The sequence below is a fragment of the Micromonospora rosaria genome, from assembly GCF_001567585.1.
Lineage (GTDB): Bacteria > Actinomycetota > Actinomycetes > Mycobacteriales > Micromonosporaceae > Micromonospora > Micromonospora rosaria.
In genome coordinates this window covers 1-51,412 of sequence record NZ_LRQV01000039.1, presented here as the reverse complement: position 1 = coordinate 51,412, position 51,412 = coordinate 1, and the positions used below count along the sequence as shown (strand labels likewise).

The window sequence follows — 51,412 nt, the reverse complement described above, 5'->3', positions numbered from 1 at the left end:
CGGCCGATGTCGCGGCAGGAGTTGGCGGAGGCGGTCAACGCGTACGCCTACGAGCACGTGGGGCGTCGTGTCAACGTTGATGCCCGTTACGTTGGCAAGCTGGAACGCGGTGAGCACCGGTGGCCGTTCGAGCCCTGCCGCACCGCGTTGCGGCAGGTGCTGGGCAAGGCCACCAACGCCGAGCTCGGGTTCTTCGTCATCCACGGACACGCCAAAGACCCGGAGGTGCACGTGGCCCCACCGACGCCCTCCGACATGCCTGCCCCTGCGCCCGATGACACCGGTGGTGTGGCAGCGTCAGGCAGGGTGGTCGGGGACGATGGTAATGGGCTGGTCGTTCCCGGCGGTGCGACGGTGCGGGTGAGTCTGACCGTCGAGGCGGCGCAGGTCAGGGGGGTGCGTGACGAGGGCCCTGCCGGACGTGTCGCTGTCCTGGCAGGGCCGGTCGAAGTGCTCATCGAACCAACCGACCCCGCGACCATCCTCGCCCCCGTACCGGCCCGTTCGAGCGAGGCGGTCGAGGGGTCCCAGGCGCGCCGGCCGGCGGAGGGGCGGCGGCAGCGATGATGGGTGTACAGGTCGCCTGGCTCCGCCGCGACGCCCGAAACGCCTTGAGCCCGTCTCGACGTCGTACCGAGCCAATCAGGATCACGCCGCAGGGGGCGGACGAGGAACGGAGCGGCCTTGGTCAACACCTGGTCGAGTGGCATGCCGCTGCCGGGCTCACGCAGATACAACTCGCCAAGGCCGTCTGCTACTCCCGCAGCTCGGTGGCCAACGCCGAGAGCAGCCGGGAGATGAGCACCCGTCGCCTCTGGCAGAGTGCCGACCGGACGGTCGGCCGCGTCGTCGCACGACGACGCGGACGTGACCCCCACCGTTCATCCTCAGGTGGCGGCGGGGGCGGCGGTCGTGATCATGGTTGACGGTGAGCGCGCCGGGCCCGTCCGCGTCCTCCTGACCACGATGCCTGACGACGGTCCCGGACTCTCGGCCCTGCCGTTGACCTCGGGTAGTGGGGCGTGGGTGTATGCACTCGCTGACGGGCGCGGGCGGGTCTGATGGGGCAGCGGCCGGCGGAGTTGAGGCCGTACGCGTCCGCGCGTCACTTTCTCGGAGCGGAGTTGCGGTGCTGGCGGCAGCAGCGCGGGCTGTCGTTGGCACGGCTCGCGGCGCTGGTGTACGTGAGCCCGGACCTTCTCGGCAAGATCGAGAAGGCGGAGCGGACGGCTAGCCTGGATGTCCTGGCCCGCTGTGACGAGGCGTTGGGGACAGGCGGAGCGCTCGGCCGACTGCGGCGCTTCGTGGACCACCAAAAGACAGCGCAGCCACGAACGGATGGGGCGGCGACGATGTCGGCCCGGTTCAGGGTGGTCCCAGAGATTGTGGCTATCGACTCCGACATTACGCCTGAAGTAAACAACGACGGTCAGCCGCGGTGGTAAGCACTTCCGCTGGCACCCATCCGCGACGCGCGACTCGGCGCGCGGGACCACGCAGCGAATTCACGATCTGCGGCGGGAGCGGGACGGCTCAGTCGGGGCCGTGGCGTGGGCCGCCAGCGGCCGTTGTGGACCCCCAGAGCGTGAGGACCTCCAGCAACGTGCCGGAGTCCCGCCAGGGCATCGACGCGGCGAAGAAGTTCGAGGGACGCAAGCGGCATATTGCTCCCTGCCGTCGTGCAGCGAGGATAGGCTGACGGCAACCGGAGGGGAGGCCCTCGCCGTGATCCCCACACTGATCCTGTTCGGTCTCCTGCTCGGACGCTGGTGGCGGACGTCGCTCATCGTCGCCGCAGTGGGCTGGCCGCTCCTACTGGTCGCCGGGGACGGGACGACGGTCGGGCCGGCGTTGATCGGCGCGTCCGGGCTCGCGGTGGCCAACACCGCCGTCGGCGTGCTGGTGCATCAGGGCATCCTGCGGATGATCCGGGCGACCCGGTCCTGAGCGGTGTCACCGTGCGGTGCGCTCGGCGAGCTGCTTGAGGTTCAGGAGTTGCCGGCGGGCCATCACCAGGTCGCCGAGGCAGAGCCCGAGCGCGACCAGCCGGTTCGTCCGCATGGCGACCTTGAGCAGCAGGCGTGTGGTGTCCTCCCCCACGGGAACGAGGACGTAGGACATGACGGCGCCCATGATCTCCCCGGTCAGCTGCCTTCCGGGGTCGACCGCGAGGATCCGGCCCTGCCGGCGCCCGCCCACGGCGGTGAAGGGTTCTCCCACCGTCGGCTCGGGTAGGCCGGCCAGTTGTCGAGGTGAACGTCGGCCGAGGTTGTCGATCCAGTCGTACGAGTACGGCGCGAGCCGCACCTGGGCGACCCACGGCCACACCACCGTCGCGGGCGCGTCGACCCGTACCCCGCGCCACGCCCGCAACGTGGGTGCGGCGACGAAGTCGTCACACGGGTAGGAGCGCGAGACGTCCTCGTCGGTCACGCCCCACCGGTCACCCAGCACGTGCCTGCCTCCCCGCTCGGGCCAGCACCAGCGTGGTACGCAGGGCCAGCACGACGGTGCCGCCGAACTCGTCGACGACTCGGCCGAGGGAGGTGATCGCGCGTTGTTGCTGTGCCGGCGGCCGGGAGAGGTACGGCCCGAAGGTGCGCACCAGGCCGAGGTACTGCTCCTTGTCCAACCGCAGGTCACGCCCGAAGACCTCCCGGCGTACGTCGTCGAACTGCCCCCGGTCGACGATGTCCTGGTAGAACCAGTCCACGGGGCGTTCCCGGACGGTCGGGTCGACGGCGTGCAGCGCGGATCGGATCGCTGCCCCCTGTGCGGCGTCGGCGTAGCCGTAGCGATGCCCGAAGACTGCCAGTGTGCCGCCGGGTGCGAGTGCTCTCCGGGCCTGTGTGTTCCGGGTGGCCGGGGCCAGCCAGTGCCAGGCCATGGCACAGGCGAGCACGCCCACCCCGCCGGCCGGCGGTGACCACCGTTCGAACGTGGTGGTGTGGATGCGGGCGTCCGGGAAACGCCGGGCGAGCGAGGCCGCCATCCGGGGATCGGGCTCGATGCAGGTCAGGGGCGCCCCGATGCGGGCGAGGACGTCGGTGCCCTTGCCCGTGCCGGCGCCGACCTCGACCACGGACGTCGGCGTACTGCCATGGTGGGCGAGGATCGCGTCGGCGATCTCGGGTGGGTATCCCGGCCGGACGCTCTCGTACAGGTCCGCTATCGGCCCGAAGGTGTCCATCGCCCCGTACGCTCACACCCTCTCTCAGCCGGCGGGCGTGCCAGGGGCCGGATACCGCTGGCGACGCGTGATCGTCTCCGGCGAGAGGCTGCTGCCGCGCCGCAGCCTCTCGGGTGGCCAGCGGCAAGGCTCTGACCGGGCGGGGGCACGCCCCGGACCCGCGCCTCCTTCGGGTCCCTGCCGACGGTCCGGTGCGCGACGGGTGCTCCGCAGCGGTCAGGTCGCGCCGGCCAGCGGTGGAGCGGGAGCCGTGGTCCGGCTCAGAACAGGGTCAAGGGTTCGACCGGTTCCGGCTCGGGCAGGGGCGGCAGGTCGGGCACCTGGGCCCGTACCTCGTCGTGGAAGCGGCGGGCGAGCACCGGGGCGTCGGCGTTGTCCGGGGTGTGCACGAAGACGGTGGGGGAGCGGCCCTCGCGCAGCCAGTCGACGCAGACGTCGATCCAGTGCTGCCAGCCCGCGACGGTCCGGGCGGTGTCGTCGCGCCCGAGGTAGCGCACGATCGGCCGGTCGGTCAGCGCGTGGGTCCGCAGCGGCGTACGGGGCTTCTTGGTCCAGGCGTCCCGTTCCGCGTCGCTGGTCGGCCGGTCCTGGAAGAGGGCGGTGGTGTCGAACGGGATCCACTCGGCGGTCGCGTCGGCGAGCACCCCTTCGAGCAGCCGCGTCGAGGGGGCGTCGGTGAAGAACGCCGGATGGCGGACCTCCACGGCGCAGCGGTACGTGTCGGGCAGCCGGCGCAGGAACCGGGCGAGCACGGGGACGTCGGCGGGGGCGAACGACCCGGGCAGTTGGACCCAGAGGGCGTGCGCGCGGGGCCCGAGCGGCTCGATCGCCGTCAGGAAGGCGGCCAGCGGCTCGGCCACGTCGCCGAGCCGGCGTTCGTGCGTGACGACCTTGGGCAGTTTGAGCACGAACCGGAAGTCGGGGTCGGTCTGCGCGGCCCAGGTCGCCACGGTCTCCCGGCTCGGGGTGGCGTAGAAGGTCGTGTTCCCCTCGACCGCGTCGCACCAGCCCGCGTAGTGCCGCAGCCGCTCGCCGGCCGGCAGCGGGTGGGCCAGCAGCCGCCCCTGCCAGGACTTGTGCGTCCACATCGCGCAGCCCACGTGCAACCGCCGCACCTCGCCCCCTCCCACCGACCGGGCATCCGGCGCGCCCGCCCCCGGCCGGCGTCCACCGGGCCGCCGACCGCGCCGGACGTACGGTATCCGGCCGTCCCCGTCCGGGCGTCGTGCGGCCCCGCCCCCGTTTCCGCGTCGCGCGCCCCGTCGCCGAACCGGCCTCGCGGCCCCGCGCCAGCCGGTACGGCGGTATCGGTCGATCCGTCGGCGGTGTCTGCTGTGTACCGCCGGTGTCCGACAGGTCCGTCCGAGGTGGATTGCGTGCCGTTCGTCGGTGGAAGGGTCGGCCGCAGGGGTCCGGAAATTCCCTCGCCTAACCGGGTTGACCTGCATAAACGCTCGGGTGCGCCGAGGGTGTCCCATGATGCGGTACGTGGATTTTGGCCCCTTGTGCTGCGTACCGACGGAGGTCATTATGAGTTCGTTCCGGCCTGCGGTATTAAAACTTCACTCGGTCCGGTGTGTAACCGCAGGTCGTTGTGTGTGTCGGGATTCCGGCACACACGGGACAACAGTTTGGCCGCGACTGTTTTACGGGCAGGTTTCTGGTACGTCAATTCTGCGTGCCGGGGCGAGCGGGGTGGGGGATGGTCTTGACGGTGCTCAACCAGGACGTGCCGACCGCGCCGGGCAGTCGCCCATGAGCGGTGCGCCCGCCGGCGAGTGGCTGATCTTGGCTGGTCAGTGGCTCGGTCCGGGCCGGGCGTGACGACCGGCGAGCCGACGACGACGCGGTCGCGGAAGCTGCACGATCATGAATCGGCCCACCCCTTTCGGGGTGATGTCGAACCGGCGGTGTGGCCGGGAATTTCGTGGACGACGGTGTCCTCCCTTTTGTCGCTGCCGACCTCGTGCGGCGGGCTCGGCGTGCGCCGGTCCGGCGGGTGACGGTAAGCGCCGGAAATGACCGTAGGTGAGGGCCGGGCCCTCTGAACCGGAGCGGCCACCGCATTCGTACGTGGTGCGCGTACAGGAGATCAACGGATGAGTGGAATAGTCGGCTGGATCGACTTTCGTCGTGACATCGGTACCCGGTCGGACATTCTGGAGGCGATGACCGGGACCATGCGGCACCGTGGCCCGGACAGCGCCGGGGTGTGGCTGTCGGCACACGCCGGGCTCGGGTACCGGGGCCTGGACACCGGGGCGGTCGAGGACGGCGGACTGCTGGCCCGACTGGACCTCGGCGACGCGGCCGTCGCGCTCGTCGTGGCCGGGCCGATCTACAACACCGGGGAACTGCGCCGCGAGGTCGAGTCGGCGGGCGGCACCCCCCGCTCCGGCGCGACCTGCGAACTCCTGCTCCAGGCGTACCTGCTCTGGGGGGACCGGTTCGTCGAACGGCTCGACGGGATGTTCACCGTCGCCGTCTGGGACGGCCGGACCCGCCGGCTGCTGCTCGCCCGGGACCGGCTCGGCCTCAAGCCGCTCTACTACCACGGGTACGCCGGCGGGGTGGTCTTCGCCACCGAGCCCAAGGGCATCCTGGCGAACCCGCGCTTCACCCCCCGACTGGACCTGTCCGCGCTGCCGATCGTGCTCCAGCCGCGCCTCACCATGCCCGGGGAGACCCCGCTGGTGGGCCTGCGCGAGGTGGCCCCGGCCGCGATCGTCACCTGCTCCGACGCCGGGATCACCACCCGCCGGTACTGGGAGCTGACCAGCGCGCCGCACCACGAGTCCTTCGACAAGACGGCGGCGCACCTGCGGGAACTCCTGGAGGACGTGGTCGGCCGGCAGCTCGCCACCGGCGTCCCCGGCGGCGCGATGCTCTCCGGCGGGGTCGACTCCACCTCGATCGCGGCGCTGGCGACCCAGCTCCTGCGCCGCAGCGGCCGGCAGCTCGACACCTACTGCGTCGAGTTCGCCAGCGACCCGGCGCACTTCACCCCGACCGAGCTCCGGCCGGACGTGGACGCGCCGTACGCGGCGGCGGCGGCCGAGTTCATCGGCACCCGGCACCACACCCTCACCGCGAGCGTGGCCGACCTGCTGGCCGCCATCCCGGCCACCCGCCGCGCCCGCGACCTGCCCGGCTGGGGCCAGTTCGACGCCTCGATGTACCTGATCTTCCAGCAGATGCGCGAGCGCAGCGTGGTCGCCCTGACCGGGGAGGCGGCCGACGAGTTCCTCGGCGGGTACCCGTACTTCTTCAAGGCGGACCGGGTCGGGCGCGACACCTTCCCCTGGATCGGCGACGGCCCCCGGCTGGTCGACTACCTCTCCCCGGAGCTGCGCGACGTCGTCCGCCCCGAGCAGGACGAACGGGACCGGTACCACGAGCTGCTCGCCCGGGTGCCGAAGCTGCCCGGCGAGGACCCGGCGGACGCCCGGATGCGGGAGGTCTTCTACCTCGGCATGTCCGGGCCGCTCGCGGTGATCCTGGACCGCAAGGAACGCATGAGCATGGCCCACGGCCTGGAGGTCCGGGTCCCGTTCTGCGACCACCGGCTGGTCGAGTACCTGTGGAACGTGCCCTGGTCGATGAAGTCGACCGGCGGGGTGAAGGGGCTGCTCAAGGCGGCGATGGCCGACCTGCTCCCGGCGGGCACCCGCAACCGGCGCAAGAGCGCCTACCCGCACGTGCAAAGCCCGCAGTACGACGAGTCCCTGATCCGGGAGGCGACCTGGATCGCCAACGACCCGGCGTCCCCCGTCGGCTGGATGTTCGACACCGCCCGGCTCAACGACCTCATCGGGCAGATCGCCGCCGACCAGCTCAGCTCCGAGCTGCCCGGCGGCGCCAGCCCCGCCCACCTGCTCATCCAGCTCGTGGAGATGCGGGCCTGGATCGAGGAGAACGGTGTGGCGGTCCGATGACGACCCGGTGCGGCCCCCGCGTACCGCGCGTGACCCACCCGGCAGAAAGGTAGGCAGTCCCATGCTCGAACTGGTCCCCCTCGCCGAGGGCGTCGGCACCGAGATCCGTGGGATCGATGTCACCGGCGACATCTCCGACCGCGAGTTCGACCGCATCCACCAGGCGTGGATGGACACCGCCGTGCTGCTCTTCCGCGACCAGAAGATGACCCCGGAGCAGCACATCGCCTTCACCCGCCGGTTCGGCGAGGTGTTCGCCTACACCCGCTCCCAGTTCAACGACGTCGAGTACCCGGAGATCCTGCTGCTGTCCAACCTGACCCGCGACGGCAAGCCGATCGGCTCCGCCTACAGCGGGCGGGTCTGGCACACCGACGGGCACTACCTCACCACCCCGCCGGTCGGCTCGATGCTGTACGCCATCGAGGTGCCCCCGGTCGGCGGCGACACCTGGTACGCCAACATGTACGCCGCCTACGAGGCCCTGCCGCAGCGGGTCAAGGACCGCATCGAGAACCTGCGGGTGGTCATCAGCCGGGTGCAGTCGCGGCCGTACAACTACCCGGACCGGCCCGCCCCCACCGAGCAGGAACGCGCCGAGTGGGTCGACGTGAGCCACCCGGTGGTCCGCCGGCACGACGTCACCGGCCGCAAGACGCTCTACGTCGGCGGCAACGTGCCGTGGCGGATCGAGGGGATGTCCGAGGAGGAGAGCGCCCCGCTGGTCACCTTCCTCCAGGAGTTCTCCGTGCAGCCGCAGTTCACGTACTGCCACAAGTGGCGGCCGGGGGACATCGTGCTCTGGGACAACCGCAGCGCCATGCACCGCGCCACCTACTACGACCACGTGGCGCACCGCCGGCTGCTGCACCGGACCACCATCGCCGCCGGTCGGCCGGCCGCCGCCTGACCATGACGACGTACGACTACATCGTGGTGGGCGCGGGAGCCGCCGGGTGCGTGCTCGCCGGCCGGCTCACCGAGGACCCGTCGGTCAGCGTGCTGCTGCTGGAGTCCGGCCAGGAGCGGCGCAGCCCGCTGCTGTCCATCCCGGCGGCCGAGACGATCCTGATGGGCAACCCGCGCTACGACTGGTGCTTCGACACCGACGCCGACCCGACGCTGAACGGGCGGACCCTGCGCATCCCCCGGGGCCGGCTGCTCGGCGGGTCCAACGCCATCAACGGCATGATCTTCGTCCGGGGCCAGCGGCAGGACTACGACGACTGGGCGGCGCTGGGCAACACCGACTGGTCCTGGGCCGGCGTGCTGCCGTACTTCCGCAGCATGGAACGGGCCGGCGGGATCGGCGGGGAGAGCCGGGGCCAGGACGGGCCGATCGCGGTCGGCCTGCCCCGGGACCGCGACGAACTCTGCGACGCCTTCCTCACCGCCGCGGGACAGGCCGGGTACCCGCAGAACCCGGACTACAACTCCGGCGACCAGGAGGGCTTCGGCTACTACCAGGTCAACCACGAGGGCGGGCGGCGCTCGTCGGCGCTGGGTGGGTACCTCGCGCCGGCCCGCCGCCGCCCCAACCTGACCGTGCTCACCGGCGCGCACGTCGCCCGGCTGCGCTTCGACGGCACCCGCTGCGTCGGGGTGACCTACCGGCACGGCGACGCCGAGCGGCAGGCGACCTGCGGGCGGGAGGTGATCCTCAGCGCCGGAACCGTGCAGTCGCCGCAGTTGCTGGAGCTCTCCGGCATCGGCGCGGCCGAGGTGCTCCGGCGGGCCGGCGTCCCGGTGGTGCACCACCTGCCCGGGGTCGGGGAGAACTTCCGCGACCACTTCGCGGCCCGGCTGCGCTGGCGGGTCCGCAAGCCGATCACCTTCAACGAGCGCTCGCGCGGCCTGCGCCTCGCCGGGGAGGTGCTGCGGTACCTGGGGACCCGGCGGGGGCTGCTCAGCCTCCCCATCGCGCTGGGCCACGGCTTCGTCCGCACCTCCGACGACCTGGACCGGCCGGACGTCCAGTTTCACTTCGCCCCGGCCAGCTACGGCGCGGGCAACACCCGCCGGCTGGACACCCGGCCCGGGATGACCGTCGGGGTCTACCCGCTGCGCCCCGAGTCCAGCGGCTCGATCCACATCCGCTCCGCCGACCCGGCCCAGCCGCCGGCGATCCGGCCCCGGTTCCTGGACACCCCGTACGACCGGACCACGCTGGTGGCGGGGATGCGGATCGCCCGGCGGATCGTCGAGGGCGCGGCGCTGGACGCGTACCGGGAGTTCGAGACCCAGCCCGGCCCGGACGTGCACACCGACGAGGACCTGCTGGCGTACGCGCGGACCAAGGGGGACACCTCCTACCACCCGGTCGGCACCTGCCGGATGGGCGACGACCCGGGCGCGGTGGTCGACCAGCGGCTGCGCGTGCACGGGGTGCACGGCCTGCGGGTGATCGACGCGTCGGTGATGCCCACGATGATCTCGGGCAACACCAACGCGGCCAGCATGATGATCGGCGAGAAGGGCGCGGCGCTGGTCCGCCAGGACCACCGGGCCGGGGTCGCCCCGTGACCGCCGGCCCGCCGTCGCCCGCCCCGGCGGGTGGCCCGTCGTTCGTCGTCGGGCCCGGCGACGCGGCCTTCGTGGTCGCACCCGGCGACGCGGCCTTCGTGGTCGCACCCGGCGACCCGGACAGCCCCGACGTGGCGGACCTGCTGCGCCGCTCCGAGGAGTACGCGCACTCGTTGTACCCGGCGCAGAGCGTGCACATGCTGCCGGTGGACGAGTTGCGCGGGCCCCGGGTGCGGTTCCTGGTGGCCCGCGACGCGGCCGACGGCGGGCTGCTCGGCTGCGGTGCCGTGGCCCGGGTCGACGACACCTACGCCGAGGTGAAACGGATGTTCGTGGCCCCCGGCGCGCGGCGGCGGGGGATCGGGCTGGCGATCCTCGCCGCCCTGGAGGAGTGGGCGCGCGCGGCGGGCGTGCCGCTGGTGCGGCTGGAGACCGGGACGAGCCAACCCGAGGCGGTGGGCCTGTACCGCCGGCTCGGCTACGTCGAGCGGGGACGCTTCGGCGACTACCCCGACGACCCGCTCAGCATCTTCATGGAGAAGGCCCTCGACGGGCCACCGACGGGACAGCGACAGGAACAGGGGACTGGGATGGACACGACGCGGCAGCCGGTGCTGGTGGTGGTCGACGGCTACTCGTCCGGGGCGCGGCTACCCGGGGTGCTGCGGGAACGCGGCTGGCAGTGCGTGCACGTGCTGAGCAGCCCCGACCTGTCGCCGTACTTCCTGCGCACCTTCAACGCCGACGACTACCTGGACCTGGTGACCTTCACCGGGGACGTGGCCGCGACCGTGGCCGAGCTGGCCCGGCACCGGCCGGCGGCGGTGCTGCCCGGCTCGGAGAGCGGGGTGATCGTCGCCGACCTGCTGGCCGACGCCCTCGGCCTGCCCGGCAACAGCCCGGAGAGCAGCCTGGCCCGCCGCGACAAGTACGAGATGCACAACCGGCTGAAGGCGGCCGGGCTGCGCAGCATGGACCACTACCTGGCGCACGACCTCGACGGGCTCGTCGGGTGGGCGGACGCCGGGGCGTGGCCGGTGGTGCTCAAGCCGACCTCCAGCTCCGGCACCGACGCGGTGGTCTTCTGCGCCGACGTCGACGAGCTGACCGTGGCCTTCCACCGCCTGCACGGCGCGACCAACCAGATGGGCGGACGCAACGACGCGGTGCTCGCCCAGCGGTTCCTGACCGGGCAGGAGTACTTCATCAACGGCGTCAGCGGCAACGGCCGGCACGTCGTCACGGAGATCTGGCGGACCGAGAAGATCCGGGTGCCCGGCGGCGGCTGGCTCTACGACCGCAGCGTGCTCTGCGACCCCACCCAGCCGGAGATGAAGGAGATCGTCGAGTACGTGCACGGGGTGCTCGACGCCCTCGGCACCCGGTACGGCGCCCACCACACGGAGCTGATGGTCGCGCCGGACGGGACCCCCACCCTGGTCGAGAGCGCGTCGCGGCTCTCCGGCGGGCTGCACCGGGAGGCCGCCGCGTACGCGGTCGGGGCCAGCATGCTCGACCTGGTCACCAACGTCGTCGTCGAGGGGCCGACCTTCGTCGAGCGGTACGCCGACGCCCAGCCCGGCCACGCGTACCCGCTGTGGCAGGTGCAGTTCATCTCCGCGCAGGAGGGGGTGGTGACCGAGTCGCGCTACAGGGAGCTGCTCGCCACCCTGCGCAGCCGGACCTGGGTGCAGCGGGCGCCGAAGCCCGGTGACCGGGTCAGCCGCACCACCGACCTCTTCAGCAGCCCCGGGATCGTCTTCATGACCCACCCGGACGTCGACGTCCTGGCCGCCGACCACGCCCTCATCCGCGAGTGGGAGCGGGACAACCGCTTCTTCACCATCGCCCCGTGACCACCCTCCCCGGGCCGTACCGCTGTCGAGAAGGGACACCCGCGTGCCTGACACCCCCCGCGACCGCTTCGACCACGCCGCCAACCTGACCCAGGCCGGCACGTACCGCGACCACCGGGCCGCCCACTGGCCACCGAGCAGCACGTACGACCTGATCCCGGTGGACCTGGCGGCGAGCACCCCGGACCTCGGCGCGGAGTTCCCGGCCGCCCTCGCGCAGCTACGCGCCGCCGTCGACGCCGAGTGGTCGCACGCCAAGGAGCACGGCATCGCCGAGCGCCGCCGGTTCGCCGACCCGGCCGCCGTGGCCGCGGCGGTGCGCCGGGTCGCCGGGCTCCTGCCGGGCGAGACCGACCGGCGGGCCGCCCTGCTGCGCGCCGACGCCGTCGAGCACGGCTACGAGGAGCACATCCTCAAGGAGTTGGCCGGCCTGGAGGAGGAGGTGACGCTGGTCGCCGGCCAGGTCTCCACCTGGTACGGCAAGGACCTGCGGGGCCTGCCGACCGCCTTCGCCTGCCGCCGCGACGAGCAGCGGCACGCCGACGTGACCCGGGCGCTGGAGTTCCTGCCGGACGTCCCGCCGTACCTGACCCGGCTGCACGCCGACCTGCGCCTGGGCGAGCTGCCCGCGTTCGGCGCGACGGAGCTGTTCTTCATGGCCGGCGAGGGCGACCTGCACCCCAAGCACATCGCGTACTTCCTGCCCGAGGACGAGGGGGTGAAGTACTCGCCGTTCAAGAAGACGTACTACTTCACCAACACCCACGCGGCGCTGGTCCGGGGCGTCTCCGCGCCGCTGGCCGCCGAGTTCCTCGCCTTCGACACGCCGTTCGAGCCCGACGCGCCACGGTTCGCCGCGATCCCCACCCTCGGCGTGCTCAGCCACGAGTTCGGGCACTTCGTCCAGCGGCCCGCCACCAGCTTCGCGGCGCTCAACGCCGCCGACCGGTGGGCGTCGGTGGTGCTCCAGGAGGTCGCCGCCGACGTCTTCGGCGTCCTGATCCTCACCGAGGTCTGGGCCGAGCGGCTCGGGCTCGCCCCCGCCGACGTGCTCGCCTACTACCTCGCCGAGTGCCTGCGCTACGTCAGCCGGGGGCTGGGCCACTTCCCCGACAGCGACGGCATGTACCTGCAACTGTCGTACCTCGTGCAGGTCGGGGCGCTGGCGCCCGACGGCGCCCGGCTGGCCGGCGAGGCCAGCGTGGTGCTGGCCGGCCTGCGCTCGCTCGCCCGGGTGCTGGCCGACTTCCTGCTCGCCGGGGAGGCCGACCTGGCCCTGAAGCTGTACCGCAACCACGGCCCGGCCAACGCCGAGGTGCTGCGCCCGCTCGTCAACGAGCTGCGCGCCCGCCCGGCGGGGTCGGTCGAGTACGGACAACCGCACACCACGGCCGTTGGGGAGAACCGGTAGTGATCATCAAGGTCGAGCAGAACCTCGCGCAGGTCCGCGAGTACTACAGCGCGCACCGGTCCGTCGACGGCACCCCCGAGGGCACCATCTACGCCATCTGGGAGCAGGGCAAGGCGTTCAACGACTCCGTCACCCCCTCGACGTACGTACCGGAGTACCGGTCGCACATGGCGCTCAAGCTGCTGTCGCTGACCTCGACCACCGGCACCGTCTACTCCCTCGGCTGCGGCAACGGCTTCGTCGAGGGCGACCTGGTCGCCATGCAGCGGACCGTGCGCGGCATCGACTGCAACGACGAGGCGGTCGCGTTGTCCCGGGCCAAGGGGGTGGACGCCGTCGTGGCGGACTACTTCGACCTGAAGCCGGCCGACGTGGCCGACACCGACGTGCTCTACGCCGACGGTTTCCTCGGCCACGTCTTCACCGCCGAGGAGGCCGCTACGCCGGCCCTGCGGAAGCTGGCGGAGCTGAACCTGCGCTCCGGCGCGTACGTGGTCTTCTCCAACGACGCCCCGTACGAGCCGGAGGTCGACTTCGCGCCGCACGAGCGGGTCGCCGGGTTCTGGTTCGTCTCCCGCGAGTACCTCCAGACCGAGCTGACCCGCTTCGGCTTCGCCCCGGTGGAGAGCTACTACTTCCCGTACCTGCGGCCGATCAGCGGGTTGCGCAACCGCACCATCTGCGTCGCCCGGGTGCCCTGACATGCCGCTGTCCGAGGCGTTCGCCGGGCGGCTGCTGCCCCTGCTGCCGGAGCTGGTCGCCGGCTACGGCACCCCGTTCCACATCTACGACCAGCAGGGCATCGTCGACACGTACCGGGACATGGTCGGCGCCTTCGGCACCGAGCCGTACCGGCAGTACTTCGCGGTGAAGGCGCTGCCCAACCCCGCCGTGCTGAGCACCCTGCTGGCCGAGGGCAGCGGGCTGGACTGCGCCTCCCCGGTCGAGCTGGAGCTGGCCGAACGGCTGGGGGCCGGTGGCGACGACGTCGTCTTCACCTCCAACAACACCACGGTCGCCGAGTACGAGCAGGCGCTCAAGGCCGGCGCGGTGATCACCTTCGACGACCGGACCATGCTGGACAAGGCCGAACGCCTGCCGGAGGTGGTCGCGTTCCGGGTCGCCCCGCACGGCGTGGCGGCCCGCTCCACCCTGATGGGCAGCGCCGCGCACTCGAAGTTCGGGGTGCCGGTGGACGAGCTGGCCGACACCTACCGGCAGGCCCGTGGCCGGGGCGCGCGGCGGTTCGGCATCCACGGGATGATCTGCGCCAACGAGCTGGACCTCGACCGGGCGGTGCGGGCCGCCGTCGACGTGGTCGAGCTGGCCGCGCGGCTCGCCGCCGACACCGGCATCGAGCTGGAGTACGTCAACATCGGCGGCGGGCTCGGCATCCCGTACCGGCCGGCGGACCGGCCGATCGACTTCCGGGCGTACGCGGCGGCGATCCTGGCCGCCCGGCGGCGGGTCTTCGGGCACCACCGGCCGCGCGTCGTCTCCGAGTTCGGCCGGTACGTGACCGGCCCGCACGGGGTGCTGGTGACCCGGGTGACCAACCGGTGCCGCAAGGGGCAGGACGTCGTCGGGGTGGACGCCTCGATGTCCGCGCTGATGCGGCCCGGGTACTACGGCGCGTACCACCACATCAGCCTGCCGTTCGCCGACGGGCGGCCGGAGACGCTCGTCGACGTGGTGGGGTCGCTCTGCGAGAACAACGACAAGTTCGGCATCGACCGGCTGCTGCCCGACCCGGTCGAGGGGGACGTCGCGCTGGTCCACGACACCGGGGCGCACGGGCACGCGATGGGCTTCACGTACAACGGGCGGCTGCGACCGGCCGAGCTGATGCTGACCACGGCGGGGGAGGTGGTCGAGATCCGCCGCGCGGAGACCTTCGACGACTACCTCGCCACGGCCCGCTGGACGCCCGCCCCGATCATGGAGGTGACCAGGTGAGTGACGCGCAGGCCCGGCAGTACGTCGGGGACGCCTTCGCCCGGCGGGACCGGCTCACGCCGGACGAGGTGACGGCGCTGCGGCCGTACGTCACCGACGGCATGGCCCGGCTGGACCGGGGCGAGCTGCGCGCCGCCCGGCCCCAGGACGGCGACTGGGTCGTCGACCCGTACGTCAAGCAGGTGATCCTGCTGTCCTTCCTGACCCACCCGAACGCCGCCGCGCAGGCCGGGCCGGGCCGACCGAAGACGTACGACAAGGTGCCGCTGAAGTTCGAGGAGTGGGAGGAGGGCGACTTCGAGAAGTCCCGGCTGCGGGTGGTGCCGGGCGCGGTGGTCCGGTACGGCGCGTACGTCGCCCCCGGGGCGGTGCTGATGCCCTCCTTCGTCAACGTCGGCGCGTACGTGGGGGCGGGCACGATGGTGGACACCTGGGCCACCGTCGGCTCCTGCGCCCAGATCGGCGAGCGGTGCCACATCTCCGGCGGCGCGGGGATCGGCGGGGTCCTCGAACCGATCGGGGACAACCCGGTGGTGATCGAGGACGACGTCTTCGTCGGCGCCCGCAGCGAGGTGGCCGAGGGGGTCCGGGTACGCACCGGCGCGGTCATCGGCATGGGCGTCTACCTGGGCCGCTCCACGCCCATCGTGGACCGGGCCACCGGCGAGGTGAGCTACGGCGAGGTGCCGGAGAACGCCGTGGTGGTGGCCGGTGCGCGGGCCACCGCGCAGCAGCCGGGCCTGTCCGTGTACGCCGCCGTCATCGTCAAGTACGCCGACGAGCGGACCCGGGGCAGGACGGCCCTCAACGACCTGGTCCGGGACTGAGCCGGTGCCCGGTACGCGCAACGCCTTCGCCCGGCTGCGGGACCTCCTGGCCGACGTCCCGCCGCCGGCCGGGCTCGACCCGATCCCCCTGCACCTGGGGGAGTCCCGGCTGGTCACCCCGCCGATCGACACCACCGTGCTGGCCGGGGTCGACGGCTGGACCCGGTACCCGGAACTCGGCGGTCCAGCCGAGCTGCGGGACGCGTACCGGGGCTGGCTGCGCCGCCGCTTCGGCACGGACCCGCCGGCTGCCGGTCCGCCCGCCGGGTCCGCTGCTCCTCCGCCCGCCGGGTCGCCCGGTGACCCGTTCGCGGACCTCGCGGTCGAGCCGACCCCGGGCACCAAGCAGGCCCTGGCGGTGCTGATCGCCCAGGCCGTCGGTCGGGCGGCGGCGCGGGGCGTCACCGACCCGGTGGTGGTGCTGCCCAACCCCGGGTACCCGACCTACCTGGCCGCCACCGAGGCGGCCCGCGCCCGGCCGGTCTTCCACACCGGCGACGACCTCGCGGCGGCGGTCGACGCCGAGCCGGGCCGGGTCGCGGCGATCGTGGTCTGCCATCCGGGCAACCCGCGCGGCGAGACCCGGACCCCGGCCTACCTGCGGCAGCTCGCCGACCTCGCCGCGCGGGCCGACGCGGTGCTGGTGGTCGACGAGTGCTACATCGACCTGTGGCTCGGCACCCCGCCGCCCGGCTACCTGTCGGTGGTCGCCGACCGGGGCGGCACCGCCGTGCGGGACGTGCCGTTCGCGGTGGTGCACAGCCTCTCCAAGCGGTCCGGGGCACCCGGCCTGCGCAGCGGCTTCGTGGTGGGGGACCCGGCGACCGTCACCGCGTACGCCGAGTACAACCGCACCTGCGGGGTGCCGCTGCCCCGCCCGGTCTGCGCCGTCGCCACGGCGCTCTGGGCCGACGACGCGCACGTGGCGCAGGCCCGCGCCGCCCTGTCCCGCGTCTGGGACCGCGCCGACGACCTGCTCAAGGACGTCCCCGGGTACCGGCGGGCGGCGGCCGGCTTCTTCTGCTGGCTGCCGGTCGCCGACGACACCGCCACCGCCCGCCGGCTGTGGCGGGAGCAGGCGCTCACCGTGATGCCGGGCCGGTTCCTCGCCGTGGCCGACGCCGACGGCGGCAGTCCCGGCGTGGGCCACCTGCGGATCGCGCTCGTGCACGACGGGGCCCGGATCGAGACGGCCCTGACCCGGCTCCGGGAGGGACTGTGATGGTGGCACCGGAACAGCTCGCAGCGACGCGCCGCTCCACCGGCTCGTCCGGCGGTGTCGGTGCGGCCGGTCTCGTCGGCTCGTCCGACGGTGTCGGTGCCGCGGGTCCCGCCGGCTCGTCCGCGCTGGCCGGGGTGGGCCGCGCGGTGCGGTCGCCGGCGGCCATCGCGCAGCACCTGGTCCGGTTCGTCACGACGAACCCGCCGGGTGCCGAGGCCGAGTGCGTCGGCTGGGTCCGCGACCTGCTGGCCGACGCCGGCCTGGAGACCCGGCTGCTGGGTGACCCGGCCCGCCCCAACCTGGTGGCGCGGCTGCCCGGCCGGGGCCTGGAACCGCCGCTGCTGCTGCACGCCCACGTGGACGTGGTGCCGGTGACCGGCCAGCCGTGGACCCGGCCGCCGTTCGACGGGGAGATCGTCGACGGGGAGCTGTGGGGCCGGGGCGCGGTCGACATGAAGGGGCACCTGGCGATGATGCTGGCGGCGGTGCTGCGCATGTCCGACGCCGGTGAGCGACCGCGTGGTGACGTCATCCTGGCGGTGGTCTCCGACGAGGAGACCGGCAGCGACGCCGGGGCGCGGCTGCTGGTCCGCGACCACCCGTACCTCTTCACCGGGGTCCGGTACGCCGTCGGCGAGGACGGCGGCGCGGAGCTGGGGCTCGGCGACCACGCGCGCCTGCACCCGGTGGTGGTGGCGGAGAAACGCACCTGCTGGGTACGGGTCACCTTCCGGGGGCCGGGCGGGCACGCCTCCCGGGTCGCCGGGCCGGGCTCGGCGGTGGGGCAGCTCACCCGCTTCCTCGCCGCCATCTCCGGTGGTGGGCTCGGGGTGGAGATGACCCCGGTGGCGCACCGGATGCTGACCGACCTGGCCGCCGCCCTGCCACCCGAGGTGGGCGCCCGGGTGGCCGCGTTCCACGCCGACCCGACCGACCCCGGCACCCTCGACGGGCTGCCCGGCCCGACGGCCCGCTACCTGCGCTCGGTCGTGCAGCACACGGTGAGCGCCACGGTGCTGCGCGGCGGCACCGGCACCAACGTGCACCCCGCCGAGATCACCGTGGAGGTCGACGGCCGGGTCCTGCCCGGGGAGTACCCGACGAGCTGGTTCCTCGACCAGCTCCGGGCCCGGACCGGCCCCGACGCCGACCTGGACCTCTTCGTCGAGGGCGAGATCAGCCCCGCGCCCCGGTTCGACGAGGGGTACGACCGGCTGGTGGCCGCGCTGCGGGCGCACGACCCGGCGGGAACGCCGGTACCCGTGCTGACCACCGCCTCCACCGACGCCCGGCTCTTCAGCCAACTCGGCATCCAGTGTTTCGGGTGGTTCCCGCTGCCCGCCGGGGCCCCCGTCGGATACCGTGACCGCCTGCACCAGGCCGACGAACGCATCTCGCTGGCCGCCCTGGACTTCGGTGCCGACTGCTTCCACACCCTCCTGTCAGGACGGAGTCATCCGCATGTCCGCTGACCCGCAGCTCCGGCTCACCATCGTGCCGACGATCGGGGACGTACCCCGGGAGCAGTGGGCGCCGTTGGCGGCGCGGGCCCAGCTCTACCAGAGCCACGGGTGGCTGCACTGGGCGGAGGAGTACTTCGCGGACCTGCGCCCCGGCTACGTGCTGGCGTACGACGCCGACGGCGCGCTGGTCGGCGCGGTGGCGACGTACCTGATGACCGAGGTCCCCACCCGGTTCACCACCTGGTACGACCCGGTCCGGATGTTCCTCGCCCCGCACTGCGACCCGGCCGGCGCCGCCGAGCGCTGGTTCCCGGTGCTGCTGGTGGGCGGGTGCAGCGGGTACCACGGCGACCTGCTCCTCGCCCCGCACCTCGACGACGAGGCCCGGACGGTGGTGACCCGGGCCCTGCTGGACCGCTGCCGCGACCTCGCCGCCGACCTGGGCGCCCGGACGACCGCCTTCATGTACCTGCCCAAGGAGGAGGCGCAGCGGGTCGCCACGGTCTGGGGCGGAACCGCCCCGGTCATCGCCACCTCGGCGGAGGCGACCGTCGCGCTGGACGGCGCGACCGACTTCGAGGGCTACCTGTCCCGGTTCCCCAGCGCCCGGCGCAGCAAGCTGCGCAAGGAGGTGACCGCCTTCGCCGACTCCGGCACCCACCTCGGGCAGTACCGGCTCGCGGAGGTGCTGACCGAGGTGTCCCCGCTGCTCGGCGGGCACCAGCGCAAGTTCGGCGCGGAGATCACCGACGAGGAGGTCGGCCGGTACTTCGCCCTCCAGGACAAGCACCTCGGCGAGGGCAGCGTGGTCTTCGTGGACGAGCGCGACGGGCGGATCAACGGCTTCACCCTCTGCTACGCGCACGGCGACACGCTCTACTCCCGGTCCGCCGGGTTCAACGCCGACGCGTCCCCGTTCGCCTACTTCAACCTCGCCGTCTACGCCCCCGTCCGGCACGCGCTCGCCACCGGCCTGCGGGCCGTCGCCCTCGGCGCGGGAAGCTACCAGGGCAAGGTGCTGCGCGGCGCCCAGGTGCACGGGCTCTGGTCGACGGTGGTGCCCCCGCAGCCGCTGGAGGAGTCCTGGCGGGAGGCGCTCACCAAGCCCTTCCCGCAGGCCGTCGAGGCCGGCACCGCCTGAGGTGTAAGGAAGGGCCCCCTGTTAACGCTTTCTGTAGTAAAAGGGCCCCTTCCTAACACCTTGCGCACGCCCGCGCTCGGCGTATCAGGCGACGGTGATCAGCTCGCGGGGGCCGGGTCGGGCGTCCACCGACGGGTCGGCCAGCGGCAGGTCACCCGCGCGGGCTTCGGCGACGGCCGCCGGCTCCAGCGGCACGACGGCCAGCCCCGGATCGTCCAGCCCGGCGTCGGCCAGCAGCGTCCCGTCCGGGCCCCAGCCGCCACTGCCCCCGCACCCGACGTACGGGCCGCTGCGGGCGCAGTGGTTGGCGACCACCACGTAGCCGGCGTTGTCCCAGGCGCGGGCCGGGCCGAGCAGCGCCCGCTTGCGCACCCCGGCACCCCGGTCGAACATCGCCGAGACCAGGTACGCCTGACAGCCGTCCAGCCCGGCGGCCAGCGCGTGCCCGGGGAAGCTGGCGTCCCAGCAGATGCCGAGCCCGAGCCGCCAGCCGTCGAGGGCCAGCGTGCAGCCGGCCCGCCCAGGGGTGAAGCCGGCAGCCCGCTCCGCCGGGTCCAGGTGCTGCTTGTCGTACCGGCCCAGGCGTGCGCCGTCGCGGCCCAGCACGACGGCCGAGATGTGCAGGGTGCCCCGCTCGGGGTCGTGGGTCGCCGCGCCGACCACGGCGGCGGTGCGCGCCCGCGCGCAGGCGGCGGCGAGCACGTCGAGCCGGGAGTCGTCCGGGCGCAGTGGGTACCGTCGGGGCTGCCCGACGATCGCGGGCAGGTCGTAGCCGGTGAGGAACAATTCCGGCAGGACGAGCAGCGCCGCCCCCGCGTCCCCGGCCCGCGCCACCAGCCGCGCGGCGGTGGCCACGTTCGCCGGCACGTCCAGCGGGACCAGGGTGGCCTGACCGGCGGCCACCCGGATCGGGGCCACCGGCGCGGCGCGCAGCCCCACCGGGGCGGTCGGCGCGGTGTGCGTCGCCCCCGGGGACGTCGGGTCGGCAGGGACGTCGACCCGGGCCGCCGCAGGGGTGCTCACACCCGGACGTTACACCCCGAACCATCCCGCACCGCGCCGGCCGGGACGGCCTGACCGAACGCCGGCCGGGACGGCCCGACCCCGCACCGGCCGGCGTGCCGGATCAGGTGGTGGCCGGGGTCTTCACCGCCGTCGGGGCGACGGCGGTGAAGCGGTTCTGCACGCCGTACCAGAGTGCGCCGAAGGCGATCACCCCGAGCACGGCGCAGACCGCCCAGGCGGCCTGCCCGAAGAACTGGAACAGGGTGGTGCCGATGAGCGGGCCGAAGGCGTACCCGGCGGACTGCACCGCCGACAGCGCCCCGATGTACCGGCCGCGCAGGTGCACCGGGGCGGCCATCGCCGGGTACGCGTTGAGCGAGGGCGCGTTGATGATCTCGCCGAAGGTCCAGATGAGCGCGCCCACGACGAAGACCCAGATGCCCCCGGCGAACCCGAACACCGCCAGGCCCAGCCCGATGCAGAGCGAGCCGACGGCGATGGCGGTCCGGATCGGCAGCCGCTGCACCGTCCGGGTCAGGGGCAGCTCCAGGGCGATGATGAGGGCCCCGTTGAGGGCGATGATGGTGCCGTAGAGCGACACCGGGTGGCCCTGTTCGCCCAGGTGCAGCGGCAGAATGACCTGGTACTGCACCTCGGCGAGGGCGGTGGCGAACATCGCCACCAGCACCGCGAGGTACCGGCGGTCCTGCAGGATCCCCCGCCCCCCGCCGGCCGCCGGCTCGCCCTCGGTGGCGGCCGGTCGGGCCTTCGCGGCGGTGTGGGCGGCGGAGCGGACGTCGGGCAGGAGGAAAATGGTGACCAGCCCGAAGGCGAGCGCGGTGCCCGCGTTCACCAGGAACACCGCGGTGTACGAGTGGGTCGCCAGCCAGGCCCCGATCAGCGGCCCCAGGGTCGCGCCGACGTTGAGCCCGAGCCGGCTCGCGGCGGTGGTGGTGACGAGCCGGTGCAGCGGCGTCAGTTCGGCCAGCATCGCGGCGGCGGCCGGCCGGTACGCGGCGGTCAGCACCCCGGCGGCCAAACTGGTCACCATCAGCCAGGTGTACTGCGTCTCGAAGGCGATGGCGGCCACGGCCACGCTGGACAGCAGCGTGGAGCCGATGATCACCTGACGGGCCCCGATCCGGTCGGAGAGCAGGCCACCGGCGAAGACCCCCGCGATGGAGCCCACCCCGTAGAGGGTGAGCACCACGCCCGCCGCAGCGGGACTGAACCCGAGGTTGGTCAGGTACAGAATCAGGAAGATGGCGAGGAAGGCACCCATCCGGTTGACCGCGATCCCGACGAGCAGGACGACCACCGGCCGGGGCAGGGTGCGCAGGGTCCGCAGGGTCCCGGTCGAGCCTGCGGGGTCCGGTTCGGCCATGGCGCGTGTCCTTCCGTCCACGGTGCGCCGCCCGGTCCGTGAGACCGGCCCCACCGTCACCGAGCGTATCGACCAGCGTGCATTGTAGGGGTTTCCGGGGTGTTCCGGAGCCGGCTGGGAAACGGCCCGTCGGGCGCGTCGGACGGGCCTTCGCCGGTATCCCCGCCCCGACCTGCTGCCTTCACGCCGGCCACCCGCGCGAGGGTCGGATGTGTGACAACAAGCGTGAGTCCTGCATCACATCTCCCGCGCGTTCGGGCAGCTCACGGCATGTTTCAGAAGTGTTTCGGAACGTCGGTCCGCAGTCTGTCCCGGCCGGTAACGAAGGACGCTGCCCATTCCGGGTGGTCTACGTAAACCGGCCCGCCAGCCGGAAGGGCGATGCCGAAGCCGTCACCTGACGGGTCGCGCCGCTAGGTCCTCGACAGGGCCTGATCGACGGCAGCCGGAGCAAAGGCGTGTTCGTCGCCGTTCCATCGCGCAAGTAGGGTGAGGACGCGGCCAACGGCCCCGACTTCCGCAGCCCTCCGCGCCGATCGACCCAGGAGGCGATCTTGGGCAGCAAAGTGAATGAAAACCGGAAACTTGATCTCTAGCACCCCAGCTCAGGAAGCCTCTTCCCCGCACACGCGGGGGTGATCCCCCGACCACCTCCACCCTCTCCTCGCTGGCCGGCTCTTCCCCGCACACGCGGGGGTGATCCCTACGTCTCTCCCGCGCCCGGTGTCAACCTGGCCTCTTCCCCGCACACGCGGGGGTGATCCCGTATCCCCGAAGGTAGTCGGGCACCTGGCCCTCTCTTCCCCGCACACGCGGGGGTGATCCCTGCGCGCCCAGCGCGTCCCGGCCGCCGGCCATCTCTTCCCCGCACACGCGGGGGTGATCCCCACGCCGCCCGCTTCGCCCTCAAGTGCGGCAACTCTTCCCCGCACACGCGGGGGTGATCCCACCGGCATGATGCTGTACCAGGCGGGACGGAACTCTTCCCCGCACACGCGGGGGTGATCCCGGCCAGATCACGCTGCGGGACGGCAACGGATCCTCTTCCCCGCACACGCGGGGGTGATCCGAGTCTGACCGGCGCCAGGACGATCGGCCGGCCCTCTTCCCCGCACGCGGGGGTGATCCCGCCCTGACGCGAGCGAGGTCCATGCCCTCTGGCTCTTCCCCGCGCACGCGGGGGTGATCCCGTCAGCGGCGCCGAGTCGGTCGTCTACCTCGGCTTTTCCCCGCGCATGCGGGGGTGATCTCACCGGGTGCGGCGGCATTCAGAGTCTTGGGTGGTCCCGTCTGGGTGCCTGCCGGCGGTACGGCACGGCACGGTCCGGTGCCCGCGTCGCCCGCCTGCTGGTCGTTTACGGGTCAGGCCGATCAGAGTCGCCAGGCGGGCCACGCCGGCCACCGCCGGGCCGTCCCGGGCCACCCGGGCCAGCAGGGTAAGGCCCACCGGTCGACACCGGACCTCGGCGGGCGCGGTCCGGTCCGCCTCGACCAGCGTTCGGCCGGCCCCGGCGGGGTCACCGAGGTCCAGGTACGCCCGCGTCACGTCGAGCAGGTGCGCGGCCCGGTGCTCGGGCGGCAGCCGCCGCCAGGGGGCCTGACCGGTGACCTGCTCGTGGCCCCGTACCGCCTCGGCGGGCTCGCCCACCTCGACCGCCGCCGCCACCCGGGCCAGCTCCACGACGGTCGGACCGAAGGCGAGCTGGTGGTGGTCCCCGCCGTCGCCGAGGCGTACCGCGATCTCGGTGGCCTGCCCGATCAGCTCCTCGACGCCGCGCGGGTCACCGCGACCGGCGGCGAGGGCGGCCTGGAGCAGCAGCGACCCGCAGACCGCGAGGATGTCCGGCGGCCCCTGCCCCGGCACGGTCGGCGCGATGCGGTGCGCGGCGGCGACCGTCGTCGCCACCGCCAGGCGGCCCCGCCCCGCCGCGCGCAGCACCTCGCCGAGCGACACCACCGCTGTGGCCGCCAGCACCGGATCGTCCCCGGCCACCGCGACCGCCCGGTCGGCGGCCAGCCAGGCACCCTCCGCGTCACCGAGCTTGACCAGCGCCGACGCGGCGATCCGGTACGCCTGCACCCGCAACGCCGACCGCGTCGGCCCGTCGGCGGGCAGCCGCCGGGTGACGTCCAGCAGGCGCGGCAGCATCCGCAACACCTGCGGATAGCCGGCATGCTGGTACGTCAGCCAGGCATGCTCCACCTGCCGCCCCACCTCTGCCGCCGGAAGCTCGGGCCGGTCGACCCCGTCCGGGGCGAAGACGGCGTACCGGGTGAGAGCCGCGCGAGTGTCGTCCACCTCGGCGACCAGCGGGGCGGCAGCCGGACCCGCAGGAGTGTCCTCGCCGAGCAGTACCGCCGGATCGATGCGCAGCACCCCGGCGACCTCCTGGATCACCGACATCCGGTCCAGCGCCCGGACGCCCCGCTCGACCTTGTCCACCCAGCTCTTCGACTTCCCGAGCCGGTCCGCGAACACCTGCTGCGACATCCGCCGCCGGACCCGCCATCGCGCCATCCGCCGCCCGATCGGCAACTCACCGCTGCCCATGCCGCCCCCGCCGAACCGGTACGGCCCGGGTGGTCTCCTCCACCGGTATCCGTTCCGCCTCGGCCATGTCGAGGATGCGCTGCTTGGCTGCTTCTCGTTCGGCCTTCTCCGACCGCCTCGCCTGGTCCGCCATCCGTTCGTCACGCTGATCCCGCATGCCAACCTCCCTGGGTGGGAGGCACGGCGGTGTGCTCGTGGAAGGACCGACACCGCCGTGCCCGTAGGAGAGGCGAGTGTCATCGCACCGGATCGGTGCCGATGTCGCCCTCGGTCAACAGCATCGGGTGGCTGTCGGATCACAGAGCGGAATCGGACGTCCGCCAGCGGCCTCTGCTGTCCGCTAACGGGAGGGCTGGTGCACCTCGTACGCTTCGCGCAGCGCGGACGCCTCCGCCGTGCCGGTCTGCTCGACGCGCCGCAGCGCTTCTCCAGCCCGCCACCAGTTCGAGGACACGACGCGGCCCGAGGTGATCGCCTCGACGGCGACCGTGGCGGCCTCGTCCGGTCGACCGGCGGCGACGAGTGCCAGCGCCAGGTCCAGACGGGCCGCCGCGGAGCGGCGGGGGCGGTCGCCACCGTCACCGCGCGGGTCCAGTTCCCTCAGAACGGCCCTGGCAACCTGCTCCGCCGCCGGGTCGCCCGCCCACGCCAGCGTGGTCGCCGTGTACGCCAGAGCCTTTGTCGGGTCGTATCGGTAGTGATGTTCGGCCCGGTCAGGCATCGGCAGGTTTGCGGTCAGGCGCTCCAGGCGGTCCAGGGCGTGACGGGTCTCCCGGACGTCGCCGACCCGGGCCCACACCCGCGCTTCCTGGGCGATGGCCTGGATCTGCGCCGAGCTTCCCCGGGATGCCACCCGTTGGGCCTGTTGGCTCAGGTTGACGGCTGCTCGGTAGTCACCCCGGGTAAGCAGGTCCCACGCCTGTGTCTCCAGGCACCACGCCCGAATCTCCGAGTGCCCCGCATAGTCGGCGAGGGCGGCGGCCGTGGACAGGTGCGCCCCGGCTGCTGACCGGTGCAGCAGGTCGATGTGCACGGTCGCCCGCAGCAGGCTGAGCCAGCCGCCGGCGACGATCAGACGGCGACGATCCGCGAGGGTGCAGCGACCGTCGAGAAGCCGGCGCACGTACGCCAGGTGTCGCCGTACCAGATGAAGAAGATTGGCCGACTGGCTGGTCGCGTAGGCGCTGGCGAGGTCGTCGACGCCGGCCTCGATGCGGGCGAGCGTTTCGGTGCTGACGTCGCTGGCCCGCACCCGAGCCATCAGCTCGTCGGCCTCGGCATCGTGATCCACCGGCTGATCGACAAGCCGCGCAAGTGCACCGTCGGCCCCGAGCACGCGGTCGAGATGCCGGGCGGTGTCGGGGGTCGGTGGCTTGTTGCCGGTCTCCAGGTCGTGCAGGTGGCTCTTGCCCCGGTGCGCGAGTTGGCCGAGCGCCCGCAGTGACAGGCCCCGGGCTGTGCGGAGCGAACGCAAATGCTCACCGAAGCGCGGATCGACGTGGGACACAACGCCTCCCAGGTGACTAACCGAGCCGGCGGCGTCAACCACCTGAACCCGCTACCTCGTCGTGACGGACTGTACTCCGATCCTGCGCGCCCAGTGTCTGCCCCGCTGTCCGCCGATCGGTGGCGGACAGCGGGGCGGCCATCCCCAGGGCGGTAGACCTGCGACCGCGAATCTCCGTACCGTCACCACGTGAGCTGGATGGACCCTGCCATTTGGTACGCCCGGCTGCCGGCCTTCCATGCCGCCGCAGCCGCCTGGATCACCGACCCCGCCGACAACGTGCTACTCGTCAGGCCCACCTACCGCGATCACTGGACGTTTCCCGGTGGATATGTCGAGGAAGGTGAGTTTCCGCACCAAGCCTGCGCTCGTGAGATTCACGAGGAACTGGGTGTCGCCGTCACCGTGGGTGCCTTGCTCATCGTGGACTGGGCGTCCCCTGCCGGGCACCGACCACGTGCTCTCGTCAACTTCGTCTTCGACTGTGGGGTGATGACGGATCTCGGTGGCATCAGCCTGTCTCGCGAGGAGGTTTCGGACGTTGCCTTCTTCAGCGCACAGGCCGCCGAGGACCGCCTTCCTCGGAGCGTCGCTCCCCGAGTGCGCGCCGCCATCCAGGCGCGAGGCCACTCATCCCCTGCTTACCTCGCTGACGGCATTCCTGTCGGCTCGTCCCCGCGCACGTGGGGGTGATCCCGCCGATTCGTTCGCCAACAAGTAGATGTGCACCGTCAACTGTCCATGACAGATGGTGTTGTATCTGCGGGCTCAGCGTGATCGACTTGGGAGTCGTCAAGCGGGAGTTACCTTTATGTCCGAAGCCGCGTACCTGCAGGTCGCGCGTGATATTCGCGAGCAGATCGCCTCCGGTCAACTCAAGCCGGGTGACAAGCTGCCCTCGTTCTCTGCCCTGTGCCAGCAGTACGAGGTGAGCAATACGGTGGTTCGCGCCGCGATGCTTCTCCTCAAGGCCGAGGGTCTGATCGACGGCCGCCAAGGCAAAGGCGTGTATGTCGCGCAGCACTCGCAGACGTAGGGTTGGATTGCGATCCGCGATCCTGGCTGGCCGCGAGTCGTCACCGCGAACATCGGAGGAGACGATCTTGCTCAGCAAAGTGAACGAAAATGAGGAAATTGATCTTTAGTGCCCCAGGTCAGGAAGTCTGTTCCCCGCGCACGCGGGGGTGATCCACGTAATCCCGAATGCGCCGGATGCGAGGCGAACTGTTCCCCGCGCACGCGGGGGTGATCCAGGGAGCCGCCACCATTCGGCCGAAGCTGATATTCTGTTCCCCGCGCACGCGGGGGTGATCCCATCAAGTTCTGGCAGGTGTCGATGGAGGCCGACTGTTCCCCGCGCACGCGGGGGTGATCCCCGGGTCCGGGGCAACCTCCTGGAGGGTGCTACCTGTTCCCCGCGCACGCGGGGGTGATCCATCGAGGCGGCGGCACTGGCGTAGCTGCAACGGCTGTTCCCCGCGCACGCGGGGGTGATCCCCAGGCCCTCTTCGCGGAGCAGCCGCAGGGCACCTGTTCCCCGCGCACGCGGGGGTGATCCCCGGTCCCCGGCACCCCGCAGCCGATCCATCAGCTGTTCCCCGCGCACGCGGGGGTGATCCGCCATTCGAGACGACGGCCACCACCTCGGGGTGCTGTTCCCCGCGCACGCGGGGGTGATCCCACACCCAGGCATCTTTGATCTGACGGTTGCGGCTCTTCCCCGCGCATGCGGGGGTGATCCGGTGGCAGGCGTCCCAAGGTCTGTCCTGAAGACCTTGGAAGGAAACGGCCCCTCTGGGGGCCGAATTCTTCCAAGGTCTCTGCTGCCACGATCCAGGCACCTAAGTGGTGTGTCTCGACAGGCGGAGACGGGGGCGAGATCCCCTTCCGGGGGCGAGGTCCTCGGAAGTCCAACTGCGACACGGGGAGCGCCGGGGGTCAACCCAGAGTTGACCCCCGGCGCTCGTGGTCGCCGACGCGGAGAGAGCCGGTCAGCAGCGGTTGATGGTCGAGTTGTTCAGCGTGATGTTGCTGATGGTCAGGTTGGTCACGCAGGGGTTCTCGGTGATCCGGTTGTTGGTCAGGGTGAAGTTCCGCAGGGTGATGTCCCGGTTGCCGGGGAACTCGGTGCGGGCGGCCAACCGGACCTCGCCGCCCCCGCTGATCGTCCCGCCGTTGGCCGCGATGTTCACGCCGTAGCAGTTCTCGATCAGGATGGCGTTGTTGCCGGTGTTGGCGATGTCGACCCGGTCGATGGTCGCGCCGCCGGACTCGGAGACGCAGAAGATGCCCCGGCCGCCGCCGCGCGCCTTGACGGTGCCGACGCGGATGTTCGTCGGGTAGCTGGAGCCGACCCGGCCGTTGCGGTTGGCCATTCGGAACGCGGCGTACCCGGTGCCGGCGCCGGCATTCTCCGCGTCCACGGTGGTGACGGTCGCGTTGATGGTCTGGTTCAGCAGCAGGCCCGACTCGCCGACGTTGCGGGCGGTCACGGTGCCGATGGTCAGGCCGTCGACGCCGTACGTCTCGACCGCGTGCGAGCCGGCGCCGGAGACGTACACGTTGTTGATCCGGATGTTGCGGGACCACTGGCTGGTGTCGCCCCGGTTGTCGATGCGGACGCCGAGGCCGCCGGAGAGCCGCATGTCGATCTGGCCGAGGGTCACGTCGGTGACGTTGCGCATGAAGATGCCGTACAGCGGGGCGCCGGTGACGGTGAGGTTCTGCACCTCGACCTGGGTGGTGCCCCGGGAGTAGATCGGCGCCTGGTCACCCGAGCCGGAGCCGGTGACGTTGATGGTGCCGCAGACGTCGATGGTGGTGTAGCTGGGCAGCGAGATCCGGGAGTTGGCGCTGATCGTGCCGGAGCCCCGGACGACGACCCGCTGCTTGCTGGTCCGGCCGGCGCTGAGGCTGCCGATCGCCGCCTGCACGGCGGCGCGCATGTCGGTACCCGTGTAGACGGTGCTGCCGCCGTTGCGGGCGGTCCAGGTGCCGCCGTTGAGGACGGCCTCGGCGTTGAACGATCCTCCGCCGCAGGCGGCGGTGCTGCCCAGCGGGGTCAACCGCCACTGCTGGTTCCAGCCGTCCAGGTCCTGGTACTGCGCGATCATGCCGCCGTCGGCGGTGGACCAGCTCCACACCTCGACGGCCTTGTTGGAGTGCCGGTTGATCAGCCGGACGTGCCCGCCCTCGGAGTCGGCGAGCCGGAAGTGCTGGCGGGTGTTGCCGCTGGCGGCGGTGTTCTGCACGACCTGGGCGCCGTCGGTGGCGTTCGGCACCTCCAGCACCTTGCCGCTGTGCACCGAGCGAACCTGGTAGTACCCGCTGCCGACGTCGACGAAGCGCCACTGCTGCACGGCCAGGTCGTTGCGGGTGAACTGGTTGACCGGTGCGCCGTCGGCGGTGGCCCAGCCGTACAGGTCCATCGCCTTGCCGCTGTGCCGGTTGACGAGCACGTACGTGGTGTTGGGGTCCGCCGTGGCGGCCAGGGCGGTGGCCGGGGCGACCACCGCCGCGCTGGCGGCGGCGAGGGTGAGGGTGGCGACGGCCGCCAGGCCGATCCGCCGGACGGGTCGGGATCTCCGATGGTGCTCTCGACGCATCTGTCGACTCCTCGGGACGGGGTGCGCTGGGGGAGGAGCGCCTGTCGGTGGAGCCTTGGTGGTGGCAAACGCTTTCCCTGTTAGTTGAGAAATCTAACTAAGTCGATCCCTCCTGGTCAACGATCCGGGGGTACGGGTACGGCCCCCGACCGGTGGGTCGGGGGCCGTCGGGTGGGGCAGGTCAGGCGGGCAGGTCGAAGCCGTACCGGGCGACGTGCTCCGGGTCGGCCGGGTCGATCTGGCGCAGGCCGGCGTCGGCGAGGCGCTTGTTGACCTCGTCGAGGTGCTCGCGGACGATCCGGGACTCCTCCTCGGTGACCCGGCCCCGGTGCGGCTTCCCGGCGTGCTCGATCGTGCCGTAGTCGATCTTCTCGGCGGTCTTGCGGGCCTTCGGCGGCTTGACCCGCTCGGCGGTCCTGAGCAGTTGGGCCATCGGCACGTCGGTGGCCAGCGCGTCGAACTCGCTGGCGGTGAGCACCACCCGGCGCGGCTCGTCGCCGTCCCGCCCGTCGTGGATCTCCACCACGGCGACGTCGAGGGCGGCGTCGTCGATGTTCTCCACCTCGGTCGGGGTGGCGTCCAACCGCACGGGCCCGGCCACCAGGTCAGGGTGCTCCAGCACCACGACGCGGACCATCTCGTCGTCGGGCCGGAGGACCGTGCCGCTGAAGTCGGAGACGTGGATCGTCTTCTTGCCCATGCGCGGAGCTTCTCCTGTCGTGGACCGGAATTTCGGACCAGGAGAAGTTACCCGACAGGTGTGCGAAAACCGTGGGTGGACCCGCCCGGGTGTCGCCGATTCCTCACCGGCCGGGTGGGTCGTCGGGCGGGTGTGCCGCCGTCGCCGCGGTGGAGACCGTGGTGGGTCAGAGCGCGGTGAGGCCGCGTCGGGTCGAGCGCCCCGCCGGCAGTCGGTCGAGTTCGCTCCAGGAGAGCCGGGTGTTGGTGCCCCGGTGGTCGCGGTACGGCGGCTGGTCGGGAAAGCGGCCGGTCGACTCCGGGGGTCGCCACGGACGCCCGGTTTCCTGCTGGTGCCGCTTGTTCGGATGATTTGGCATGAGCATTACCGTCCCAAAGAAACTTGTCCATGTATGAAAATCAATATGACGCATGCCCGCCCGTATGGGTTGCCCGACCCCCTTGTTCGGCGTGTCGCGCGCAACTTCCATCGACATTTCTCGACGGCGTACCCGGCCGGGTCGCCGGCATACCGACCCCGGGGCGGCCGGCGCGCCGCGCCCGCCCGACCACCGCCCGGCCGCCGCCCGGCCCCGCCCGACCACCGCCCGGCCTGTCCGCCTGCCCGGTCGGCTGCTGCCCCACCGTCCGGCTCGTCCGCCCGGCCTGCCGGCCGATCCCGGCGTACCGTGATCACCACGGGCCGCAGGGCGGTGAGGAGGTGTCGCGGGGTGCTCGACCGGCGACTTCACCTGCACCTGGTGACCTGGCTCGGGCAGTGGCCGGCCGGCCCCGGGTGGCACGTGGTCGGCTCCCCGCGACGGGCCCGACCGGCCTGGGACGGGCGCCTGCGGCCGGCGCTGGCCGTGTCGGCGGGCGCCAGCACCGTGCTCTCCGTGCCACCGGACCGGGTCGGCGAGGTCCGGGCGCTGGCCGGACTGCCGGCCGGGAGGCTGCTGCGCGCGTTGCCCGCCGCGGTGGGACACCCGGGTTGGACGACCCACGACGGCGTGTTCCGGTGGAGCCTCGCCCCGGCCCCGCTGCCCGAGGCCGGGGAGTGGACCCGTCCCGACGATCCGGGCCTGCCGCCCTGGCTGCACCTGTTCGACCGGGACGTGCTGGTGGCGCGGGACGCCGACGGCCGCTACCTGGCCGGGGTGGGGATCAAACGGCACGACCGGTACGGGCACGAACTCGCGGTCGGCACGGTTCCCGCCGCGCGGGGGCGTGGGCTGGCCCGGCGGCTGGTCGCCCAGGCGGCCCGGCGGGTGCTCGACGAGGGGGCGGTCCCCACCTACCTGCACGACACCGCCAACCGTGCCTCGGCCCGGGTCGCCGAGGCGGCGGGCTTCCCGGACCGGGGCTGGCGGGCGTACGGGGTCTACCCGGACTGAGCCACGACGCGCGAACAGCGGCCGGCCACGCCGCCGGGCCAGAGCCGGCCACCGCCGGGCCAGAGCCGGCCACCGCCGGGCCAGAGTCAGCCGCCGTCGGGGCGGAGCCAGCCGCCGCCGGGCCAGAGCCAGCCGCCGCCGTCGGGGCGGAGCCGGCCGCCGGGGTCGGGGCGGAGTCGGCCCGCCGGGGCACGCAGGCGGGGCGACCGGTCCGGGCACGGACCGTGGATCCCGGGCCGGATCCACGGTCCGTGGCCTTTCCTCCCAGGCCCTGCCGGGCGGCCGATGGCGGGCCGATGCCAGTAACGCTACGTATCAGAATGCGCGTCGACAAGGGTGGCCTGGCGGTTTCACCGTGTCCGGTAGTGGACTTGACCTGCGCATTCGGTGTCGGAGGTCGACGCGCCGTCGCCTCACGCACCGTGGCCATCGAGGAGGTGGGCGTCGGGTGCCGGGCTCAGGCCCGGGCCAGGCCCAGCACCTCCGCCGCCGCCCGGCCGTTGGCCCGGCCCGCGCCGTACGTCACGACGAACGCCCGTGCCCCCGCCGGCCGCCACCGCCCCGGCCAGCCCATCTCCACCACCGTCACCGGGTGCGCGGCGGCCAGCGCGTCCACCAGGCCCACCGCCCCGGGAAGCTGGTGCAGCCGGCGGCCCACCAGCACGATCGGCCGAGCCCCGGCGAGGCTGCGCAGCGCCTCCGGCGAGGTCTCGGTGGCGATCACCCGGACCTCCTCGGCGTCGGCCAGGTGCGGGCCGAGGCCCCACGGCACCCGGCCCTCGGCGAGGGTCGCGGCGGTGTGCACCTGCACCACCAGGGGTCGATCCAGGCCGGCGACGACACCGTCCACCCGGACCGCCCGGCGCGCCACCGCGTACCCCGGGTGGTCGGCCTCCGGTGCCGGCCAGTCCCCGGTGTCCGACCCGGCGGGGTGACCGGCCGCCGCCTCCGCGCTCCGGACGGCGGCCCGGGTGGCGGCGGCCAGGTCGGCGACCCGGCCGGCGGCCTCCTCGACCCGGGCCCGGCTTAGCCGGCCGTCGGTGAGCGCGGCCACCACCTCGGCGACCACCCGGTCGACCAGCGCGGCGTCCACCCGCGCGCCGACGCAGAGCAGGTCCGCCCCGGCGGCCAGGGAACGCACCGCGGCCGGCCCCACCCCGCCCGCGGCCAGCGCCGCGCCCTTCATCTCCAGCGCGTCGGTGACCAGCGTGCCGGTGAAGCCGTACTCGCCGCGCAGCAGGTCGACCAGGACGGCCCGGCTGAAGGTCGCGGGGTCGTCCCCGGTCAGCGCGGGCACCCGGATGTGCGCGGTCATGATCGCCCGGGTACCGGCCGCGACGGCCGCCGCGAACGGCGGCAGGTCCCGCTCCCGCAGCACCGCGACGGGGACGTCCACGGTGGGCAGCTCGTGGTGCGAGTCGGCGACGGTCGCGCCGTGGCCGGGGAAGTGCTTGGCGCAGGCGGCCACCCCGGCGTCCTGCAACCCGGTCACCGCGGCGGCGGCGTGCGCGGCCACCCGGGCGGGATCGGCCCCGAACGACCGGGTACCGATCACCGGGTTGTCGTCGGCGGTGTTCACGTCCACCGTCGGGGCCAGGTTCACGGTGACCCCGAGCCGGGCCAGTTCGGCGCCGATGGCCTGGTGCACCCGGCGGGTCACCGCCACGTCGTCGACCACGCCGAGCGCGGCGTTGCCCGGGTACGGGCTGCCGGTGGCGTGCGCCAGCCGGGTGACGTCCCCGCCCTCCTCGTCGATCGCCACCAGCACGTCGGGGCGGGCCGCCCGCAGCGCGGCGGTGCTCGCCGCCACCTGCTGCGGCGAGCGCACGTTCGCCCCGAACAGGGTGTGCCCGGCCAGGCCCTCGGCGACCAGGTCGACCGCCCAGTCCGGCGGGACCGGCCCCGGATACGCCGCGAGCAGCGTGCCGAGCACCAGCCGGCGCAGTCCCGGATCCGTCCCCACCTGCACTCCTCCCTGGCCGGGGCGGTCCCGTGGCCGGTGGGGCCGCCTCGCCCGGCCCCGGTACCGCCAGCGTGACCGCTACGCTACGGGCACCCACCCACAGGTCGGTACGGGTGAGCTGAGTTTACGGAAACCAGAGGACGTGGCATGAGTGCGACCCGGCTGCCCGGCACGCCCCGACTGTTGCGGGCGCTCAACGACCGCGCGGCGTTGGAACTGCTGCTCGAACGCGGTCCACTCACCCGGGCCCGGCTCGGCGAGCTGACCGGGCTGTCCAAGGTCACCGCCTCCCAACTGGTCGAGCGGCTGGAGGAGCGGGGGCTGGTCACCCGGGTCGGCGAGCAGGCCGGCGGCCGGGGCCCCAACGCCCAGCTCTACGCGGTCCGGCCGGGCAGCGCGCACGTGGTCGGCGTGGACGTCGGCCCGGAGCGGGTGGTGGCGGCCTGCGCCGACATCACCGGCGCGGTGCTGGGCCGGGTCGAGCAGTCCACCCGGGACACCGACGACCCGGTCGGCGTGGTGCACAACGCCGTCGTCCAGGCCGCCAGCAGCGCCGGCGCGGAGCTGGCCACCGTGCGCCGGGTGGTGCTCGGCACCCCCGGCCTGGTGGACCCGGGCACCGGCGACATCACCTTCGCCTTCAACCTGCCCCGCTGGCACCGGGGGCTGCTGGCCGCCCTGCGCGAGGACCTCCAGATCCCGGTGCTCTTCGAGAACGACGTCAACCTGGCCGCCGTCGCCGAGGCGCAGTCCGGTGCGGCGCAGGGGGTGGGCGACTTCGCGCTGATCTGGGTCGGCGCCGGGCTCGGCCTGGCCATCATGCTGAACGGCCGGCTGCACCACGGCAGCACGGGCGCGGCCGGCGAGATCGGCTACCTGCCGGTGCCCGGCGTGCCGATCCCCCGGGACGTCTCGCGCCGGGCCAAGCCGGCGTTCCAGCAGCTCGCGGCGGCCGACGCGGTCTGCGCGGTGGGGCGCGAGCACGGCTTCGACGCGACCACCGCCGCCGGCACGGTCCGCGCCGCCATCGAGGCCGGCACGGCCGGTGGCCCGTTCCTCGACGAGCTGGCCCGGCGGCTCGCCCTCGGTGTGGCGGGCACCTGCGTGGTGCTCGACCCGCCGCTGGTGGTCCTCGCCGGTGAGGTCGGCCAGGCCGGTGGGGCCGCGCTCGCCGAGCGGGTGCAGCACGAGGTAGCCGCGATCACCTTGGTCAAGCCCCGGGTGGTGACGACCGGGCTGACCGAGGAGCCGGTCCTGCACGGCGCGCTGCGCATCGCCCTGGACGCGGTCCGCGACGAGGTCTTCGGCTCGACGGTCGGCTGACCGCCCCCGCCACCCGCCCCGGACCGCCACCGGGACAGGACGGGCGGCGGGCGGGGCGGGGCGGGCGGCGGGCGGCGGGGCAGCGGTCCGGTCAGATCAGGTCGCGGCGGCGGAAGGTGGCGAACGCGGCCAGGCAGAGCGCACCGGTCAACCCGCCCAGCACCAGCAGCGCCGACCCCGAGGTGAGGACGTACATGCCCCGGCAGCCGTTGGCGTCGCAGAGCGCGGGGTCCCACAGCTCGATCCGGCCGGTGAGCCAGGCGCCGATGTGGCTGCTGAGCATCCACTGGTCGACCCGGCGGACGCCCACGATCTCCATGACCAGCCGTGCGCCCAACTCCCACACCACCGCGTACGCGGCCACCGTGCCCAGCGCGGCGGCGGTGTGCCGGCCCAGCGTGGCCAGCGCGAAGCCCAGCGCGGCGGCCAGCCCGACCAGCACCAGACCCCGGGCGTGCAGCGCGGCCAGGGCCTGCCAGAAGTCCCCGTCGAGGGTGCCCGGCAGCCCGGCCACCTGCGCGATCAGCCAGAACGCGCCGAGGTAGAGCAGCGAGGCGGCCACCGACACCACCAGCACCGCGCCGAGCAGCGTACCGAGCTTGGCGGCGAGCACGGTCAGCCGGCGTGGTCGCCACAGCAGCAGGTTGACCACCCCGCCGGAGTTCAGGTCGGCCCCGATGTACGACGCGCCGACCAGGAACCCGAACAGCACCAGGAAGGCGATGAGGAAGTACAGCAGGCCCTTGGCCTCGTTGGCGAAGACGAACACGCCGCTGAGGTAGTCGGTGGTGACCGGGAGCCGTTCGATCCGGCCCGGGTCGAGGTCCGCGCAGGACGTCGGGTACTGGTCCATCCCGAACTCGTCTGGGGTCACCCGCCCCTGGCGGGCGGCCACGCACCGGTCGTACTCCTGCTCCAGGGCGCGGATCTGGCGGGCCGCCTCGGCGCGGGCGTTCTGCACCTCGGCGGCGGAGGGCCGGTGCGAGCTGGCCAGGGTGGTCGCCGCGGTCACCCCGAACGCCAGCACCAGCAGCACCAGCATGAGCTGGACGAAGCGGCGCGAACCCAGCCGCTCCAGTTCGGCACGGACCAGCCTCACGCGTCGACCCTCCCGCTGTCTTCGGCTCCGGTGGCCTCCAGCTCGATGACCCGGTCGCCGGCCTGGGCGTCGTCCACCTGCCGGGGCACGGCGGGGTGGGCCGGGCCGCCGGTCAGTTCGAGGAAGACGCTCTCCAGGTCCGGTCGCAGCGGGGTCAGCTCGTGCACCCACAGCCCCTGCTCGCCCAGCGTCCGGGCGATCAGCTCCGGGTCGCCCGAGCCGCCGACCACCAGGTGGTCGGGGTACGCCCCGACCGGCAGCCCGGCGGCGCGCAGCAACTCGGCGGCCCGCTCCGGCTCGGCCACCCGGACCCGGAACTCGTGCCGGTCGAACCCGGCCAGCACGTCGTCCACCCGGCCGGCGGCCACCCGGCGACCCGCCGAGATGATCGTCACGTGGTCGCAGATGAGCTGGATCTCGGCGAGGATGTGGCTGGAGACCAGCACGGTCACCCCCGTCTCGGCCAGCGACCGGGTCAGGTCCCGCATCTCCCGGATGCCCGCCGGGTCCAGCCCGTTGGCCGGCTCGTCGAGGATCAGCAGCTCGGGGTCCTTCAGCAACGCCGAAGCCACCGCGAGGCGCTGCCGCATGCCCAGCGAGTACCCCCGGACCCGCTCGTCACCCCGGTCCCGCAGCCCCACCAGCTCCAGCGCCCGGTCCACCCGGTCGGTCGGCACCCCACCGGCCAGCGCGAGCAGCCGCAGCGTGCGGTACCCGGTGAAGTTGCCGAAGAACTGCGGGCTCTCCACGATCGCGCCCACCCGCCCGGCGACCCGGGGCAGCTCCGCCGGGGCCCGCGCGCCGAGCACGGTCATCTCCCCGGCGTCGGCGCGGACCAGCCCCAGCAGGGCCCGCAGGGTGGTGGTCTTGCCCGACCCGTTCGGCCCGAGGAAGCCGTGCACCTGCCCCGCCTCGACCCGCATGTCGAAGCCGTCGACCGCGACCCGGCGGCCCTGCCGCAGGCTGCGGAACGCCTTGCGCAGCCCGCTGATCTCGATGACCGGGCTCATCCGGGCGCCCTGGTGCACCGTCGCGACATGGACCGTCCTCCGGGTGGGGTGAGCAACGACACGGCGCCTCAGCCTAGGCCCGCGCCACCGCCCCTGGGGGGCAGCCCGGCGGTGCGTGATTGGATGGGCGGGTGCACACTGACCTGATCTCCGGCGCCGGTGGTGCCGCATCCGCATCGTCGTCCGTGGACGCCGACCTGGTGGTCAGCCTGGAGACCGTCGGGGTACGGCGATCCGGCACCGCACTGCTGCACGACGTGGACTGGCGGGTCGAGCTGGACGAGCGGTGGGTGGTGCTCGGCCCGAACGGCGCGGGCAAGACCACCCTGCTCAACCTGGCCGCCGGCCGGCTGCACCCGACCACCGGCACCGCCCACGTCCTCGGCGAGCGGATCGGCCGTACCGACATCAACGAGCTGCGTACCCGGATCGGTCTCTCCACCGCCGCGCTCGCCGAGCGGATCCCCGCCGAGGAGCGGGTCAGCGACGTGGTGGTGACCGCCGCCTGGTCGGTGGTGGGACGCTGGCGGGAGAGCTACGACCGCGCCGACGAGAACCGGGCCCGGGGCCTGCTCGCCCAGCTCGGCGTCGGCGACCTGGCCGACCGGGGGTACGGCACGCTCTCCGAGGGGGAGCGCAAGCGGGTGCAGATCGCCCGCGCGCTGATGACCGACCCGGAGCTGCTCCTGCTCGACGAGCCGGCAGCCGGGCTCGACCTGGGCGGACGGGAGGACCTGGTGGCCCGCCTGGCCGAGCTGGCCCAGGACCCGGACGCCCCGGCCCTGGTGCTGGTCACCCACCACGTGGAGGAGATCCCGCCCGGCTTCACCCACGCCCTGCTGCTGCGCGACGGCGGGGTGGTCGCCCAGGGCCTGCTCGACCGGACCCTCACCGGGGAGAACCTGTCGACGACCTTCGGCCTGCCGCTGACCGTGGAACGGCGCGGCGACCGCTGGACCGCCCGCGCCGCCTGAGGTGTAAGGAAGGGCCCCCTGTTAACGCTTTCGGTAGAGGAAGGGCCCCCTCCTCACACCCCGCCGGCTGCGCCGCATCCCGCCGGCCGCACCCCCTCGGCCGCGCCGCACCCTGCCGGCCGCGCCGCGCCGCAGCGCGGCGACCGCATCGGCCGCACCGTGCCGTAGCGCGTCGGCCGCAGCGCACCGAGGGCGGCTCCGGAATCCGGTGCGGGCCTACACTCGGCGAGGTCGTGGGCGTGCTCGTGGTCGATGTGGGGGAGGTACGGCACGGTGGACTCGACAGCGCCGGTACCGGCGGCGACCAGGATCGCCGTCGTGGGCAGCGCGAACATGGACGTGGTGGCGACCGCGCCCACCCTGCCCCGACCCGGCGAGACGGTGCTGGGCAGCGACTTCGTCATGGTGCCCGGCGGCAAGGGGGCCAACCAGGCGGTGGCGGCCGTCCGGGCCGGCGCGAGCTGTGCCTTCCTCGGCGCGATCGGGTCGGACGCGTTCGGGGTCACCCTGCGGGCCCGGATCACCGCCGCCGGGGTGGACACCGGCCAGCTCCGGGTGGTGTACGGCGCGTCCGGGGTGGCGCTGATCATGGTCAGTGCGGACGGGGAGAACGCGATCCTGGTCACCCCCGGCGCGAACGGCGCGTTCACCGGCCTCACCGAGGCCGAACTGGCCTGCGTACGCGCGGCGGACGTGCTGGTCGCCCAGTTGGAGATCCCGGTCGAGACGGTCACCGAGGCGGCGCTGGCCGCCCGTGCGGCCGGTACCCGGGTGGTGCTGAACGCGGCCCCGGCCCGGTCGGTGCCGGCGGACCTGCTCGACGCCGTCGACCTGCTGGTGGTCAACGAGACCGAGGCGCAGACGCTCACCGGGCGGGGGCGGGAAGCTCCCGAGGCCCTGCTCGACCTGGTACCCCGGGCGGTGCTCACCCTCGGCGGCCAGGGCGCCTGGTACGGCGAGCGGGACGGGGTGGCCGTGCACGTCCCGGCGGTCACGGTCGACGTGGTCGACTCCACGGCGGCGGGGGACGCCTTCACCGCCGCCCTCGCGGTGGCCTGGGGCGAGGGGCGGGACCTGGTCGACGCGGTGCACTGGGCGGCGGCGGCCGGGGCGGCCTGCGTCCGCCGGCTCGGCGCCTCGGTGTCCCTCCCGCACCGGGCCGACATCGACGCGCTGTACGCGCCGCCCGCTTGAACCGCCCAGGCACGATGGAGACATGAGGCTCCTGCTCAACGTGCTCTGGTTGATCTTCGGTGGCGGCCTGGTGCTGGCCATCGGCTACGGCGTCGCCGCCCTGATCTGTTTCGTGCTGGTGGTGACGATCCCGTTCGGAGTGGCGTCGCTGCGGCTGGCCGTCTACTCGCTCTGGCCGTTCGGCCGGACGCTGGTGCCGAAGCCGGGGCTCGGGGTCGGGTCGGGGCTGGGCAACGTGCTCTGGGTGGTGCTGGCCGGCTGGTGGCTGGCGCTGAGCCACATCGTCGCCGGGGTGAGCCTCTGCCTCACCATCATCGGCATCCCGTTCGGCATCGCCAACTTCAAGCTGGTCCCCGCCGCGTTCTGGCCGCTGGGCCGCGAGGTGGTCGAGATCGACGACCTGCGTCGGCCGGGCGTCGCCCACGCCTGACCGCCCGACACCGCTCAGCGCGGCCCCGCCCGCGCCTGGCAACACCGCTCAACGCGGCCCGCCGGCCCGCCGGTCAGCCTGGACCGGCTGCGGCCGGTGGGCCGCCGCTGCGGAAGGCCCGCCGGTACGCCGACGGTGAGGTCCGCATCGCCCGGGTGAAGTGGTGACGGTAGGTGACCGGGGTGTCGAAGCCCACCGTGGCGGCGATCCGCTCGACCGGCAGTTCGGTCGACTCCAGCAGCGCCAGGCTGGCCCGGATCCGCTGGCCGACCAGCCAGCGGATCGGGCTGGTCCCGGTGGCCCGCGCGAAGTGCCGCAGGTAGGTCCGCGACGACATCCCGGCCTGCCGGGCCAGCCGCTGCACGGTCAGCGGCTCGGCGAGGTGGGCCAGGGCCCAGGCCAGGCTGCCCGCGATCCGGTCGTCGTCCGGGTCGGCGGGGACCGGCGCCTGGACGAACTGCGCCTGACCGCCGTCGCGGTGCGGCGGGATCACCAGCCGCCGGGCGACCGCGTTGGCGATCGCGGTGCCGTGGTCCCGGCGGACCAGGTGCAGGCAGAGGTCCAGCCCGGCGGCGCTGCCCGCGCTGGTCAGCACGTCGCCGCCGTCGACGTAGAGCACGTCGGGGTCGACGTCGACCGCCGGGTGGCGGCGGGCCAGCAGGTCCGCGTACCGCCAGTGGGTGGTGGCCCGCCGGCCGTCCAGCAGCCCGGCGCCGGCCAGCGCGAACGCGCCGGAGCAGATGGACAGCAGCCGGGCGCCCCGGCGGTGGGCCCGGCGCAGCGCGCCGACCAGGTCGGGGGAGGGGCCGACGGTCACGTCCGGCACCCCGGGCACGATCACCGTTCCGGCCTCGGCCAGCTCGGTCAGGCCGTACGGGGTGTGCAGGGTGGCCCCGCCGAGCACCGGCACCACCGGCCGTTCGGCGCAGACGCGCAGGTCGTACCAGGCGACGTCCAACTCGGGCCGGGGGAGCCCGAAGACCTCGGTGACGATCCCGGTCTCGAAGACCGACATCCCCGGGTACGCGAGCACGGCGACGGTACGGTCGCGGGGGCCGCCCGCCGGGCCGGTGGGGGTGGCGGGGCCGGCGGGGGCGCCAGGCATGGCGGGATGTTAGCGGACAACGTCGTCCACGCCACTGCCGCGCCGGCCGGCCGGGTCGCAGGATCGTCGGTATGTCCCGTAGCTTCGCCGTCCAGCCGTTGTCCCCCGCGACCGCCGCCGCACACTTCCTCGCCCGGCTCAGCGCCGAGACCGACGTCGCCGACGTCCACGCCGATTTGGAGGCCGGTACGCCCGGCCTGGTGGTGGTCGACTCCCGCTCCGCCGCCGCCTGGCGACAGGGGCACCTGCCCGGCGCGGTGCACCTGCCCACCGACGAGATCGCGGCCCGGGCGGCCGAGGTCGTCCCGGCCGGGTCGCGGGTGGTCACCTACTGCTGGGGGCCGGGCTGCAACGGCGCCACCCGGGCCGCCCTCGCCTTCGCCCGCCTCGGGTACCCGGTCAAGGAGATGCTCGGCGGGTTCGAGTACTGGGCCCGCGAGGGCCTGCCGGTCCGTACCCCGCAGGGTGTGCACCGGCGTCCGGTGGACGACCTGACCGCGCCCCCCGGCACCGCCTGCGCCTGCTGACCGGCCGCTCAGCGCAGGCGGGTGGCTCAGGGGGTCAGTCGGTGAGGCGTTCGCCGCGTCGCCGGAGCATGCCCAGACCGGGGATGCCGGCCACGGCGAGCTTGAGGTCGCGGGTCACCTCCAGCAGGTCGTGCAGGTCCGGGCCGACCCGGTCCAGGGTGGCCAGGATCGGCAGGATGTCGGCGCTGACGTGCTCCTTGAGCTTGGGCAACTCGTCGACGAGGCGGATCGCGGCGGTCACCTCCTCGTGGCTGAGCTGCTCGATGAACCGGTTCGCCATCGGGGCGGCCCGGCGCAGCGCTGGCTCGTACGCCGCGAGCAGGTCGGCGGCGGTGGTCGCCGCTTCCTGCGCGGTGGCGAGCGTGCCGGCCGCGCGGCCGGCGACCGTGTCGGCCTCGGCGACGACCGTGCCGGCGGCCGACGCCACCTGCTCGGCCTGCGCCACCAGCGCGGCGGCGGCGGTCGAGACCCGCTCCGCCTCGCCGACCACCCGGGCGGCGACCGTGGCGACCTCGGTGGCGTTCTCGATCGCGGTGGTCGCCGCCGCGCTGATCACCGCGACCTCGCGGACCGCGCCCTCGGCCTCGGTCAGCACTCGGTCGGTGCGGTCCAGCGTCTCCTCGATCCGGTCCACCACCCCGTTGATCCGGGTCAGCAGCGCGTCCACGCCGTCGAGCACCGCGAACGCGCGGGCCGGCACGGCGGCGAGGGACGCGGCCGAGCCGAGCGCCTGATCGAGAGCGGACCGGGTGAGGCCGACCATCGCAGCAGGCCGGGGAAGGGGGATCGCCATGCGTTCCAGTGTGCGTCGGGCCCGCCAGCGGTCGCCGGCCCGGCCCCGGCCGGCCCCGTCACCGGTCGCCGGCCCGGCCCGCTGCGGTCGCCGCACCGCCCCGTCAGCCGTGCTCGCCCCGCTGCTCGATGGCGCGCTGCACCGCGCGGTAGATCTGGCCGAACCGGAGCGCGTCGGGGGTGCGCAGCAGCAGCACCTCGTGGCCCCGGTGCTGCACCCACAGCTCGTGCACCTGGTTCCCACGCTCGTACGAGCGGTCCAGCCAGCTCAGCGGCAGCTCCAGGAAGGGCGCCAGGGCCAGCGCGCCGACCGCGAAGGCGGCCAGGACGATCAGCACGGTCGTCCAGTTGCCCCGGTCCGTCGCCGACCAGAGCAGGGAGACCACACAGACCAGGGCCACCAGCGGGGGCAGGGAGAGCAGCAGCACCAGCACGCCCCGGCCGATCACCCGGCCCCGGACGGCGAGGGTCTTGCGCCCCCGGTCGTGCCAGACGTAGGTCACCTCGTCGATCGGAATGGCCACGCCACCTGAGCGGATCGACTCGGAGGTCACCTGCACCGTGTCGTCCCGGTAATAGAGCGCCATCACTAAGCCTAACCGCTTTTCCGTCACCCCGCCGCCCCGCTGCGTCACCAGGGGCGGCGGTGCCGGGTCATGCGTCACCACGGGCGGTGGTGCCGGGTCAGCGGTACCGGGTCGTCGCGGTGTGTTCCACCGCGCGCTGCACCGCCCGGTAGATCTGGCCGAAGCGCAGCGCGTCACCGGTACGCAGCAGCCGGACCGGGGTGCCCCGCCACCGGACCCAGAGTTCCCGGGGTCGGCTGCCCCGGGCGTACGAGCGGTCCAGGTGTTCGAAGAGGACGTCGGCGAGCGGGCCGACGCCGAGCCCGACCAGGATGGCGGCCCCGACGATGGCGACGGTGACGGTCAGGGAGGCGTCCAGCCAGAGCCCGAGCGCGATGCCGAGCAGCGCCGCGACGACGGGGGCGGCCAGCGCGGCGCCGATCGCGCCCCGGCCGGCGAGCACCCGCCAGGACCGGCTGTCCCGCCGGTGCCACACGGCGGTGATCTCGGCGAGCGGGAAGGTGCGTCCGTGCACCCGGATCGCCGTCGTGGTGACCTGGACGGTGCGGTCGTCGTAGTAGGTGGTCATCGGCGGCTCCGCGGGCGGGGATCGGACCGGTGCTGACATCCAGGCTACGTACCCCAACGATCCTGGCCGTAAGGTTGGCACGCAGCTTCGACGAGGAAGTGAGGACCGGCGTGGGCGAGTTCGTGCGGCTGGGGAGCGGGGACGGCATCGGCACCATCCGGTTGGACCGGCCGCCGATGAACGCCCTCAACACCCAGGTCCAGGAGGAGTTGCGCGCCGCGGCCACGGCCGCCGCCGCCGATCCGGAGGTCCGCGCCGTCATCGTGTACGGCGGGGAGAAGGTCTTCGCGGCCGGCGCGGACATCAAGGAGATGGCCGACATGTCCTATGTGGACATGGCCGAGCGGGCGGCGGAGCTGTCCGGCGCCCTCGGCGCGTTCGCCCGCATCCCCAAGCCGGTGGTCGCCGCGATCACCGGGTACGCCCTCGGCGGCGGCTGCGAGCTGGCGCTGGCCTGCGACTGGCGGGTGGTGGCCGAGGACGCCAAGCTCGGCCAGCCGGAGATCAAGCTGGGCGTCATCCCCGGTGCCGGGGGCACCCAGCGGCTGGCCCGCCTGGTCGGCCCGGCCCGCGCGAAGGATCTGATCATGTCCGGCCGGATGGTGGACGCCCAGGAGGCGCTGCGGATCGGCCTGGCCGACCGGGTCGTCCCGGCCGCCGAGGTGTACTCGGCCGCGGTCGAGCTGGTGACGCCGTTCCTGACCGGGCCGACGCAGGCCCTGCGGGCGGCGAAGCTGGCCGTCGACGGTGGGCTGGAGATGGACCTGAACTCCGGCCTGGCCTGGGAGAGTCAGCTCTTCGCGGGGTTGTTCGCCACCGACGACCGGCGCGAGGGCATGGCGGCGTTCGTCGAGAAGCGCCGCCCGGACTTCACCGGCCGCTGACCCGGGCGGCGTCGACCGGAGTCGTTCCGAGAGTGGTTCACATTCCTCTTACCGGCCAGTAACGTGTGACTCCGGTCAACCGACGGCGAGCCGACGAGGTGGGAGTGGCGATGGCGGAGCGGATCGAAGGTCACGGCGGGGAGTTGGCGCTCGCGGCGCTGCGCGCGTACGGCGTCGGTGAGATGTTCACCCTCTCCGGCGGGCACGTCTTCCCGCTCTACGACGCCGCCTACACGAGCGGCTTTCCGATCTACGACGTCCGGCACGAGCAGTCCGCGGTCTTCGCCGCCGAGGCGGTGGCCAAGCTCCAGCGCCGCCCCGGGCTGGCCGTGCTCACCGCCGGCCCGGGCGTGACCAACGGCATCTCCGGGCTGACCAGCGCGTACTTCAACGCCTCGCCGGTGCTGGTGCTGGGCGGCCGGGCCCCGGCGTTCCGCTGGGGCTCCGGCAGCCTCCAGGAGATGGACCACCTGCCGCTGGTCGCCCCGGTCACCAAGCACGCCGAGACGGTCTTCGGCACCGACGACATCCCCCGGGCGGTGGCCGCCGCGCTGACCACCGCGCTCACCCCGCACCGGGGCCCGGTCTTCCTCGACCTCCCGCTGGAGGTCGTCTTCTCGGTGGGCGACGCCGACGCGCCCGAGGCCACCCCCGTCGCGCCGGTCGAGGCGGACCCGGACGAGGTCGCCCGGGCGGCCCGGCTGATCGCCGGGGCCAGCCGCCCGGTCATCGTGGCCGGCTCCGACGTCTGGGGCGGCGACGCGGTCGAGGCGCTGCGCGCCGCCGCCGAGGCGTTGCAGGTGCCGGTCTTCACCAACGGGATGGGCCGGGGCGCGCTGCCGCCGGCGCACTCGCTCGCCTTCGCCAAGGCCCGCCGGGTCGCCCTCGGCGGCGCCGACGTGGTGGTCGTGGTCGGCACCCCGCTGGACTTCCGGCTCGGCTTCGGCGACTTCGGCGACGCCCAGGTGGTGCACGTGGTCGACGCCCCCGGCCAGCGCGCCCAGCACGTGCAGCCGGCCGCCAGCCCCGCCGGGGACCTGCGGCTCGTGCTGACCGCCTTCGCCGACCACGCCGGGGACCGGGCCGACCACGCCGACTGGATCGCCCACCTGCGCGCCGCCGAGGACGCCGCGAAGGCCCGCGACGCCGAGGCGATGGCCGCCGACACCGACCCGATCCGGCCCGCCCGGGTGTACGGGGAACTGCGCAAGGTCCTCGCCGCCGACGCGATCACCATCGGCGACGGCGGGGACTTCGTCTCGTACGCCGGCAAGTACCTGGAGCCGGCGCAGCCGGGCACCTGGCTCGACCCCGGCCCGTACGGCTGCCTCGGCACCGGCCTGGGTTACGCGATGGGGGCCCGGGTCAGTCACCCGGACCGGCAGGTCTGCGTGCTGATGGGCGACGGCGCGGCCGGCTTCTCGCTGATGGACGTGGAGTCGCTGGTCCGGCAGAACCTGCCGGCGGTGATCGTGGTGGGCAACAACGGCATCTGGGGGCTGGAGAAGCACCCGATGCGCGCCATGTACGGCTACGACGTCGCCGCCGACCTGCAACCCGAACTCCGCTACGACAAGGTGGTCGAGGCGCTGGGCGGGGCCGGCGAGACGGTCGCCAAGGCGGCCGACCTGGGGCCGGCGCTCAAGCGGGCCTTCGCCGCCGGGGTGCCGTACCTGGTCAACGTGCTGACCGACCCGACCGACGCGTACCCCCGCTCGTCGAACCTGGCCTGACCGACCCGCCGCCGACCGCCGCCGCCGACCGCCGCCGCCCCCGCGAGGGACGGCGGTCGGCGTGTGGCACCGGTTGAGGACCGGCCCTGAGCAGCCACAATAAGCGAAATATCAGCTCCGGTCGCCGTACTGTCAGCGACGGGTCGGCGGGTTGTCACACCCACCGGGCAGGGTGTGACGGTCGATCGAACGACGGGAGACCTGATGAACTACGCAATCCGGGCAGAGGGGCTGGTGCGCCGGTTCGGCGCCACCACCGCCCTCGCCGGTGTCGATCTCGCGGTCCCGACCGGGACCGTCTTCGGGCTGCTCGGCCCGAACGGGGCGGGCAAGACCACCTCGGTACGGGTGCTCGCCACCCTGCTGAGCGCCGACGAGGGGCACGCCACCGTGGGCGGCTTCGACGTGCGGCGCGACGCCCACCGGGTACGCCAGATCATCGGCCTGACCGGGCAGTACGCCTCGGTCGACGAGGCCCTGACCGGCAGCGAGAACCTGCTGCTCATCGGCCGGCTGCTCGGCATGGGCCGGGCCGAGGCGAAGGCCCGCGCCCGGCAGTTGCTGGCCGACTTCCACCTCACCGACGCGGGGGAGCGGGCCGCCAAGACCTACTCCGGTGGCATGCGCCGCCGCCTCGACCTGGCCGCCAGCCTGGTCGGCCGGCCGCAGGTGCTCTTCCTCGACGAGCCCACCACCGGCCTCGACCCGCGCAGCCGCACCGAGCTGTGGGACATCGTCCGGAGGCTGGTCGCCGACGGCGTCACCGTCCTGCTCACCACCCAGTACCTGGAGGAGGCCGACCAACTGGCCAGCGAGATCGCCGTGGTCGACCACGGTCGGGTCATCGCCCAGGGCACCCCCGAGGAGCTGAAGGCCAAGACGGGCGGGCAGAGCCTCGCCGTCCGGCCGGTCGACCCGGCCGACGTGCCGACCGTCGTGGCCGTCGCGGGGGCGGCCGCCGGCGCCACCCCCGAGGTCACCCAGCAGACCGTCCGGGTGCCGGTGAACGACCCCGGGGTGCTCCCCGCCGTGGTGCGCCGCCTGGACGAGGCCGGGATCGCGGTCGCCGAGCTGTCCCTGCGCGGCTCCAGCCTCGACGAGGTCTTCCTCTCCCTGACCGGGCACCGCGCCGAGCAGGACGCCCCGGCCGACACCGACCTGGAAGGAGCCGTGGCATGACCACCGCCACCGCCCCCACCACCGGCCCGCTGGCGCCCGTGCGTCGGCCGGGTCCCGTCGCCGGGCTGCGGCACACCATGACGCTGGCCTGGCGCAGCCTGGTCCAGATCAAGCACAACCCGATGGAACTGCTCGACCTGAGCATCCAGCCGGTGATGTTCGTGCTGCTCTTCACCTACGTCTTCGGCGGGGCGATCGCCGGCTCGCCCGGGGAGTACCTGCTCTTCGCGCTGCCCGGCATCATCGTGCAGAACTCCTTCTTCGCCACCATGTCCACCGGGTTCGGGCTCAACCACGACCTGACCAAGGGGGTCTTCGACCGGCTGCGCGCGTTGCCGATCGCCCGCTGGGCGCCGCTGGCCGGGCGGATCATCGCCGATACGGCCAAACAGGCCTGGTCGGTGGCGCTGCTGATCGGCGTCGGCATGATCCTGGGCTTCCGGCTCGGCAACGGCCTGCTCGGCCTGCTCGGCGCGTTCGCGCTGCTGCTGGTCTTCTCGCTGGCCGCGTCGTGGATCTCGGTGCTGGTCGGGGTGCTGGTCAGCGAGCCGGACAAGGTGATGATCTTCGGCTTCACGGTGATCTTCCCGCTGACCTTCACCAGCAACGCGTTCGTGCCCACCGAGACCATGCCGGGCTGGCTGCAGGCGTGGGTGGAGGTCAACCCGGTCACCGTCCTCGCCGACGCGCTGCGGGGGCTGCTGGTCGCCGGCCCGGTGGCCCGCCCCGTGGTCACCACGCTGATCTGGGCCGCCGCCATCGCGATCGTCTTCGCCCCCCTGGCGGTACGGGGGCTCAGGCGTCGAGTGTGACCCGCACCGCCTCTCGGGCGGTCTCCACGCGGACGTCCCGGCCGCGCGCGGACGCCTCGGCGAAGGCCACCTCGCCGAGCGCGTCCCGCGCGGCCCGGGTCACCCGCAGCTCGTCCAGCGCCGACCGGTCCACCCCGCCCCGGACGCCGACCGCCGCCCCGAGCAGGTACGCCGCCCCGACGGCCGACCCGGTGCGCAGCGCCAGGTCGGCGTAGCCCACCAGGACGATCGCCGTGACCGGGGCGTCCCGGGCGTCGACGGCCAGCGCCAACCCCTCCGCCAGGTGGGTACGGGCCTCGGCCGGGTCGCCCGCCCCGACCGCCGAGTGGGCCAGCCCGGTCGCGAACATGGCCAGCCACTGCGGCACCACCTGGCGGCCGGTGAGCCGGTCGCGGGCGCGTTCCAGCCAGTCCCGGGCGGCGGCCCAGTCCGCCCGGTCCCGCAGCACCTCCCCGTAGGTGGCGGCGACCGCCGCCCAGCTCTCGGTGGCCCCGAGCCGTTCCGCCTCCTGCCGGGCCTCGCCCAGCAGCGCCAGCGCGGTCTCCCGGTCGCCGAGCAGCCAGTGCTGGTGGGCGATCCGGGCCCGCATGCCCGGCAGGTCCTCGAACGCGCCGAGCTCCCGGGCCTGCGCCATGGCCCACCGGACGGTGTCCACCGCCCCGGCGTGGTCACCCGCGCGGGCCCACAGTTCGGCCAGCGAGAACCGGGCGGCCGAGGCGCCCCACCGGTCGCCGACCGACTCGAACAGCTCCAGGGCGGCCCGGAACCCGTCCACCGCCTCCGTGGTCGGGGCGCCCTGGTTGAGACACAGGTGCGCGTGCATCAACCGGGCCACCCCGGCCACCCACGGGTCGGCGTCGGCGAAGAAGCCGGCCAGCCGGGCCGTGCCGGCGGCCTCCCGGCCCGGCTCGGCGGCCACCGCCATCGGCGGGGTCAGCCGGAACATCGGGGCGCTGCTGTCCAGCCCGACGCTCACCTCGGCGCCCCGGTGCAACCACCGTTGGCTCTGGTCCAGGTCGGCCCGGGCGCTGAGCAGGTTCGACGCGCCGGTCGCGTACGCCACGACGGTGGCGGCGGTGGGCGTGAGCCGCTCCCGCTCGGCCCGGGTCAGCACCTCCTCGGCCAGGTCGGCGCCCTCGGCCCGGTGCCCGCGCAGCCACCAGTACCAGCCCAGCCCGGCGACGAAGCGGACGGCGGTACCGGTCTGGCCGGCGCTGATCGTCCGGCGCAGCGCGGTGTGCACGTTGTCGTGTTCGGTCCGGAGCCGGTGCAGCCAGGGGAGCTGGTCCCGGCCGCGCAGGTGGTCGTCGGCCCGCTCGACGAGGGCCAGGAACTCGGCGGCGTGCCGCTGCCGCAGCGACTCCGCCTCACCGGCCTCGGCGAGCCGGGCCAGGCCGTACTCGCGGATGGTCTCCAGCATCCGGTACCGGGGCTCCGCCTCGCCCCCGCCGCCCGCGCCCACCGGCTCGGTCCCGCGGGTGGTGGGCGCGGGGTCGAGCACGGTGACCACGAGTGACTTCTCGACCAGGGCGGTGAGCCGGTCGAGGACGTCGGCGGGGTCCAGGTCGCCGCCCGCGCAGACCCGTTCCAGCGAGCCCAGCGTGGCACCCCCGACGAAGACCGCCATCCGTCGCCAGAGCGCCCGCTCGGCCGGGTCGAGCAGGTCCCAGCTCCAGTCCACCACCGCCCGCAGCGTCTGGTGCCGGGGCAACGCGGTCCGGCTGCCCGCGGTGAAGAGCCGGAACCGGTCGGCCAACCGGGCCGCGACCTGGCCGACGGTCATCGAGCGGAGCCGGGCGGCGGCCAGCTCGATGGCGAGCGGCATGCCGTCCAGCGCCCGGCAGATGTGGACCACCGCGTCCACGGTCTGCGCGTCCACCACGAAGTCGGGCCGGGCCGCCGTGGCCCGGTCCACGAGCAGCCGGACGGCCGGGTAGTCGAGGGCCCGGCCCGGGTCCACCCCCGGCGGGGGCAGGTCGAGCGGGCCGACCGGCCGGACCGTCTCCCCGGTGATCGCCAGCGGTTCGCGGCTGGTGGCCAGGACCCGCAGCCGGGGGCAGGCGGCGAGCAGCCGGTCGACCAGCGCGGCGGTGGCGTCGAGCAGGTGCTCGCAGTTGTCCAGCACCAGCAGGACGGCGCGGGTCGCCAGCGCGTCGGTCAGCCGTTCGGTCGGGTCGGTGACCTCACTGGTGGCGAGCGCGGCGCGCGGGGTGAACAGCGTCGTCTCGCGCAGCCCGAGGGCGGCCAGCACGGTCGGCGCCACCTCGGCCGGGTCGGTGACCGAGGCCAGTTCGACCAGCCAGACGCCGTCGGTGAACCGGTCCCCGCCGCGCCGGCCGGCCTCCACCGCGAGCCGGGTCTTGCCGGCGCCGCCGGGCCCGGTGAGGGTGACCAGCCGGGCCCGGCCGAGCAGGTCGGCGACCGCGTCGAGGGCCTCCCGCCGCCCGACGAAGCTGGTCAGCCCGGCGGGCAGGTTCCCCCGGCGACCCCCGTCGGCCGCCACCGACGCGGCGGGCACCGGTGCGGCCGGTGGTCCGCTCGGTGTCGCCGTGGCCATTGGTCCGGTCGGTGCCGGTGTCGGCGCGGGCGGCGGACCGGCCGGTCCCGGCGCGGTGGCGGTCGGGCCGGCGGGCGGTGCCGGGTCGCCGCGCAGCAGCGCCAGGTGCAGGGCGGCCAGCTCGGGGCTGGGATCGGTACCCAACTGCTCGGCCAGGCGGGTGCGCAACCGGTCGTACTCGGCGAGGGCCTCCGGGATTCGGCCGCTGCGGTGCAGGGCGCGAATCACCTGCCCGGTGAGCCGTTCCCGCAGCGGGTGCTCGGCGACGAGTTCCCGCAGCCGGGGCAGGAGGGTGTCGGTCTCGCCCCGGGCCAGCCGTACCTCGACGGCCTCCTCGGTGGCGGTGAGCCGGAGTTCCTGGAGGCGGGCCACCGGCGCCCGCGCGACGTCGGTGTCGGCGACGTCGGCCAGGGCCGGCCCCCGCCACAGGTCGAGCGCCTCGGTCAACCGCCGGTACGCCTCGTCCGGGTCGGTGCGCAGCAGGGCCCGGCCGGCGGCGACGGCCGTCTCGAAGCGGTGCAGGTCGACCGCGTCCCGCCCCAGCGCCAGCCGGTACCCGCCGGGCCGGGCCTCGACGGGGAGCCCCGGCACGGCCCGGCGCAGCCGGGAGACCAGGGCCTGGAGGGCGTTCACCGCGCCGGTGGGCGGATCGTCCCCCCACACCCCGTCGACCAGCCGGGGGATCGGGACCGGGCGGCCGGGCTCCAGGGCGAGCAGGATCAGCAGCCGGCGCAGCCGGGCGCCGCCGACCTCGACCGGTACCCCGGCGACCCGGACCTCCAGCGGCCCGAGCACGCAGATCTGCACGGCACCGATTGTGCCGGGTCGGTGCGGAGCACCGACGGTGGCCGGTCGGGGGGCGTCCGGGGTCACCGGGACTCGGGGTGTTCCTCCCCGAGCGGGGGCTCGCCGTCGCGGCTGTGCAGGCCCTCCCGGCCCCGCGTGTCGCCACCGGCCGGGTCGTCTTCGCCGGTCGGCTCGCCGTCCCGGCGGGGCCCCCGGGGCACCCCGGGCCTCCCGGCCTCCC

Annotated in this window: 46 protein-coding genes, 1 pseudogene and 2 CRISPR repeat arrays; of the genes and pseudogenes, 27 read left to right on the top strand and 20 right to left on the bottom strand. The window is 73.8% G+C overall.

Features of this window, described 5'->3' with window-relative positions:
* From AWW66_RS34385 to AWW66_RS13215, 4 genes and pseudogenes are all read left to right on the top strand, one after another.
* Positions 1–567 (top strand): helix-turn-helix domain-containing protein (locus AWW66_RS34385; protein ID WP_483819087.1); only part of this gene is annotated, 567 nt, incomplete at its 5' end.
* A 494-nt stretch (positions 568–1,061) separates the two neighbouring features.
* Positions 1,062–1,445 (top strand): helix-turn-helix domain-containing protein, encoded by a 384-nt coding sequence (locus AWW66_RS36430; RefSeq protein ID WP_067364934.1) that lies wholly within the window; start codon positions 1,062–1,064, stop codon positions 1,443–1,445.
* Positions 1,446–1,555: 110 nt separating this feature from the next.
* Positions 1,556–1,666: pseudogene (locus AWW66_RS35295) on the top strand (IS5 family transposase); the annotation flags it as partial.
* A gap of 59 nt (positions 1,667–1,725) precedes the next feature.
* Positions 1,726–1,947 (top strand): hypothetical protein, encoded by a 222-nt coding sequence (locus tag AWW66_RS13215; RefSeq protein ID WP_067364931.1) that lies wholly within the window; start codon positions 1,726–1,728, stop codon positions 1,945–1,947.
* Between the two features lie 6 nt (positions 1,948–1,953).
* On the opposite strand, the gene AWW66_RS13210 is transcribed toward AWW66_RS13215, so the two are convergent.
* From AWW66_RS13210 to AWW66_RS13200, 3 genes are all read right to left on the bottom strand, one after another.
* Positions 1,954–2,454, bottom strand: coding sequence for a polyketide cyclase (locus AWW66_RS13210; RefSeq protein WP_067364929.1), 501 nt, complete (start codon positions 2,452–2,454; stop codon positions 1,954–1,956).
* Positions 2,444–3,190 carry a class I SAM-dependent methyltransferase gene (locus AWW66_RS13205; RefSeq protein WP_067364927.1) on the bottom strand — a complete coding sequence of 249 codons (747 nt, stop codon included), beginning with the start codon at positions 3,188–3,190 and terminating at the stop codon, positions 2,444–2,446. Before AWW66_RS13205 ends, AWW66_RS13210 begins: the two co-directional genes overlap by 11 nt.
* A 260-nt stretch (positions 3,191–3,450) precedes the next feature.
* Entirely contained in the window at positions 3,451–4,278 is an 828-nt protein-coding gene (locus AWW66_RS13200) for a DUF72 domain-containing protein (protein WP_067364926.1), read from the bottom strand.
* A 1,011-nt stretch (positions 4,279–5,289) separates the two neighbouring features.
* On the opposite strand from AWW66_RS13200, the gene asnB reads away from it, so the two are divergent.
* From asnB to AWW66_RS13145, 11 genes are all read left to right on the top strand, one after another.
* Positions 5,290–7,125, top strand: a complete 1,836-nt coding sequence (gene asnB / locus AWW66_RS13195; protein WP_067364924.1) for an asparagine synthase (glutamine-hydrolyzing) — start codon at positions 5,290–5,292, stop codon at positions 7,123–7,125.
* A gap of 61 nt (positions 7,126–7,186) precedes the next feature.
* Positions 7,187–8,035: a TauD/TfdA dioxygenase family protein gene (locus AWW66_RS13190; protein WP_067364921.1), complete on the top strand. Its 849-nt coding sequence runs from the start codon at positions 7,187–7,189 to the stop codon at positions 8,033–8,035.
* 2 nt (positions 8,036–8,037) lie between these two features.
* Positions 8,038–9,648, top strand: a complete 1,611-nt coding sequence (locus tag AWW66_RS13185; protein WP_067364919.1) for a GMC family oxidoreductase — start codon at positions 8,038–8,040, stop codon at positions 9,646–9,648.
* A complete protein-coding gene (locus tag AWW66_RS13180) occupies positions 9,645–11,504 on the top strand; it encodes a GNAT family N-acetyltransferase (protein WP_083978463.1) in 1,860 nt (619 codons plus the stop codon). Before AWW66_RS13185 ends, AWW66_RS13180 begins: the two co-directional genes overlap by 4 nt.
* Positions 11,505–11,547: 43 nt before the next feature.
* Positions 11,548–12,915, top strand: coding sequence for a hypothetical protein (locus AWW66_RS13175; RefSeq protein ID WP_067364917.1), 1,368 nt, complete (start codon positions 11,548–11,550; stop codon positions 12,913–12,915).
* Positions 12,915–13,616: a class I SAM-dependent methyltransferase gene (locus AWW66_RS13170; protein ID WP_211271934.1), complete on the top strand. Its 702-nt coding sequence runs from the start codon at positions 12,915–12,917 to the stop codon at positions 13,614–13,616. Before AWW66_RS13175 ends, AWW66_RS13170 begins: the two co-directional genes overlap by 1 nt.
* Position 13,617: 1 nt before the next feature.
* Positions 13,618–14,871: a diaminopimelate decarboxylase gene (locus AWW66_RS13165; RefSeq protein WP_067364914.1), complete on the top strand. Its 1,254-nt coding sequence runs from the start codon at positions 13,618–13,620 to the stop codon at positions 14,869–14,871.
* A complete protein-coding gene (locus tag AWW66_RS13160; protein ID WP_067364912.1) occupies positions 14,868–15,698 on the top strand; it encodes a 2,3,4,5-tetrahydropyridine-2,6-dicarboxylate N-succinyltransferase in 831 nt (276 codons plus the stop codon). The genes AWW66_RS13165 and AWW66_RS13160 overlap by 4 nt, the downstream gene beginning before the upstream one ends.
* A 4-nt stretch (positions 15,699–15,702) precedes the next feature.
* Entirely contained in the window at positions 15,703–16,920 is a 1,218-nt protein-coding gene (locus AWW66_RS13155) for an aminotransferase class I/II-fold pyridoxal phosphate-dependent enzyme (RefSeq protein ID WP_067364909.1), read from the top strand.
* A complete protein-coding gene (locus AWW66_RS13150; RefSeq protein ID WP_083978461.1) occupies positions 16,920–18,392 on the top strand; it encodes a M20/M25/M40 family metallo-hydrolase in 1,473 nt (490 codons plus the stop codon). The genes AWW66_RS13155 and AWW66_RS13150 overlap by 1 nt, the downstream gene beginning before the upstream one ends.
* The gene (locus AWW66_RS13145) at positions 18,382–19,524 is read left to right on the top strand and encodes a GNAT family N-acetyltransferase (protein ID WP_067364907.1); all 1,143 of its coding nucleotides are present in this window, start codon (positions 18,382–18,384) and stop codon (positions 19,522–19,524) included. The genes AWW66_RS13150 and AWW66_RS13145 overlap by 11 nt, the downstream gene beginning before the upstream one ends.
* Before the next feature lie 84 nt (positions 19,525–19,608).
* On the opposite strand, the gene AWW66_RS13140 is transcribed toward AWW66_RS13145, so the two are convergent.
* The 5 genes from AWW66_RS13140 to AWW66_RS13125 all read right to left on the bottom strand — a co-directional run bounded on the left by AWW66_RS13140 (position 19,609) and on the right by AWW66_RS13125 (position 25,983).
* Positions 19,609–20,547 (bottom strand): carbon-nitrogen hydrolase family protein, encoded by a 939-nt coding sequence (locus AWW66_RS13140; RefSeq protein ID WP_083978460.1) that lies wholly within the window; start codon positions 20,545–20,547, stop codon positions 19,609–19,611.
* A gap of 103 nt (positions 20,548–20,650) precedes the next feature.
* Positions 20,651–21,913, bottom strand: a complete 1,263-nt coding sequence (locus tag AWW66_RS13135; RefSeq protein WP_067364905.1) for an MFS transporter — start codon at positions 21,911–21,913, stop codon at positions 20,651–20,653.
* A gap of 614 nt (positions 21,914–22,527) precedes the next feature.
* A CRISPR array of direct repeats spans positions 22,528–22,983; the repeat unit is 29 nt; unit sequence CTCTTCCCCGCACACGCGGGGGTGATCCC.
* A 179-nt stretch (positions 22,984–23,162) separates the two neighbouring features.
* Positions 23,163–24,464, bottom strand: a complete 1,302-nt coding sequence (locus tag AWW66_RS36425) for a helix-turn-helix domain-containing protein (protein WP_067364903.1) — start codon at positions 24,462–24,464, stop codon at positions 23,163–23,165.
* Entirely contained in the window at positions 24,451–24,621 is a 171-nt protein-coding gene (locus tag AWW66_RS34375; RefSeq protein WP_169807107.1) for a hypothetical protein, read from the bottom strand. Before AWW66_RS34375 ends, AWW66_RS36425 begins: the two co-directional genes overlap by 14 nt.
* 183 nt (positions 24,622–24,804) lie before the next feature.
* Positions 24,805–25,983, bottom strand: coding sequence for a helix-turn-helix domain-containing protein (locus AWW66_RS13125; RefSeq protein WP_067364952.1), 1,179 nt, complete (start codon positions 25,981–25,983; stop codon positions 24,805–24,807).
* 186 nt (positions 25,984–26,169) lie between these two features.
* Here AWW66_RS13125 and AWW66_RS13120 point away from each other — a divergent pair, with 186 nt between their 5' ends.
* The gene (locus AWW66_RS13120) at positions 26,170–26,664 is read left to right on the top strand and encodes an NUDIX domain-containing protein (protein ID WP_067364949.1); all 495 of its coding nucleotides are present in this window, start codon (positions 26,170–26,172) and stop codon (positions 26,662–26,664) included.
* A 118-nt stretch (positions 26,665–26,782) separates the two neighbouring features.
* Positions 26,783–27,007, top strand: coding sequence for a winged helix-turn-helix domain-containing protein (locus AWW66_RS13115; RefSeq protein ID WP_067364901.1), 225 nt, complete (start codon positions 26,783–26,785; stop codon positions 27,005–27,007).
* Positions 27,008–27,134: 127 nt separating this feature from the next.
* Positions 27,135–27,712: a CRISPR direct-repeat array (repeat unit 28 nt; unit sequence CTGTTCCCCGCGCACGCGGGGGTGATCC).
* A gap of 250 nt (positions 27,713–27,962) precedes the next feature.
* Here the strand turns inward: AWW66_RS13115 and AWW66_RS13110 are convergent.
* The 3 genes from AWW66_RS13110 to AWW66_RS13100 all read right to left on the bottom strand — a co-directional run bounded on the left by AWW66_RS13110 (position 27,963) and on the right by AWW66_RS13100 (position 30,634).
* Positions 27,963–29,576, bottom strand: a complete 1,614-nt coding sequence (locus AWW66_RS13110) for an RICIN domain-containing protein (protein ID WP_067364898.1) — start codon at positions 29,574–29,576, stop codon at positions 27,963–27,965.
* A gap of 181 nt (positions 29,577–29,757) precedes the next feature.
* A complete protein-coding gene (locus AWW66_RS13105) occupies positions 29,758–30,276 on the bottom strand; it encodes a hypothetical protein (protein WP_067364896.1) in 519 nt (172 codons plus the stop codon).
* A 166-nt stretch (positions 30,277–30,442) separates the two neighbouring features.
* Positions 30,443–30,634, bottom strand: a complete 192-nt coding sequence (locus AWW66_RS13100) for a hypothetical protein (protein WP_067364948.1) — start codon at positions 30,632–30,634, stop codon at positions 30,443–30,445.
* Positions 30,635–30,985: 351 nt separating this feature from the next.
* Here AWW66_RS13100 and AWW66_RS13095 point away from each other — a divergent pair, with 351 nt between their 5' ends.
* On the top strand, positions 30,986–31,648 hold the full coding sequence (locus AWW66_RS13095; protein WP_157527438.1) for a GNAT family N-acetyltransferase: 663 nt from the start codon (positions 30,986–30,988) through the stop codon (positions 31,646–31,648).
* A gap of 457 nt (positions 31,649–32,105) precedes the next feature.
* Here the strand turns inward: AWW66_RS13095 and AWW66_RS13090 are convergent, their stop codons facing one another.
* The gene (locus tag AWW66_RS13090) at positions 32,106–33,611 is read right to left on the bottom strand and encodes a glycoside hydrolase family 3 N-terminal domain-containing protein (protein ID WP_067364892.1); all 1,506 of its coding nucleotides are present in this window, start codon (positions 33,609–33,611) and stop codon (positions 32,106–32,108) included.
* Positions 33,612–33,758: 147 nt separating this feature from the next.
* On the opposite strand from AWW66_RS13090, the gene AWW66_RS13085 reads away from it, so the two are divergent.
* Positions 33,759–34,934, top strand: coding sequence for an ROK family transcriptional regulator (locus AWW66_RS13085; RefSeq protein WP_067364890.1), 1,176 nt, complete (start codon positions 33,759–33,761; stop codon positions 34,932–34,934).
* A gap of 91 nt (positions 34,935–35,025) precedes the next feature.
* On the opposite strand, the gene AWW66_RS13080 is transcribed toward AWW66_RS13085, so the two are convergent.
* Positions 35,026–36,033: an ABC transporter permease subunit gene (locus AWW66_RS13080; RefSeq protein WP_067364888.1), complete on the bottom strand. Its 1,008-nt coding sequence runs from the start codon at positions 36,031–36,033 to the stop codon at positions 35,026–35,028.
* Entirely contained in the window at positions 36,030–37,043 is a 1,014-nt protein-coding gene (locus AWW66_RS13075) for an ABC transporter ATP-binding protein (protein ID WP_067364886.1), read from the bottom strand. The genes AWW66_RS13080 and AWW66_RS13075 overlap by 4 nt, the downstream gene beginning before the upstream one ends.
* 131 nt (positions 37,044–37,174) lie before the next feature.
* Between AWW66_RS13075 and AWW66_RS13070 the strand changes: the two genes are divergently transcribed.
* On the top strand, positions 37,175–38,017 hold the full coding sequence (locus AWW66_RS13070; RefSeq protein WP_157527436.1) for an ABC transporter ATP-binding protein: 843 nt from the start codon (positions 37,175–37,177) through the stop codon (positions 38,015–38,017).
* Between the two features lie 53 nt (positions 38,018–38,070).
* On the opposite strand, the gene AWW66_RS34370 is transcribed toward AWW66_RS13070, so the two are convergent.
* Positions 38,071–38,352, bottom strand: a complete 282-nt coding sequence (locus AWW66_RS34370; protein WP_169807105.1) for a hypothetical protein — start codon at positions 38,350–38,352, stop codon at positions 38,071–38,073.
* On the opposite strand from AWW66_RS34370, the gene AWW66_RS13065 reads away from it, so the two are divergent.
* Together AWW66_RS13065 and AWW66_RS13060 are read left to right on the top strand one after the other, a co-directional pair.
* Positions 38,270–39,211: a ribokinase gene (locus tag AWW66_RS13065; RefSeq protein ID WP_067364881.1), complete on the top strand. Its 942-nt coding sequence runs from the start codon at positions 38,270–38,272 to the stop codon at positions 39,209–39,211. The genes AWW66_RS34370 and AWW66_RS13065 overlap by 83 nt on opposite strands.
* A gap of 22 nt (positions 39,212–39,233) precedes the next feature.
* The gene (locus AWW66_RS13060) at positions 39,234–39,641 is read left to right on the top strand and encodes a YccF domain-containing protein (protein WP_067364879.1); all 408 of its coding nucleotides are present in this window, start codon (positions 39,234–39,236) and stop codon (positions 39,639–39,641) included.
* Between the two features lie 73 nt (positions 39,642–39,714).
* On the opposite strand, the gene AWW66_RS13055 is transcribed toward AWW66_RS13060, so the two are convergent.
* Positions 39,715–40,746, bottom strand: coding sequence for a helix-turn-helix domain-containing protein (locus AWW66_RS13055; RefSeq protein ID WP_083978456.1), 1,032 nt, complete (start codon positions 40,744–40,746; stop codon positions 39,715–39,717).
* A 71-nt stretch (positions 40,747–40,817) separates the two neighbouring features.
* On the opposite strand from AWW66_RS13055, the gene AWW66_RS13050 reads away from it, so the two are divergent.
* Positions 40,818–41,273 carry a rhodanese-like domain-containing protein gene (locus AWW66_RS13050; RefSeq protein ID WP_067364878.1) on the top strand — a complete coding sequence of 152 codons (456 nt, stop codon included), beginning with the start codon at positions 40,818–40,820 and terminating at the stop codon, positions 41,271–41,273.
* Between the two features lie 34 nt (positions 41,274–41,307).
* Here AWW66_RS13050 and AWW66_RS13045 read toward each other — a convergent pair whose 3' ends face one another.
* The 3 genes from AWW66_RS13045 to AWW66_RS13035 form a co-directional block, all read right to left on the bottom strand.
* Complete coding sequence (locus tag AWW66_RS13045) at positions 41,308–42,066, bottom strand: hypothetical protein (RefSeq protein ID WP_067364944.1); 759 nt, start codon at positions 42,064–42,066, stop codon at positions 41,308–41,310.
* 103 nt (positions 42,067–42,169) lie between these two features.
* A complete protein-coding gene (locus AWW66_RS13040) occupies positions 42,170–42,652 on the bottom strand; it encodes a DUF6232 family protein (RefSeq protein ID WP_067364877.1) in 483 nt (160 codons plus the stop codon).
* Between the two features lie 97 nt (positions 42,653–42,749).
* Positions 42,750–43,220 (bottom strand): DUF6232 family protein, encoded by a 471-nt coding sequence (locus tag AWW66_RS13035; RefSeq protein WP_067364875.1) that lies wholly within the window; start codon positions 43,218–43,220, stop codon positions 42,750–42,752.
* 110 nt (positions 43,221–43,330) lie between these two features.
* Here AWW66_RS13035 and AWW66_RS13030 point away from each other — a divergent pair, with 110 nt between their 5' ends.
* The 4 genes from AWW66_RS13030 to AWW66_RS13015 all read left to right on the top strand — a co-directional run bounded on the left by AWW66_RS13030 (position 43,331) and on the right by AWW66_RS13015 (position 47,828).
* On the top strand, positions 43,331–44,104 hold the full coding sequence (locus AWW66_RS13030; RefSeq protein ID WP_067364872.1) for an enoyl-CoA hydratase/isomerase family protein: 774 nt from the start codon (positions 43,331–43,333) through the stop codon (positions 44,102–44,104).
* Between the two features lie 110 nt (positions 44,105–44,214).
* The gene (locus tag AWW66_RS13025) at positions 44,215–45,837 is read left to right on the top strand and encodes an acetolactate synthase (RefSeq protein ID WP_067364941.1); all 1,623 of its coding nucleotides are present in this window, start codon (positions 44,215–44,217) and stop codon (positions 45,835–45,837) included.
* Positions 45,838–46,041: 204 nt separating this feature from the next.
* Entirely contained in the window at positions 46,042–47,016 is a 975-nt protein-coding gene (locus AWW66_RS13020) for an ATP-binding cassette domain-containing protein (protein ID WP_067364870.1), read from the top strand.
* Positions 47,013–47,828: an ABC transporter permease gene (locus AWW66_RS13015; RefSeq protein ID WP_067364868.1), complete on the top strand. Its 816-nt coding sequence runs from the start codon at positions 47,013–47,015 to the stop codon at positions 47,826–47,828. Before AWW66_RS13020 ends, AWW66_RS13015 begins: the two co-directional genes overlap by 4 nt.
* Here AWW66_RS13015 and AWW66_RS35965 read toward each other — a convergent pair.
* Positions 47,812–51,192, bottom strand: coding sequence for an AfsR/SARP family transcriptional regulator (locus AWW66_RS35965; protein ID WP_169807106.1), 3,381 nt, complete (start codon positions 51,190–51,192; stop codon positions 47,812–47,814). The genes AWW66_RS13015 and AWW66_RS35965 overlap by 17 nt on opposite strands.
* Between the last annotated feature and the right edge of the window lie 220 nt (positions 51,193–51,412).

What these genes read in the sequence shown, in the direction of transcription:
- AWW66_RS36425 (WP_067364903.1), bottom strand. Translation starts at nt 24,464, where the DNA reads ATGGGCAGCGGTGAGTTGCCGATCGGGCGGCGGATGGCGCGATGGCGG.
- AWW66_RS13050 (WP_067364878.1), top strand. Translation starts at nt 40,818, where the DNA reads ATGTCCCGTAGCTTCGCCGTCCAGCCGTTGTCCCCCGCGACCGCCGCC.
- AWW66_RS13185 (WP_067364919.1), top strand. Translation starts at nt 8,038, where the DNA reads ATGACGACGTACGACTACATCGTGGTGGGCGCGGGAGCCGCCGGGTGC.
- AWW66_RS13165 (WP_067364914.1), top strand. Translation starts at nt 13,618, where the DNA reads ATGCCGCTGTCCGAGGCGTTCGCCGGGCGGCTGCTGCCCCTGCTGCCG.
- AWW66_RS13150 (WP_083978461.1), top strand. Translation starts at nt 16,920, where the DNA reads ATGGTGGCACCGGAACAGCTCGCAGCGACGCGCCGCTCCACCGGCTCG.
- AWW66_RS13055 (WP_083978456.1), bottom strand. Translation starts at nt 40,746, where the DNA reads ATGCCTGGCGCCCCCGCCGGCCCCGCCACCCCCACCGGCCCGGCGGGC.
- AWW66_RS13065 (WP_067364881.1), top strand. Translation starts at nt 38,270, where the DNA reads ATGTGGGGGAGGTACGGCACGGTGGACTCGACAGCGCCGGTACCGGCG.
- AWW66_RS36430 (WP_067364934.1), top strand. Translation starts at nt 1,062, where the DNA reads ATGGGGCAGCGGCCGGCGGAGTTGAGGCCGTACGCGTCCGCGCGTCAC.
- asnB (WP_067364924.1), top strand. Translation starts at nt 5,290, where the DNA reads ATGAGTGGAATAGTCGGCTGGATCGACTTTCGTCGTGACATCGGTACC.
- AWW66_RS13145 (WP_067364907.1), top strand. Translation starts at nt 18,382, where the DNA reads ATGTCCGCTGACCCGCAGCTCCGGCTCACCATCGTGCCGACGATCGGG.
- AWW66_RS13100 (WP_067364948.1), bottom strand. Translation starts at nt 30,634, where the DNA reads ATGCCAAATCATCCGAACAAGCGGCACCAGCAGGAAACCGGGCGTCCG.
- AWW66_RS13060 (WP_067364879.1), top strand. Translation starts at nt 39,234, where the DNA reads ATGAGGCTCCTGCTCAACGTGCTCTGGTTGATCTTCGGTGGCGGCCTG.
- AWW66_RS13020 (WP_067364870.1), top strand. Translation starts at nt 46,042, where the DNA reads ATGAACTACGCAATCCGGGCAGAGGGGCTGGTGCGCCGGTTCGGCGCC.
- AWW66_RS13190 (WP_067364921.1), top strand. Translation starts at nt 7,187, where the DNA reads ATGCTCGAACTGGTCCCCCTCGCCGAGGGCGTCGGCACCGAGATCCGT.
- AWW66_RS13120 (WP_067364949.1), top strand. Translation starts at nt 26,170, where the DNA reads ATGGACCCTGCCATTTGGTACGCCCGGCTGCCGGCCTTCCATGCCGCC.
- AWW66_RS13035 (WP_067364875.1), bottom strand. Translation starts at nt 43,220, where the DNA reads ATGACCACCTACTACGACGACCGCACCGTCCAGGTCACCACGACGGCG.
- AWW66_RS13115 (WP_067364901.1), top strand. Translation starts at nt 26,783, where the DNA reads ATGTCCGAAGCCGCGTACCTGCAGGTCGCGCGTGATATTCGCGAGCAG.
- AWW66_RS13105 (WP_067364896.1), bottom strand. Translation starts at nt 30,276, where the DNA reads ATGGGCAAGAAGACGATCCACGTCTCCGACTTCAGCGGCACGGTCCTC.
- AWW66_RS13025 (WP_067364941.1), top strand. Translation starts at nt 44,215, where the DNA reads ATGGCGGAGCGGATCGAAGGTCACGGCGGGGAGTTGGCGCTCGCGGCG.
- AWW66_RS34370 (WP_169807105.1), bottom strand. Translation starts at nt 38,352, where the DNA reads ATGTTCGCGCTGCCCACGACGGCGATCCTGGTCGCCGCCGGTACCGGC.
- AWW66_RS13200 (WP_067364926.1), bottom strand. Translation starts at nt 4,278, where the DNA reads ATGTGGACGCACAAGTCCTGGCAGGGGCGGCTGCTGGCCCACCCGCTG.
- AWW66_RS13205 (WP_067364927.1), bottom strand. Translation starts at nt 3,190, where the DNA reads ATGGACACCTTCGGGCCGATAGCGGACCTGTACGAGAGCGTCCGGCCG.
- AWW66_RS13015 (WP_067364868.1), top strand. Translation starts at nt 47,013, where the DNA reads ATGACCACCGCCACCGCCCCCACCACCGGCCCGCTGGCGCCCGTGCGT.
- AWW66_RS13040 (WP_067364877.1), bottom strand. Translation starts at nt 42,652, where the DNA reads ATGGCGCTCTATTACCGGGACGACACGGTGCAGGTGACCTCCGAGTCG.
- AWW66_RS34375 (WP_169807107.1), bottom strand. Translation starts at nt 24,621, where the DNA reads ATGCGGGATCAGCGTGACGAACGGATGGCGGACCAGGCGAGGCGGTCG.
- AWW66_RS13075 (WP_067364886.1), bottom strand. Translation starts at nt 37,043, where the DNA reads ATGAGCCCGGTCATCGAGATCAGCGGGCTGCGCAAGGCGTTCCGCAGC.
- AWW66_RS13085 (WP_067364890.1), top strand. Translation starts at nt 33,759, where the DNA reads ATGAGTGCGACCCGGCTGCCCGGCACGCCCCGACTGTTGCGGGCGCTC.
- AWW66_RS13135 (WP_067364905.1), bottom strand. Translation starts at nt 21,913, where the DNA reads ATGGCCGAACCGGACCCCGCAGGCTCGACCGGGACCCTGCGGACCCTG.
- AWW66_RS13110 (WP_067364898.1), bottom strand. Translation starts at nt 29,576, where the DNA reads ATGCGTCGAGAGCACCATCGGAGATCCCGACCCGTCCGGCGGATCGGC.
- AWW66_RS13045 (WP_067364944.1), bottom strand. Translation starts at nt 42,066, where the DNA reads ATGGCGATCCCCCTTCCCCGGCCTGCTGCGATGGTCGGCCTCACCCGG.